The sequence below is a fragment of the Bradyrhizobium sp. UFLA05-109 genome (assembly GCF_054185165.1).
Genome location: NZ_JBBIAR010000083.1, coordinates 1 through 40,796 on the forward strand (window position 1 = coordinate 1; position 40,796 = coordinate 40,796).

Below are 40,796 nucleotides of genomic sequence, written 5' to 3' on the forward strand. Positions count from 1 at the left end.
AGGTCGAGCGGCTGTATCTCGGCCTCGACCAGATCGCCCAGGCGGCTGAGGATATCCGCCGTCACAAGAACACCGTTCTGAGGATCGCGAGCGTAACTTCGCTGGTTCGGCCCTACCTCCACCACGCCATCACCGACGTCGTTGGTGACCGGCTCGATATTCCGCTGGTGATCGATGTCGAGAACAGCCGCAATATCTGGGACATGGTCGACAAGAACCGCTACGACCTCGGTTTCGTTTTCGGCTCACCACGCATGGCGGACAAGAATGCGGCCCTTCTGCATGCCTCTCACGCGGTCGCCGCCATGTTGCCGGGGCACCGGCTGGCCTCCCGGAAAGTCGTGACGCCCGCCGACCTTCTGGACGAGCGTGTCCTGATCCCTGGCCGCAATTCGCCCCTCAGATTGGCGCTCGACCGGGCCTTTTCCAAGGAGGATCGCCGGCCGGCAAGCACGATGGAAACCTCGATGCTCAATTGTTGCTATTTCGCAGCGGCAGGAATGGGCATCGGCATCGTCGACTATACAAGCCTGCATTCCGCCGGAACGGATGTCGTAGCCATCCCGTTCAGACCATTCATTGAAGTCTCTTACTTCGCCATCCGCCCGTCCGGCGGGCACCGCATCACGATCTTGGACGACATAGTCAAGCGGATGAGCGAGTTAATCGACTCAGCGCCGCAAACCGCTCGATTCCCGTCGATCTCGCAAACAACTCGCAGGAGCCGGTAGCAACTGGTAGTTCAATTTGGGGCACACCTCGCAAAGCAACCGAGGCAAGCATTCTACGACTTGTTGGTTGAAGAGCAGGAAGATCGTGATCCCTTCACATGAACGCGTCTTAACGAGCGCGCCATCATCTGCGCGCCACCAGTACGCCGAGCAGGAAGGCCACCAGCAACGATGGTAGCGGCGCCTCGCGGACCATGCCGCGGACGATGTCCGGCCAATGTTGGTCGGTGCCGGTCACGCCTGTCGGCCAGATACCCCATTCCGATGCAAGCATGCCGATTTCGCGCCGTGTAAGCCTCGAGGCGTCGCGGACGCGGAAGATCGCAGTCTCCGAGCGTTCGCGCGCCGGCAGCGCCATCAACGTGGCGAGCGCGGTGCGTAGCGTCATCTCGCCGTAGCCTTGCAAGCGAACCGACTCTTCCGGGTCGGATGTCATGCGAGCGCCTCCGTCACGCCGCGAAGTGGCGGGCGAGGGTGAAGACGGCCGTCGCGCAGAGCACCAGCGTCGAGATCGCGCCGGCGACGCAGCGCGCGAGGCGTGCGCGTGTCAGATGTTTCGTCGTGTTCCTTGCCATGTTCCTCTCCTCTTCTTTCGAGGGGGAAATCGTGACGAAACCAGTTGGTTCCTCACCCACGGCGGTCATGGTTGCAGCTTGGGCCGTGTGGCGCAGGGGCATTCGCCGGTCCTGGGGGCTCAGCGATCATCAGCAGGCGAACACGCCGACCTTGATTTGGAAACGATTGTTCCCTATTGTGTGCGAATGCGAAGAAGCGCGCGAAACTTGCAGCCCATCTCACGTCCGCCCGGCCGGCCGCGCGAGTTCGACCTGGACGTGGCGCTGGACAAGGCGGTGCGGGTGTTTTGCGAACGCGGTTACCATGCCACCTCGATCGGAGATCTGACCGCGGCAATGGAACTCGCGACGGGCAGCGTCTACAAGGCGTTTCGAGACAAGCATGCCGTCTTTCTCGCCGCACTCGAGCGCTACACGGCGCGGCGCCAGGACGAAGTTCGGCGCGCTGCCGCGCAGGGCGCGAGCGGACGCGATCGCCTGCGCAACGTGCTGCTTTCCTACATCGAGGCGTCCAAGGGCGCCGAGGGGCGACGTGGCTGCCTCGTGGTCGGCAGTGCCGTCGAGCTGGCCGCTGTCGATCCGGAGATTGCGGCGTGGGTCGCGGCCCGGCTGAAAGCCAATGAAGGTTTTCTCGCCGGTCTCATTCGCGAAGGTCAGGCCGACGGCTCGGTTCCTCGCCATATCGATCCCGACGATACCGCGCGATTGATGATCTGCATGACGCAGGGGCTCCGCGTGGTCGGCAAGGCGCGGCTGCCGCTGGATAGCGAGCGCCTGGTCGGGGTCGCGATGAAGCTGCTCGCCTGATTTGTTTGCCTAATTAGGAAACGATCGTTTCCTATCATTGGAGTGTGTGATGACGATGAATGCGACGATCGAGGCCGTGCCCGACGAGGGCTCGGTTTCGCAGGCCCTGACCGTCCTGCTTGCCGCCGCCTGCGGCATGGTCGCGGCGAATATCTATTATGCGCAGCCGCTGATCGGGCCAATCAGCACGGCGCTGGGCCTCTCACATGACGCCGCGGGCTTGATCGTCACCATGACGCAGATCGGCTATGGCGTCGGGCTCCTGCTGATCGTCCCGCTCGGGGATCTCGTCGAAAACCGCACGCTGATCTGCTCCGTCATCGGTCTTGGCGCCGCGGCGTTGCTGGCCGCCGCCTGCGCAACACAGGCCTTGCCGTTCCTCCTGGCCGCGCTCTTTATCGGGCTCGGCTCGGTTGCGGTCCAGATCATCATCCCCTATGCCGCGCATCTTGCGCCGGCAGCGACGCGCGGACGCGTCGTCGGCAACGTCTCGACCGGCCTGATGCTCGGCATCATGCTGGCGCGGCCGGTTTCGAGTTTCCTGACGTCGATCTCCTCATGGCATGCCGTCTTCTTTGGCTCGACTGTGCTGATGGTCGCGCTCGCCGGTGTGCTCTGGCGGGTGTTGCCGAGGCGCATGCCGGTCGAGCGGCTGCATTATTTCGACCTCCTGCGATCGATGCCGCGTCTAGCGCGGACGACGCCGCTCCTGAAGCGTCGCGCGCTCTATCAGGCCTTTCTGTTCGCAGCGTTCAGCCTGTTCTGGACGGTGACGCCGCTCCTGCTGGCGGGGCCAGCGTTCGGCCTGTCCCAGCGCGGCATCGCGCTGTTCGCACTCGCGGGTGTCGCAGGCGCCGTGGCTGCACCAATTGCGGGACGTCTTGCCGATCGGGGACTCAGCCGTATCGCCACTCTCGGCGCGATGCTGCTGGTCGCGTCCGGTTATCTGATCACGGATATCGGCGCAGCCGGCTCCACGCTGAATCTCGTCTGCCTCGTCGTTGCAGCGATCGCGATCGATTTCGGCGTGCAAGGCAATGTCGTCCTCGGCTTTCGTGCGATCTTCGCGCTCGGCCCGGAGCACCGCAGCCGCCTCAACGGCCTCTATATGGCGACGTTCTTCACGGCCGGTGCCGCTGGCTCCGCGCTCGGCGGCTTCGCCTTTGCGCATGGCGGCTGGATGCTCGCATCCTGGATCGGCTTTGCGCTGCCGGCCGCGGCACTGATCTACGCTACCTTCGAGTGACGCGCTCACGGCGGGCAAGGATTCGGAAACTATCCGCGATCTCTCTGTTCGCCGCTAACGAATCGAAAAAGGTTCTGACGCACCTTGGCCCTGCGAAAGGGAATTGGGGAGTTTTTGATATGGACGGGCAAGCCATCCTGGAGAACGTACGGCGCTATCGGGCGATCGCGTCACTGCACCGCCAGACGGCCGCGTTCCGGCCGCGTCAGAGCTGGTCTCTGCTCGAGCAGGCAAGCGAATGGGAATCCCGCGCGCTGGCGGAACTCGAGGCCTACTTCGCCGGCGGCGATCGCCGCTGGTCCGGGGTTGCCCAAGTCCGCATGGAACAGCTGGCGGCGTGAAGCCAAGGCGACCGCTTCCGCTGCAAGGCCCGCTCGGCCGGCAGGCCATTTCTACTTTGCAAGGGGTTGTTTTCGACTTTTTGGCAGGAGCTCACGCTCGCGCACGCCGACGGCGGCCATTTACCAAGTTCCCGTTTGCGCAGTGCACTGTCGCGGGCCCTGAACAGGTATGCTAGCTTGGCTGGAACCTCAGTCGCGTTCGCGGCGCAAAAAGGGGCTTCCAATGAGCCGCCCGGGAACGTTCTCTGGACCAAAAATACAGCCGTGGTCCTGGCAGGCCTTTGCCTTCGCCTTCATTGTGCTGGCGGCATCGACTGGTCTCCAGGGCGCCTGCGTTCTCCTTGGAGCTCAGCTCTATTTCGCCGCGTTCCTGCCCGCCGTTTTCATCGTGGGGATCATTGCGGGAGCACCTGCGGCAGTGTTTGCCATCCTGCTCACCGTTCCGCTGGTGTGGTGGGCGTTCATGCCGCCCTTCTTCGAGTTCAGCACGCTGACCCGCTCCGACGCGCATGACATCAATCTGTTCTTCCTGTTCAGCGTATTGTTGATCGGCCTTGCCGATCTCTGTCGTCAGACGATGACGATCATCAATGGCGGTGGCCTCAAGACAACCGACAAGACAGTCGCGCCGAATTCGCAATAGTGCTCGCGGTCAGGGACTCGCCTTGGCCATCTGATGCCGGCTCGGCCACAACCGCAGTCGAAGCAGAACCAGCGCCAGCAACGCAACCATTGCCAGACCGCCGAGCGAGGGGATCAGCGGGGGGCTCATCGCGGCGCGCGGGTCGTAGAACAGTCGAAGGCCGGCCGCCAGCAGCATGCCGTAACTACCGGCCGCGAAGATCAGCCCGCAGGTGGCGCCCTGTTCGCGGGCGCTTGCGGCCTTAAGAAGATCCGAAAGCAGCAGCGCAAGACCAATGCCTGCGATCGGAAGATCGTAGTCATAGGCATAGGGGCTGACCATCACCGAGGCCAGAGCCGCGACCCCGAGCGCGGTGCGCGGCTGCGCTTCGCGGGCGACGGCAAGCACGATCGACAGCAGCGCAAGGCTGGCGACGATGATCTGTCCTGCGAAGGCGAGGGCAGGGGCCGCGCCGAGCGAACGCAGAGCCGCGTAGAACGAAATCATGCGGTAGAGCGGAAGGTCGCCTTGTGCAAGATAGGTGGCCTGGTCCCTGAACGCGCCGAAGAGCGCGGTCCAGATTTCCGGCCCGAGCAGCAGCGTGCAGAGCAATGAGCTCGCCAGCACGGCCATCGCGGCCGTCGCCAGCGCCATCCACCTTCGGGTGAGCACGAGATAAGCCACCATGGTTGCCGCCAGATGCGGCTTGATGACCATCGCCCCGAGCGCAAGGCCCGCGATGATTTGTGCGAATATCTGTTTCCGCTCGACTTTGAGGCAGATGAGGCCGATCAAGCCTCCGGCCAAAAAACCGTTCTGGCCGCAATCGAGCGTCACGGCAAGCGCCGGAAGCAGCACGACCAGCAGCACCGCGAGAGCGTTCCCCGCAAGCGACCGCAACGTCGCGAGATAAAAGGTGAGCGTTGCCGCCGTGAACAGGAAGTACGCCGCGCTGAGCGGCAGCAGCGCAAGGGGCGCGATCACGAGGTCGAACTGCGGCGGATAGGCCCACGGCATGAAGTTCGAGATGCCGAACGTCTCGATCTGCATCTGGAGGAGCCTGTCGAGCTGGTAGGCCTGGCCGACATCGCCGGACCAAACCCTCTGCGCGACAATGTAGAAGTCGTCGAAATCGACCAGGCCGCGCGGTTGCAGTGCACCTGCCGCGGAGAACCAGGCCGCTTTGGCGAGAACGGCGATCGCCAGCGCAGCAAGCACAGCGCGCACACGCATCGTGCGCCTCGAATCCGAGGGTTGCGCGAGCTCGAATGTCCTGGTGAACATGGTTGGATCGTCGTTGACGTGCCCGTGCTGGGCGTCACGCTGGCGTGCAGCCGCCGCACGCTAAATCATGATGCCGGACAATCCTTAAGAGAATTGCAGTTGCGTCGCGGACGGAAGCTGTGACAGCGAGCGATGCCAGGCTTAAGAAGCCGATACGGGGCTTTCTTAAAGTTGACTCGATGTCGTCCCGTGAGCCGCAAGCATGGGCGGGATTCTACCGTCCGCGCAATTCCGGCACGTCGGGTAGGTAGTTCGAACCCTCCGAGCCCAGAAAGTCGAACATCGCCTGCGCCGGTGGCAGCAGCACCTTGTCGCTGCGGCGGATCACGTACCATTGCCGGACGATCGGCAGGCCCGCGACATCGAGGATGATGAGACGGCCCTCGGCGAGCTCATGCGCGACCGTGTGCGCGGAGATGAAGGCGATGCCGAGACCCGCGATGACCGCCTGTTTGATGGTCTCGTTGCTGCTCATCTCCATGCCGATGATCGGCTCGAGATCCGATTTCTGGAACATGCCTTCCATCAGCGTCCTGGTGCCGGATCCAGGCTCGCGGGTGAGGAAAGTCTCGTGCACGAGATCGGTCAGGTTGAGGCCGGAATCCTTCGCCAGCCAATGCCCCTTGCGCGCGACGATGATGTGCGGGTTGCGCCCCAGCTGCCGCACGTCGACGGTGACGTCGGCCGGTGGCCGACCCATCACAGCGAAATCGAGATCGTAGCCATGCATGGCCTCGCGGATGTCCTCGCGATTGCCAATGGTCAGCTTGATCTCGATCTTCGGATAGCGCTGCGAGAACGCCGCAATGGCGTGCGGCACGAAGTATTTTGCGGTCGAAACCGCGCCAAGATGCACCGTGCCGCCGGTTCGCCCCGCCAGAAGATCGAGCGCGCCCTGACAGTCCGCGATCGCGGCTTCGACGCGATCGGCGAGCGCCAGCACCTCCTTGCCCGCTTCGGTCAGCAACATGCCGTCGCCGGTCCGCTGCACCAGCGGCAGCCCAGCCAGATCCTGCAATTGCCGGAGTTGCTGGGTGACCGCCGGCTGCGTCAGCCCGAGATGCGTCGAGGCCGCCGTCACGCTGCCCCTGGCTGACAGCGCTGCGAGGGACCGGAGCTGCCGGATCGTCAGATGCCGGAGTTGGGTCGCTGGATGGATATTATAAGAAAATTCTTTGGCGCTCATTATGAATAGAAATTTTCCTTATTAGGTCGGCTCTGTCAATTTCTTCGTGCTGGGACCAGCCGCTCCCCCGATCCAGGAACAAGGTAGCGGCGGCCGCGAGGGGATAGACGCAAGATGACCGGGCAACTCAGGCTGGACGACTATCTTCAACGGTACTCTGAAACCGCGCCCGAGGCGCTGGCCCTGGCAGCCGCCGTCGATGCCATCGCTACCGCCGCGATCGAGATCGCCGACCTCACCGGCACCGGCCAGTTGTCCGATGCCTCGGGTCTGACCACCGGATGCAACAGCGACGGCGATCTGCAGCGCGACCTCGACCTGCGAGCGGATGCCGTCCTGCGCCGCTGCCTCGGCAAAGCGCCAATCGCGGCGCTTGCCTCGGAGGAGATGCGCGAGCCTCAGATCGTCGACCGCGCGGCAAGAATCTGCGTCGCGATCGATCCGCTCGACGGCTCCTCCAACATCGACATCAACATGACCGTAGGCACGATTTTCTCGATCCTGCCAGCGCCTGACGATCTCGGCATTGCCTTCCACCAGCGTGGCTCAGCGCAGCTTGCGGCGGGGTTCGTTACCTACGGTCCGCAGACCTCGCTGGTGTTGACGCTTGGCGATGGCGTTGACGTCTTCACGCTGGATCGCGGGCGCTGCTTCCGACTGGCGCGGCGCGGCGTGCAGATTCCCGAGACGGCCGACGAATTCGCGATCAACGCCTCGAACCGCCGGCACTGGGATGCGCCGGTGCGCGCCTTCGTCGACGAATGCCTCGCCGGCGTCGACGGTCCGGCGAACCGCAATTTCAACATGCGCTGGGTCGCATCGCTCGTTGCGGAAGCCTATCGCATCCTGACTCGCGGCGGCGTGTTCCTCTATCCCTCCGATGCGCGCCCCGGTTACGGCGACGGCCGCCTGCGCCTGACCTACGAGGCGCATCCGATGGCCTTCATCATGGAGCAGGCCGGCGGCGCGGCATCGACCGGGCGCGAGCGCATCCTCGATCTGGCCGCGCACAATCTGCACCAGCGCGTGCCGCTGATCATGGGCTCGCACCACGAGGTGCGGCGCGTCGAGGAACTGCATTGCGATCCGCTGCTGGTCGCGAGCGTGTCGGCGCCGCTGTTCGCGCGGCGCGGCTTCTTCCGGCTGTGAGGAGGATAGCGCATGTCCAGGAAGCATCCGATCATTTCGATCACCGGCTCCTCCGGCGCCGGCACGACCTCGGTCAAGAAGACCTTTGAGCAGATATTCTTCCGCGAGCGCGTCAACGCCGTCTACATCGAGGGCGACGCGTTCCACCGCTACGACCGGGCCGAGATGCGCACGCAGATGGCGAAGGAGGCCGAGCGCGGCAACAAGCATTTCAGCCATTTCAGCCCCGAGACCAATCTGTTCGAGGAGCTGGAGCGGGCGTTCCGCGACTATGGCGAGGCCGGCACCGCGGTGACGCGCCACTACATCCACGACGCCGAAGAGTCTGCGCTGCACGGCGCACCTCCCGGCACCTTCACCGAATGGCAGCGGTTGCCAGAAAATTCGGACCTCTTGTTCTATGAGGGCCTCCACGGTGCCGTCGTCACCGACAAGGTCAATGTCGCGCGCTATGCCGACTTAAAGATCGGCGTCGTGCCCGTCATCAATCTCGAATGGATCCAGAAGCTGCACCGCGACCGTAGCGCGCGCGGCTATTCGACCGAGGCGGTCACCGACACCATTTTGCGGCGGATGCCGGATTACATCCACTACATCTGCCCGCAATTCACCGAGACCGACATCAATTTCCAGCGCGTGCCGACGGTCGACACGTCCAATCCCTTCATCGCGCGCTGGATTCCGACGCCGGACGAATCGATGGTCGTGATCCGCTTCAAGAACCCGCGCGGCATCGACTTCCCCTATCTGCTCTCGATGCTGCCGCATAGCTTCATGTCGCGTGCAAACTCGATCGTCTGTCCCGGCGCCAAGCTCGATCTCGCGATGCAGCTCATTCTGACGCCTTTGATCATGCAGCTCATCGAGCGCAAGCGAAGCATGAAGTGATGCACGACGACAACGGGAGAATCCGATGAATATCTCGGTTCATGCCGAAGCCGACCTCAGCGCGGTCAGCCATACCGATCTCGCCAACGCCGTCCGCTTTCTCGCGGTCGATGCCATCGAGCAATCGCAGTCTGGCCATCCCGGCCTGCCCATGGGCATGGCCGACGTCGCGACCGTGTTGTTCTCGCGCTTCCTCAAATTCGACGCCGCGCATCCGAACTGGCCGGACCGTGACCGCTTCGTGCTTTCTGCTGGCCACGGATCGATGCTGCTCTATGCGCTGCTCTATCTCATCGGCGGCGCCGTCAGCCTCGACGACATCAGGGCGTTCCGGCAATGGGGCTCGAAGACGCCGGGTCATCCGGAATATGGCCACACGCCGGGCGTTGAGACCACAACGGGTCCGCTCGGGCAGGGGATTGCCACTGCTGTCGGCATGGCGCTCGCCGAGCGCATGGCCAACGCGCATCATGGCGACGGCCTCGTCGATCACTTCACCTACGTGATCGCCGGCGACGGCTGCCTGATGGAAGGCATCAGCCAGGAGGCGATCTCGCTCGCCGGTCATCTCCAGCTCAGTCGCATGATCGTGTTGTTCGACGACAACGGCATCTCCATCGACGGGCCGACCTCGCTTGCGACCTCCGACGATCACCTCGCGCGCTTCGCCGCCTCCGGCTGGTCGGTGCGTCGCATCGACGGCCATGATCCGGAAGCGGTCGCGCAGGCGATCGCGGAAGAGCGCCAAACCGCAAGGCCGTCGCTGATCGCCTGCCGAACCATCATCGGCTACGGCGCGCCAGACCGCCAGGGGACCGAGAAGGCTCATGGCGCGCCGCTCGGCACCGAGCAGACGGCGGCCGCGCGTCGGACTCTCGGCTGGGACTATCAGCCCTTCGTCGTGCCGATTCCGATCCTGAAGGCGTGGCGCATGATCGGGCAGCGCGGGCAGGTCGACCGCCTCGCCTGGCTCGATCGCTACGAGTGTGCGAGCCCTGCGCAGCGCGAGCTGTTCATCGAGGGCAAGGTTCTGGCCCTGCCGAGCGCCTATGCCCAGGCGTCGGCGAAGTTGCGCGAGCGCTTTGCCACCGAACGTCCGAAGCTTGCGACCCGGCAGGCCTCGCAACAGGTGCTCGACGGCATCGCCTCGTCGATCCCGGGGCTGATCGGCGGCTCGGCGGATCTGACCCATTCGAATCTGACGCATGCGAAGACGCAGGTTCCCGTCACGTGCGACCGATTTGCCGGCGACTACATCCACTACGGCATTCGTGAGCACGGCATGGCGGCCGCGATGAACGGCATCGCGCTGCATGGCGGCTTCATCCCCTATGGCGGCACGTTCCTCGCCTTCTCCGACTACAGCCGGCCGGCCATCCGGCTTGCAGCCCTGATGCGGCTGCGTGTCATCCACGTAATGACCCATGACTCCATCGGTCTTGGCGAAGATGGCCCGACGCACCAGCCGGTCGAGCATCTCGCCGCGCTCCGTGTGATTCCAAATCTGCTGGTGTTTCGTCCCGCCGACGCCGTGGAAACGCTGGAGGCATGGGACTGCGCGCTGGAAGCGACGAGGCGTCCCTCCGTGCTGTGCCTGTCGCGCCAGGCTTTGCCGACCTTTCGCAGCGATGCGCGCGGCACGAACCGCGTCGCGCGCGGCGCTTATCTCGTCGTCGCGCCTGACGGCGGCCGCGATGTGACGCTGATCGCAACGGGCTCGGAGGTTTCGATCGCGATCGAGGCCGCGCGCTTGCTCGCGACCGAGCATATCCGTGCGGCCGTGGTCTCGGCGCCGTGCTTCGCGCTGTTCGAGGAGCAGCCGGAAGACTACCGCGCCGCCGTGCTGGGCACCGCGCCGCGCGTCGGCATCGAGGCTGCCGTCCTCGGCGACTGGCCGCGCTGGATCGGCGCTGACGGCGAATTCGTCGGCATGCGCGGCTTCGGCGCCTCGGCGCCGGCGCCCGTCCTCTATCGCGAGTTCAACATTACACCACAGAGCGTTGCGGAAGCGGCCAGGCGCTCGGTCGCCCGCGCGAGGGAAGGAAAAGCAGCATGAGCTTGCGTGTGGCCATCAACGGTTTTGGGCGGATCGGTCGCAACGTGCTGCGCGCGATCGCCGAGTCCCGCCGCAACGACGTCGAGGTGGTGTCCATCAATGACCTCGGTCCGGTCGAAACAAATGCACATCTGCTCCGGTATGACTCCGTCCATGGCCGCTTCCCGGGCGAAGTCAGGGTTGATGGTGACACCATCGACATAGGTGCTGGACTGATTAAGGTGACCGCGATCAAGGATCCGGCGCAACTGCCGCATCGCGCGCTCGGGATCGACATCGCGCTCGAATGTACCGGGCTCTTCACCTCACGCGACAAGGCGGCTGCACATCTTCAGGCCGGTGCCAAGCGCGTGCTGGTCTCGGCGCCCGCGAGCGAGGTCGACCTCACTGTCGTGTTCGGCGTCAACCATCTCAAGCTGACGAGCGACCACGTCGTGGTCTCCAACGCCTCGTGCTCGACCAATTGCCTCGCGCCGCTCGCCCAGGTGCTGGATGAAGCGGTCGGGATCGAGAAAGGCTTCATGACCACGATCCATTCATACACCGGCGACCAGCCGACGCTCGATACCTACCATAAGGACCTCTATCGCGCCCGCGCCGCAGCGCTGTCGATGATCCCGACTTCGACCGGTGCGGCCAAGGCGGTCGGTCTGGTCCTGCCGGAGCTCAAGGGCAAGCTCGATGGCGTGGCGATTCGCGTACCGACGCCGAATGTCTCGGCGGTGGATTTCAAATTCGTCGCCAGGCGCGCAACCAGCGCGAAGGAAATCAACGATGCCATGCAGGCCGCGGCGAACGGCTGGCTCAAGGGCATTCTGGGTGTCACCGATGCACCCAACGTCTCAACCGACTTCAACCACGATCCACGCTCCAGCATCGTCCATCTCGACCAGACCAGGGTCATGGACGGCAATCTGGTGCGGGTGATGAGCTGGTACGACAACGAATGGGGCTTTTCCAATCGCATGGCCGATACGGCGGTGGCGATGGGCCGGCTGATCTGAACTGAAGGACGAAAAACGAACGGAGAGGTCCCTTGGCACGCATTACCCTTCGGCAACTGCTCGATCATGCAGCTCACCACGGCTATGCCGTTCCGGCGTTCAACATCAACAACATGGAGCAGGGTATCGCGATCATGCAGGCGGCGGCCGAGGTCGATGCGCCCGTGATCATGCAGGCCTCGCGCGGCGCACGCAGCTATGCGGGCGATCTCATGCTCTCGCACATGATCGATGCGCTGGAGCGAACCTATCCGGACATCCCGCTCTGCATGCACCAGGACCACGGCAATGACGAGGCGACCTGTGCCAGTGCAATCGCCCATGGCTTCACCTCCGTCATGATGGACGGCTCGCTGAAGGTCGACGCCAAGACGGCGGCCGACTACGACTACAATGTCGCGATCACCCGCCGCGTCGTCGATCTCGCGCACTGGGTCGGCGCCTCCGTGGAAGGCGAGCTCGGTGTGCTCGGCTCGCTCGAGCATGGCGGCGGCGAGCAGGAGGATGGCCACGGCGTCGAGGGCAAGGTCAGCCACGACCAGTTGCTGACCGATCCCGATCAGGCCGTCGATTTCGTCCGCACCACCAAGGTCGATGCGCTCGCGATCGCCATGGGCACCTCGCACGGCGCCTACAAGTTCAGCCGCAAGCCGGATGGCGACATTCTGGCGATGCGGATGGTCGAGGAGATTCATCGCCGGCTGCCGAATACTCATCTCGTCATGCATGGGTCCTCGTCGGTGCCGCAGCCGCTCCAGGACATGTTCAACCAGTTCGGCGGCGAGATGCCGCAGACCTGGGGCGTGCCGGTGGAGGAGATCGTCCGCGGCATCAAGAGCGGCGTGCGCAAGGTCAACATCGATACCGACTGCCGCCTGGCGATGACCGCAGTGTTCCGCAAAGTGGCTTCACAGGCGCGTTCCGAGTTCGATCCACGCAAATTCCTGAAACCCGCGATGGATGCGATGCGCGAACTCTGCCGCGAGCGCTTCGAGCAGTTCGGCACCGCAGGCCATGCAAGCAAGATCAAGGTCATTCCCATGAGCGAGATGGCGCGGCGGTACCGCGCCGGCGAATTGGACCCGCGCATCGACGCCCGGGAATCCGTCGCGGCCTAATCAATCAGAGAGAGCAGAGAAGAGCAGGAGAGAGACATGAACGCACATGCAGGCACGGTTCGCGGCAAAGAGCGCTATCGCTCCGGCGTCATGGAATACAAGCGCATGGGCTATTGGGAGCCCGACTATGTGCCGAAGGACACCGACGTCATCGCGCTGTTCCGGGTGACGCCACAGGAGGGCGTCGACCCGATCGAGGCCTCGGCGGCCGTGGCCGGTGAATCCTCGACCGCGACCTGGACGGTGGTATGGACCGATCGTCTCACCGCAGCGGAGAAGTATCGCGCCAAGTGCTACCGCGTCGATCCGGTGCCGGGCACGCCGGGCTCGTATTTCGCCTATATCGCCTACGACCTCGACCTGTTCGAGCCGGGCTCGATCGCGAACCTCTCGGCCTCGATCATCGGCAATGTCTTCGGCTTCAAGCCGCTGAAGGCTTTGCGGCTTGAGGACATGCGCTTCCCGGTCGCCTATGTGAAGACATTCCAGGGGCCCGCGACCGGCATTGTGGTCGAGCGCGAGCGGCTCGACAAGTTCGGCCGGCCGCTGCTAGGAGCGACGGTGAAGCCGAAGCTCGGCCTCTCCGGGCGCAACTACGGCAGAGTCGTCTACGAAGCACTCAAAGGTGGACTCGACTTCACCAAGGATGACGAGAACATCAACTCGCAGCCCTTCATGCATTGGCGCGACCGCTTCCTCTATTGCATGGAGGCGGTAAACCGCGCGCAGGCCGCCTCGGGCGAGGTGAAAGGCACGTACCTCAACGTCACAGCCGCCACGATGGAGGACATGTATGAGCGCGCCGAGTTCGCCAAGGAGCTTGGCTCGGTCATCGTCATGATCGACCTCGTCATCGGCTACACCGCGATTCAGTCCATGGCGAAATGGGCGCGCCGCAACGATATGATCCTGCATCTGCACCGCGCCGGTCACTCGACCTATACACGGCAGAAGAGCCACGGTGTGTCGTTCCGCGTCATCGCCAAATGGATGCGGCTTGCCGGCGTCGACCATATCCATGCCGGCACTGTGGTCGGCAAGCTCGAAGGTGATCCCAACACCACGCGCGGCTATTACGACGTCTGTCGCGAGGACTTCAATTCCTTGAGGCTCGAGCATGGCCTGTTCTTCGATCAGTCCTGGGCGAGCTTGAACAAGATGATGCCAGTGGCCTCAGGCGGTATCCATGCCGGCCAGATGCACCAGTTGCTTGACCTCTTGGGCGAAGACGTCGTGCTGCAGTTCGGCGGCGGCACGATTGGTCATCCCATGGGGATTGCTGCGGGCGCGACAGCCAACCGCGTTGCGCTGGAAGCGATGATCCTCGCCCGCAACGAGGGCCGCGATTACGTCCACGAAGGGCCGGAGATCCTTGCCAAGGCGGCGCAGACTTGCACGCCGCTGAAGGCTGCGCTCGAGGTCTGGAAGGACGTGACCTTCAACTATCAATCCACCGATACGCCGGACTTCGTGCCGACGGCGCTGGAATCCGTTTGAGGAGACATGAGATGAAGCTGACACAAGGGTGTTTTTCCTACCTGCCGGATCTCACTGACGATCAAATCTACAAGCAGGTGCAGTACTGCCTCGCCAATGGCTGGGCCGTGAACATCGAGTTCACCGACGATCCGCATCCCCGCAACACCTATTGGGAGATGTGGGGTCTTCCGATGTTCGATCTTGCGGACGCCGCCGGCGTGATGATGGAGCTGGCCGAATGCCGCAGGGTTTATGGCGACCGCTATATCCGCATCAGCGGCTTCGATTCCAGCCACGGCTGGGAGTCGGTACGAATCTCCTTTCTCGTCAACCGGCCGAAGCAGGAGGCCGCGTTCGAGCTGGTGCGGCAGGAGGTTGCCGGCCGCGCGATCCGCTATACCACCATCCGCAAGCCGGCAGAACACGCTTCGGCTTAGAAAGCATTCGTTTCCGCGCGGAGCTCTCCCTGCTCCGCTTCCTTGGCGGACAACTGCTTCGCTGCCATTCGCGGCGAAGCCCTTTTTCTTCGAGATGCGCCATGCTTGATCTGCCACATGCAAAAGCCACCGAGACGAGCGAGGCCGTTTTCGATCTCCGCAAGGAAGCCGAAGCGGCAGGCATCACCGAGACGCTGCGCGAGCTCGATCGGGAGCTGATCGGGCTGAAGCCGGTGAAGGGTCGGGTGCGCCAGATCGCTTCGCTCCTCCTCATCGAGCGGATCCGCCAGCGCGCTGGCCTCGTCGCCGCGCCGCCGACGCTGCACATGTCCTTCACCGGCAATCCGGGTACCGGCAAGACCACCGTCGCGCTGCGCATGGCAAAGATCCTTCACGGCCTCGGTTTCGTGCGGCGCGGGCAGGTGATCTCGGTGACGCGCGATGATCTCGTCGGGCAATACATTGGCCATACTGCGCCGAAGACGAAGGAGATCTTGAAGAAAGCAATGGGCGGCGTGTTGTTCATCGACGAGGCCTACTACCTGCATCGTCCCGACAATGAGCGCGACTATGGCCAGGAGGCGATCGAGATCCTGCTCCAGGTGATGGAGAACCAGCGTGAGGACCTCGTGGTCATCCTCGCCGGTTATGGCGAGCGGATGACGAATTTCTTTGCCTCCAATCCAGGCTTCCGCTCGCGCATCGCCCACCACATCGAATTTCCCGACTATTCCGAACAGGAATTGCTCTTTATTGCAGACTTGATGTTGCAGGAGCGGGGATATCGCTTCTCGAGTGCCGCGCGCGAGGCCTTTGAAAGGTACATCGCGCTGCGCCGGACGCAGCCGTTCTTCTCAAATGCGCGCTCGATCCGCAACGCAGTCGATCGCATCCGGTTGCGTCAGGCCGACCGGCTGGTTGCCGATCTCGATCGCGCGCTTGGGATTGCGGACCTGGAGACCATCGATTCTTCGGACGTGCTGGCAAGCCGCGTGTTCAGCGGCGTGGCGGGTGAGCAGAGCGCGAAGCCATGACCCCCGAGATCGTCATCGCCCCCTCGATCCTTGCGGCCAACTTTGCAAGGCTCGGTGAGGAGATCGCCGCGATCGATGCGGCTGGAGCGGACTGGATCCATTGCGACGTGATGGATGGGCATTTTGTGCCCAACATCAGCTTTGGCGCCGACGTGATCAAGGCGATCAGGCCGTTCACGACCAAGACGTTCGACGTTCATCTCATGATCGCGCCGACCGATACCTATCTCGAAGCCTTCGCGAAAGCCGGTGCCGACGTCATCACGGTCCATGCCGAAGCCGGCCCGCATCTCGATCGCTCCTTGCAGGCGATTCGCGCGCTCGGCAAGAGGGCCGGCGTGAGCCTGTGCCCGGCAACGCCGGAAGCTGCGATCGAATATGTGCTCGATCGCGTCGACCTGATCCTGGTGATGACGGTCAATCCGGGCTTCGGCGGGCAATCGTTCTTGGGATCGCAGATCGAGAAGATCCAGCGCATCCGCGCGATGATCGGCGACCGGCCGATCCGGCTCCAGGTCGATGGCGGCGTCACGCGCGACAACGCGGCCCTCGTTGCGGCTGCCGGCGCGGATACGCTGGTGGCGGGATCGGCGGTGTTCCGCGGCAACGGCAGTGCCGATTATGCGAGCAACATCGCAGCGATCCGCGGTGCGGCGGAAGCCGGCCGGGTTCCGAAGCGGCAATTGAATTCGGCTTCGCTGGTGCAGGCTGGCGAGAGCGAGTTGGTTCGATAAACGCGGGTCACTCGCCGCCTTCGGGGCGGTGCAGGCTACCTGGTCGGGTAACCACCTGATCGAAAGGTATTTGGATGCGATAGCACCGCTCCAAATGAAAGAGCCGCCGGTTCCAGTTCCGTGCGGCTCGCGAAGTCGCAGGCTGTATGCAGATCTGTCGCAGCCTATGTGTACCGCCGTTACCTTGTTTGCGGCCATACAAAGAAACCCATACCGAAAATTGCTGCATTTGGCTGTGACTTGCCCCACAGATGCCGCAACTTTGTGGCATGTAAGGATTCAGGTTTCGGCGAAACTTTCCCCAAAGTTTGACCCAGGGCAATGCCAACGGGCCAAGATTCGCGTTAACTCTTTCAAGGAAAGAGTGATCGACGCAGCAAATGTTTCGCACGAATGCAATGAGTGTGACGCAAACCGGCGAAATAAGCCGGGCATAGCCAAGGTGGGAGATTCTCATGGAGAACGTGCGTCGGTACCGTGCTCTGGCGTCCCTGTGCCGTCAGCAGGCGGCATATCGACCCCTGCAAAGCTGGGATCTTCTCGGCCAGGCCGAGCATTTCGAACATCTCGCCGAAGCCGAGCTGAAGGCTCACTTCGACGCTTGCAATACACAGGGCTCTGACGACGCAGCAGCCCCGGCAGATTGGCAGCACACCGCAGCCGCTTGAGGCGCAGGCTAGTCCGCTAGTGCGACATCAGCGTCGGGACCGTCATGGTTTGCAGCATGGCGCGGGTAACGCCGCCCAGCACGCGCTCCTGCAAACGCGAGTGGCCGTAGCCGCCCATTATCAGCAGATCGAGGCTCTCATCGGCCGCGAGTGACAGGATGGTCGGTTGAATGTCGGCGCGGCTCGCCGACAGACCGACGATGCGGGCTTCCAGCCCGAGCCGTGCCAGATGTCTTGCGAGCTGATCTGCAGAAGCCGCGCCGGGTGCTGACGTCGACTCGTTCACCGTCATGATGACGATCTCCCCGGCCCGCGACAGGAACGGCATCGCGTCGCGCAACGCGCGCGCCGCGACGCGGCTGCCATCCCAGGCAACGCCGATCCGCCGTGTCTTGAAGGTGCCGCGGAAGATATGTGGCAGGAACAACACCGGCCCACCCGCTTGGAACAAGATCTCCTGTGGCAGGTCGCTGTCGAAGGATCCATGCTCTGCATCGGGCTGTAGCACGATGCAGAGGTCGTGGACGCGTGCCATCACGCCGACCATGTCGATCGCTTCCGCCGGGATCGCACCGACCGGGTGGCAGTGATGGGAAATGCCCGCATGCCCGGCTTCCGTCTCGAATACCGTGAGCGCCGTCTCTGCGCGCTCTACCGCGCGCTCGCGCTCCATCTCGAACACGGCAGCCACCGCCGCGCCGCCTTCCATCACATAGGCCGTACTGGTTGCGACATAGCCGACCGAGACCGCATCGAGATGGGCGTTGAAGCCTGCTGCGAGCGACACCGCGCCGTCGATGACCGGGTGCATTGGGCGTTCGGTCGGGATGTGGACGAGAATGTCTTTGAACATGGCCGCGCCTCCGGCGGAGATCATTTCCACGCCGTAATTTTTCACCGATCCATCGATGCGCGTTGACCTGCATCAAGCCTGCCACCCGCGGCGGCACGTCGCAGCTTTCTTTGCCAAGAATTAATCGCGTGGACGGGACATCGTAATGTTGCGTGGTCAATGTTTGGAGCAAGGCGACTGCTCATCCAACATGGACATTTCGACATGAATGATCACATCAATTCCGACTCTGCCCGTCCCGGCGCGGCCAAGCTGCGCGCCATCCTGAAATCCCGGCGGGCCGCGCTGCTCGGCACCGTGGCCGCGCTCGGCGTTGCGGTGCTCGCTGCTGCGCCGAACGGATATTCGCCGTTCAACGGCGCTTCCTTCACATCGCCTGCGCTCGCTGCCGAGACGACGCCGACCCCGCCCGGCTTTGCCGATCTGGTGGCCAAGGTGAAGCCCGCCGTGATCTCGGTGCGCGTCAAGATCGACCAGACCGACGACAAGAACGCGATGCTGCAGCAGAACCGGATGGATTCGGACGAGGATTCTCCGTTCGATCAACTCCCAAAGGAGTTCGGGTTCCGTCTGCCCAAGGGCATGCAGCAGATGCCCAACGGCATGCCACAGCGCCACCGCGTGATTACCGGTGAAGGCTCGGGCTTCTTCATCTCGGCCGACGGCTATGCGGTGACCAACAATCACGTCGTCGACCACGCCCAGTCCGTGCAGGTGACGGCGGACGACGGCACGATCTACACGGCCAAGGTTGTCGGCACGGATCCGAAGACCGACCTCGCGCTGATCAAGGTCGACGGCAAGAAGGACTTTCCGTTCGTGAAATTCTCCGAGCAGCGCCCGCGGATCGGCGACTGGGTGGTTGCCGTCGGTAACCCGTTCGGCCTCGGCGGCACGGTGACGGCGGGCATCGTCTCGGCCAATGGCCGCGACATCGGCGCAGGTCCCTATGACGATTACATCCAGATCGACGCGCCCATCAACAAGGGCAATTCCGGCGGTCCGGCCTTCGACATGAACGGCAACGTGATCGGCGTGAACACTGCGATCTTCTCGCCGTCTGGCGGCTCGGTCGGCATCGGCTTCGACATTCCGGCCAATACCGCAAAGCTCGTCGTCGCCCAGCTCAAGGACAACGGCTCGGTCACGCGCGGCTGGCTCGGCGTCCAGGTGCAGCCGGTGACGGCTGATATCGCCGACAGTCTCGGGCTGAAGGAAGCCCGCGGCGCGATCGTCGACACGCCCCAGGACAACAGCCCGGCGTCCAAGGCCGGCATCGAGGCCGGTGACGTCATCACCGCCGTCAACGGCACCGCGATCAAGGACTCGCGCGATCTCGCCCGTACTATCGGCACGATGGCGCCGGGCAGCTCGGTGAAGCTCGACGTCTGGCACAAGGGCGAGAGCAAGACCGTGAGCGTGAACCTCGGCCAGCTTCCGAACGAGCGTCAGGCGAAGGCGAATGACAAGGCGGACGAAGGTCAGCCGACCGCGGGAACGCCGCGTCTCGGCCTCAGCCTCGCTCCGGCCGGGGACGTGCAGGGCGCGGGCCAGAAGGGTGTCGTCGTCACCTCCGTTGATCCGGAAGGCCCCGCGGCGAGCCACGGCATCCAGACCGGCGACGTCATCCTCAATGTTGGTGGCAAGGCTGTCGCCAGCATCGACGACGTCCGGACTGAGCTGAAGCAGGCGAAATCCGCTGGCAAGCGCAGCGTGCTGTTGCAGGTGAAGAGCGCGGAGGCGACGAAGTTCGTCGCGGTGCCGCTCGCCTAAGCAAAGAAAGTTCGCACAAAAAAAGAGGCGGCCTCGCGGCCGCCTCTTTCGCATCGGCTCGGCTTACCAACAGCAGTGTCGCAACCCGTCTCGGCCGATATAGGTCATGCCGGGTTCGCGTTACCCGCCGCGGAATGGTGCGGTCGCAATCGCGCCTGACGTTCCGATTGCACCGCCGATCACGCCGGCGGTTACGTCGCCCGGCCAGAAACAAAGCCGCTCATTTGGGGGATAAAACCAGCAACGTCCGATAACATTCGCGTTAACGGATCTGTTGCTGACTGGGTTCGGCCCAAAAATTCACATTCACTCAAGGCGGTCGCGAGTCGCCCTTTGCGGCTCGGCGGGCGAAGGTTGGTTTCATCAGCGGAACTCCCGGAGGGGGTGTCGCTTTGTGGAACTGGACCTCGTCAGGGATCGGTGCCAACGATGGATCGATTGAAGGCCTTCAGCCGGGGCGCGTTGCTGCTCATGCCGCTTGTGCTCTGCACCCAAAGCGCGCTGGGTCGCGACGACGGACGCTTTACGGATTCGCCGCTCAAGCCGTGGTTCGACAGCCTGCGCAGCCACCTGGGTCCATGCTGCTCAGATGCCGATGGCGTGGCTGTCGCCGACCCCGATTGGGAATCGTATGGGGGGCACTATCGCGTGCGCATCGATGGTCAGTGGGTCGAGGTGCCCGATGAGGCGGTTATCACCGAGCCCAACCGGGCGGGGCGAACCATGGTTTGGCCGGTGAAAACGGCGTTCGGCATTTCGATCCGCTGCTTCATGCCCGGCACGATGATCTAAAAGGAGCGCATCGACGCGCGGCGCACGAGAGCTTCGCGCGCCGTCGAATGTCGTATCACCGTGACCGCTTCTTACTCGACTTCTTCTTCGAGCTCTTCCGCTTCGATGTCTTCTTCGGGACCTTCTTGCCCTTCTTGCGCGCCTTCGACAGGCCGATCGCGATCGCCTGCTTGCGGCTCTTCACGCGTCCACCGCGGCCGCCACGGCCGCTCTTGGCCGTGCCTTTTTTGTAGCGGCGCATTTCGCTTTCGACATCCTTGCCGGAGCTCCTCGAATAGCGCCGTTTCTTTGCCTTGCGTGCCATGAGCATCCTCTCTTCAAGAACAGAACCATTCCGCATATGCATGGTTCCGTCTGCCGGGCGGCCCGATCGACCACTACTGGACCAAGGCGATGATCGCCAGCGCGGACGGCTCGAAGCTCTATGTCGGCGTCGGCTCCAACAGCAATATCGTCGAGGACGGGATCGGCGCCGAGCGCGATCGGGCCGCGATCTGGGAGGTCGATCGCGAGACGGGGAGCTCGCGCCTGTTCGCGAAAGGTTTACGAAATCCGACCGGGCTCGGCTTCGAACCGCAGAGCGGAAAGCTCTGGACCATCGTCAACGAGCGCGACGAGCTCGGCCCAGATCTCGTGCCCGACTATCTGACCTCGGTGAGGGACGGCGGCTTCTACGGCTGGCCTTACAGTTATTATGGCAAGCATCTCGATCCACGCGTTCAGCCGCAGCGGCCGGATCTCGTGGAGAATGCGATCGTACCCGACTATGCGCTTAGCTCGCATGTCGCTGCCCTGGGTCTTGCCTTCTACACAGCCAGCGCGCTGCCGGAGAGCTACCGCGGCGGCGCCTTCGTCGGCGAGCACGGGAGCCGGAATCGCCAGACGCTCAATGGCTACAAGGTCGTGTACGTACCGTTCAGGAACGGCCAGTCCGACGGCAAGGCACAGGACGTCGTGACCGGCTTTCTCGACAGCGACAACAAGGCGCGCGGGCGTCCGGTAGGGCTGGCGGTCGACAAATCCGGCGCGCTTCTGATTGCGGATGATTCCGGCAACACCGTCTGGCGCGTGACCGCCAGCGGTTGAGGCGCGAGGGAGAACAAAACCATCCCGCGCGGAACGGACCGGCAGCAGTGCGGATTAACCGCCATGGTCATGATCAATATCCTCGACAAGCCGATCGAACGCATCCGCGAGACCTGCGAGATGATGGGCGCGCGCGACAAGTTCGAACGCACGCTCCCTGAGCTGGAGACTTTCCTCGAAGCGGAGATCGCCAGAGGGGAGACCGGCGAGGCGCGGCTCACCTATGACGGGCTCTGCTTCCTCAAGGAAGCCTTTGCGCGGACGTGACCCGGCAGGTCAGAACGAATTGGCAAGCTCGATCTCGGCCTCCAGCGCCTGGATGCGCTTTGCTGCCTCGTCGAAGCTGAGATCTCTCGCATACTGGCCGGGCTGATAGGCCTCCTCGCTCAGCCGCCTCAGCCGCAGGACCTGAGCCCGGGTCATCTGCACGGCTAGGAAATCCTTGGCGTCGTATTTACCTTCCACTCGCATTTCCACTCTCCATGCCTGAATCGTGACTTGACTATATGTTCTTATTTTGTTCTAACAAGCCATGGACAACAGAATTAATGAAATTCGTTGTAAAATCAGTGCATTAAGGTCGGAGATGATCGGCCTTGAGGCGTCGGTGCGCGACCTCATCGATCGCGATCGCGATTGCAGCGAAAGCGCGCTTCGATTGCTCGGATTGCGCCTCGACATGAAGCGGCTGATCGCCGACTGGAAGGCGGCCGGCGGCGGTGATCTTCTGCCCAATATCGGTGAGCGGGTGAGTCTCCGCGCCGGGGCGAACAATGCGGGCAAACCGGTGCGCATCGCCGCGCGTCCTTAGACTTTCGGAGGCTCGCCGTGGATGAGGACCCGGACTCGTACCGGATTCTGAAACTGCGTGCCGAGATTCTCGAGCTGGGCTCGGCCATTCGCCAGTTGCAGCGTGCAGGCCTCGACGATGCCGCAGCCCTGCTTTTGATCGCGCGCAAGCGCGCGACACTCGAAGTCCTGGTGAAGTGCGAGCCGCAAGGCGCAGCGCCGTCTCGTACCGACCTCAAATCTTAACATGCCTGACATCCGACGCGGCTAAGTCAGTCACGTCTCGTGACGTGCGGGAGTCTTCCGATGTCGGACATCCAGACGACAGCTCTGCTGCGCGCGGTTCTTGATGAGGTCTGCGCGGGTATCCCTGCAGTCGAGACGGCCGCGCGCGAACGCGTCGCCGCGACAGTTCTCGAGATGATCCGGATGGGCTGCTGCTCGCCCGACGAACTGAGGCGTGCTGGCCGGCACGCGCTCAACCGCGCGCCGACAATGTGGCCCTAGCGGCGTGCCTCGCATCCTGCCGATCAAGAAGAAAGCCCCGCGGAGGCGGGGCTTTCGCGGGTGGCGCGAATGCGCTCACTTCGAGTTCATACTGCCGGCCTGATTGGTGCCCGGGCCGACATTGCCCTGGCTCGACGGATTGGCGGCTCCGCCGCCGCTCGACTTCATGTTCGCGCCCGTCGTGGTCTGCGACGACGTCGCGGAGGAATGGTGCTTCTTGTGCGTTTTGGCTTGGGCAGCCAATGGCGCGGCGGCGAGGCCCATGGCCATGATCATCGCTAAGGCGAGTTTTGTTTTGTTCATGCGCGGAACTCCCTTGAGTTAAATTGATGCAGGGAGCCAACAGCGATTAAGCGCGGGAGTTCCAGTGCCAGCGCAACATGCGCCGTCACGCGTGCTTCAAGTTTCCTTGTCATCCATGAGAACAAAGACCGCGCCGGTCAGTGTTGCGCCGATCGCAAAGCTCGTCACGAGTGCGATGACGAACACGAAAATGGCCGGGCTTCCACCGTCTCTGAGCAGCGCCGCGACGGCCGGATTGAGGAGCACGAGCGCGAGGCCAAAGGTGAGCCCGAGGGCCGCACCCATCATCGCCTGCATCATCAGCGTGATGGCGCCTGCCGTCGAAACCAAACGTGGCGATTTTCGCGTGCGCATTGTCGTCCTCGACAATCATTCTGAGAACGCGCCGGATCATCGCGAGTTCCTAGAACGCCGTATCTGCCTGAATAAATGTTCATCTTGCGCGATTTTCAGGTGGCGTTCATGCAAGGCCTGAGAAGATCGGGACCGAAGCAACGACAAGGAAAGCTTGATCATGGGAAAGGTGATTTATCTGTACCGCTCCCTTGCCTATCGCAACGCAGCGGCGGAAATGCTGCGCAAGGCGCGCACGCTGCCGCGTGGCGCGGAGCAGCGCGCCGCGCGCAGCTACGCGATGGCATTGCGCGATCTGGAGCGGAACGAAGCCTGGCTCGAGGGGCGCATCGCGGATGCGCCGTTGCAGATGCAGGCGGTGAGGGTGCGCGCCCGACGCTAGAGCGTGAACCGGAAAAGTGTGGAGCGGTTTTCCCTCGCGACAAACGCGGAACGCGTTTGCACGGGGATCATGGTCAAACAACAACCTGGAGCGCGACGACGATTCATCCCAATCGCGCTTTAGCCTGAGGCGCGCTGCAATTCGCCGGCGATCGCTGCGTCGAAATTTCCGGCTGCCGGCAGCGTCGCCTTTCCTGTCAGTGGCACTTCGAGGCGGCACAGCAGCCCCTCGGCGCGCCAATCGAATTGCGCCTGTCCGCCGAGCTGGGACTCGACGCTCGCGAGCAGGCTCTTGGTGCCGAAGCCGCGCACCTTCGGCTGCCTGACCAGCGGCCCGCCGGATTCCTCCCAGGTCAGCGCGAGCATCTCGCCACTCACCTCCCAGCCGATCGCAAGCCGCCCCGACCGCGTCGACAGCGCGCCGTATTTGGCCGAATTGGTAAACAGCTCGTGCAGTGCCAGCGCTAGCGTTTGCGCGGTAGCAGGGGCGAGCTGCACTTCGGGACCCGACAGACGGATCTGGCCGCCAAGCGAATAGGGCGCGAGCTCCTCTTCGATCAGCTTTTTGATCTCCGCGCCCTGCCAGCTCGACAGCGACAGGATGGTGTGCACGCGCGCCAGTGCATTGATACGTCCTTCGACTGCATTGACGTAGGTCTTGACGTCGTCGGCGCGGGTCAGCCGGACGATTGATTGCGCGAGCGCCAGGGCGTTCTTGGCGCGGTGATCGACTTCGCGAGCGAGCAGATTCTGCCGCTCCTCGGCGCGCTTGCGCTCGGTGATGTCGACGGTGACGCCACTCACTCGCACCACGCGTCCGTCTCCGTCCAGCGTTGCCGCCGCCGTTCCGACGCACCAGCGCACCTCGCCATCTGGCCGCTGAATACGGAATTCGGCTTCATAGGCGCGCGTGCCCGTGTTGAATTCGGCGATCGCCTTGCGGAACTGGTCGACGTCATCGGGGTGCAGCAGCGCCTGCACGCTGGCCGAGGTGACGTAGAACGCCTCCGGGGTGACGCCGAAAATACGATACTGTCCTTCGTCCCACATCCAGTCGCCGTTGACCCAGTCCCAGTCCCAGGACCCCATTTTGCCAGCGGCAATCGCCATGCTGCGCCGCTGCTCGCTTTCGAGCAGCTTGGCGGTGGAGCTTTCAAGCTCGGCGGTGCGCGCGCGAACCCGATCCTCCAGTTCCCGGTTCAGCCGCTCGAGCTCGCGGGTCTTGCGGTAGAGCTCGGCGAACACCTTGATCTTGGCGCGCAGCACCTCCGGAACGACCGGCACCGGAACGTAGTCGACCGCGCCCATCTCGTAACCGCGCAGGCGATCGATGTCAGATACCTGGATTGCCGAGATGAAGATCATCGCGATCTTCTGGAAGCGCGGATGCTCGCGGATCATTGCCGCGAGCTCGAAGCCGTCGAGCTCGGGCATGCAGACGTCGACCAGGATCACCGCAATCTCGCTCTTCAGCAAAATTTCCAGCGCCTCCCGACCGGACGAGGCGATCACGAGGTTCTCGCCGAGGTCCTTCAGAATCACCTCGTAGGCGAGCAGCTTGGCCGGCTGGTCGTCGACGAGGAGGATGTTGACCTTTTCGTGGTCCATACTCGGATCCCACTCAGCGATGCAGCCACATGCGGATCGCAAGCAGCAATTGATCGGTGTTGACGGGTTTGGCGAGATAGTCGGAGGCGCCCGCTTCCAGACATTTCTCGCGGTCGCCCTTCATTGCCTTCGCAGTCAGCGCGATGATCGGCAGGCGCAAAAAGGCCGGGTTCCCCCGGATCACGCCGATGGTCTGATAGCCATCCATCTGCGGCATCATGATGTCCATGAGCACGATCGCGATCTCCGGATTGGATTCCACCAGCGCCACCGCCTCGCGGCCGGTGGTAGCGGTCAGCACCTTCATGCCGCGCCGCTCCAGCACGCTCGACAGCGCGAAGATGTTGCGGGCATCGTCGTCGACGAGCAGAGCGGTTTTGCCGATCAGGTCCTCGTCGGAACTGTTCAGCTTCTCCAGCATGCGCTGCTTTTCGGTCGGCAGCTCGGTGATCACCCGGTGCAGGAACAGCGCGGTTTCGTCGAGCAGGCGTTCGGGCGATTCCACGCCCTTGACCACGATGCTGCGCGCCATGGTGTGGAGCTCGGCATCCTCTTCGGCCGAGAGCTCTCGGCCGGTGAAGACCACGACCGGGATGTTGGACAGCGCCTCGTCGCTGCGGATCTGGTCCAGCACCTCGAAGCCGCTCATGTCCGGCAGGCGCAGGTCCAGCACCACGCAGTCGTAAGGAGCGTCGCGCAGCGTCGAGAGCGCGCCGGCGCCGGTGTCGGCCGCCACGATCTCGATGTCGTCGTGATGCAGTAGCTCGCGGATCGAGAGCTGCTCGGCTTCGTTGTCCTCCACGATCAAGAGCCGCTTGCGACGCGGTCTTGCATATTCCTTGATCTGGGTCAGCGCAGCGGAAACGCCCTCGGTCGTGGTCGGCTTGTTGACGAAGGAGAACGCGCCGCGGGCGAGCGCGTGCTGGCGGTCCTCGTCCAGCGTGATGATCTGCACGGGGATGTGGCGGGTCAGCGGATTGTGCTTGAGCTGGCTCAACACCGTCCAGCCCAGCATGTCCGGCAGGAAGACGTCGAGCGACACCGCCGTCGGCTGATACTGCTTGGCGAGCTCCAGGGCTTCAGCGCCGCGTGCGGCGACCAGCACCTTGAAACCCTTATCGCGGGCGAGATCGACCAGCACACGGGCATAATGCGGATCGTCCTCGACGATCAGCAGAATGGTGTCTCCCGGCTCGAGATTGAGCCGGTCGTCAGGCAGTTGCTCGATGACCCGCTCGGGCGCACTTGCCTGCGCCTGGAGCGCGGGCGGCTGATGGGCCGCGGGCGCAGCACGCGACGCGAGCGTTGGCCCCGAGTATTTGAGCGGCAGGTACAGAGTGAAAGTCGAGCCCTTGCCGGTGGCGCTCCGCAGGTGGATCTCGCCGCCGAGCAGGCTTGCGAGCTCGCGGCTGATCGCAAGCCCGAGGCCGGTGCCGCCATATTTGCGGCTGGTGCCGGCATCGGCCTGCTGGAATGCCTCGAAGATCAGCTTCTGCTTCTCCAGGGGAATGCCGATACCGGAATCAGAGACCTCGAACGCGATCACGGCCGGCGCAGCGTTGAGCACGGGGTGATCAGGCGTCCAGCCACCCAGCGCGCCGGCGACCTTCAGTCGCACGCCGCCTTCGGCCGTGAACTTGAAGGCGTTCGACAGCAGGTTCTTCAGCACCTGCTGCAGCCGCTTGGAGTCGGTGACGATGCTGCGGGCGAGGTTCGGATCGACCTCGATGTTGAAGGACAGGCTGCGGTTCTCCGCCTCGTGCCGGAACGGACGTCCGACGGTCTCCAGCAGGTTCGCAGTCAGGATCTCCTCGGCATCGACCGTCACCGTGCCGGACTCGATCTTGGAAAGATCGAGAATGTCGCTGATCAGGTTCAAGAGGTCGGTGCCGGCGCCGTGGATCGTGCGGGCGAACTCGACCTGCTTGGCCGATAGGTTGCCATCCGGATTGTCGGTGAGCTGCTGGCCGAGGATCAGGATCGAGTTCAGCGGCGTGCGCAGTTCGTGACTCATATTGGCAAGGAATTCGGACTTGTATTTCGAAGTCAGTGCGAGCTCGGTCGCTTTTTCCTCCAGCGCGCGGCGGGCCTGTTCGATCTCCTGGTTCTTGCGCTCGACTTCCACGTTGCGCTCGGCGAGTTGCTGCGCCTTCAGCTCGAGCTGCTCGTTGGTCTGCTGCAATTCGCGCTGCTGGGCCTGGAGTTCGCCTGCAAGCTGTTGCGACTGCTTGAGCAGGCCTTCGGTTTGCATCGTCGCCTCGATCGAGTTGAGCACGATGCCGATGGAGTCCGTGAGCTGCTCGAGGAAAGTCATTTGCGAGGTCGTGAATGAAGCGAGCGAGGCAAGCTCGATGACCGCCTTGACCTGGCTCTCGAACAGCACCGGCAGCACCACCAGGTTCTTTGGCACGGCGCGCAGCAGCGCCGAGTTGATCGGCACCACGTCGGCGGGGATGTCCGCGACCACGCGCGGGCGCTTGTCGAGCGCACATTGTCCGGCGAGTCCGTCACCGAATTGCAGCACCTGAGGATAGGGATAGGCGCCGTCGCCGGCATAGGAGGCGAGCAGGCGGAGCTGCGGGCTGTCCTCGTTCTCGATCTGGTAGATCACGCCGGTATGGGCGTTCACCAGCGGCGACAGCTCCGAGAGCAGGAGACGGCCGACGGTGGTGAGGTCGCGCTGGCCCTGGAGCATGTTGGTGAATTTGGCGAGGTTCGTCTTCAGCCAATCCTGCTCGGTGTTCACGTCCGTGGTGAGACGCAGGTTGGTAATCATGGTGTTGATGTTGTCTTTCAGCTCCGCGACCTCGCCGCGCGCATCGACCTGGATCGACCGGGTCAGGTCGCCCTTGGTGACAGCGGTCGCGACCTCCGCGATGGCGCGCACCTGCGAGGTGAGATTCGCCGCCAGCAGGTTGACGTTGCCGGTCAGGTCCTTCCACGTACCCGCCGCGCCCGGCACGTTGGCCTGGCCGCCAAGGCGTCCCTCGACGCCTACTTCGCGTGCCACCGAGGTCACCTGGTCAGCGAAGGTCGCAAGCGTCTCGGTCATGTTGTTGATGGTGTCGCCCAGAGCGGCGACCTCGCCCTTCGACTTCACAGTGAGATTCTGCTTGAGGTCGCCGTTCGCAACCGCGGTCACGACCTTGACGATGCCGCGCACCTGCTCGGTGAGGTTGGCCGCCATGAAGTTCACCGTGTCGGTGAGGTCCTTCCAGGTGCCGGCGACGCCAGGCACCTGGGCCTGGCCGCCGAGCTTGCCTTCGGTGCCGACCTCGCGCGCCACGCGCGTCACCTCGCCGGCGAAGGCGTTGAGCTGGTCCACCATGGTGTTGATGGTGTTCTTCAGTTCGAGGATCTCGCCCTTCACATCGACGGTGATCTTGCGGGAGAGGTCGCCGCGGGCCACGGCGGTCGTGACCTCGGCGATGTTGCGGACCTGCGTGGTGAGGTTTGCGGCGAGGAGATTGACGTTGTCGGTGAGGTCCTTCCAGGTGCCGCCGACGCCGGGCACCACGGCCTGACCGCCGAGCCGCCCTTCGGTGCCGACCTCGCGCGCAACACGCGTCACTTCGGCGGCGAAGGAGCGGAGCTGTTCGACCATCGTGTTCAGCGTGTCCTTGAGCAGCAGGATCTCGCCGCGCACGTCGACCGTGATCTTCTTCGAAAGGTCGCCGCCGGCAATGGCGGTGGCGACCTCGGCGATGTTGCGGACCTGTGCCGTCAGGTTCGAGGCCATGAAGTTGACGTTGTCGGTAAGGTCCTTCCAGGTGCCGGCGACTTCAGGCACTTGCGCCTGGCCGCCGAGCTTGCCTTCGGTGCCGACCTCGCGCGCGACGCGCGTCACTTCCGATGCGAAGGCATTGAGCTGGTCCACCATGGTATTGATGGTGTTTTTCAGCTCAAGGATTTCGCCGCGCACGTCGACGGTGATTTTGCGGGACAAGTCGCCGCGCGCCACGGCGGTCGTCACCTCGGCGATGTTGCGGACTTGGGCGGTGAGGTTGCCCGCCATCGAGTTCACGCTATCGGTGAGGTCCTTCCAGGTTCCGGCGACGCCGGGCACGTTGGCCTGGCCGCCCAGACGGCCTTCGGTGCCGACCTCGCGCGCCACGCGCGTCACCTCGCCTGCGAAGCGGTTGAGCTGGTCGACCATCGTGTTCAGGGTGTCCTTGAGCTGAAGGATCTCGCCGCGCACGTCGACGGTAATTTTTCGTGACAAGTCGCCGCCGGCGATGGCGGTTGCCACTTCGGCGATATTGCGGACCTGGGCGGTGAGGTTACCCGCCATCGAGTTCACGCTATCGGTGAGATCCTTCCAGGTGCCGGCGACGCCGGGCACCTCGGCTTGGCCGCCGAGTTTGCCTTCGGTGCCGACTTCGCGCGCGACGCGCGTCACTTCTCCGGCGAAGGCGTTGAGCTGGTCGACCATGGTGTTGAGCGTTTCCTTGAGCTGTAGGATCTCGCCCGACACGTTCACGGTGATCTTCTTCGATAGGTCGCCCTTGGCCACAGCTGTCGCGACCTCGGCGATGTTGCGGACTTGGCCGGTCAGGTTCGAGGCCATCGAGTTGACCGAGTCGGTCAAGTCCTTCCAGGTGCCGGCAACGCCACGCACCTGCGCCTGGCCGCCGAGCTTGCCTTCGGTGCCGACCTCGCGCGCCACGCGCGTCACTTCGCCCGCGAACGCGTTGAGCTGGTCCACCATCGTGTTGATGGTGTCCTTCAGCTCCAGGATTTCGCCGCGCACGTCAACGGTGATCTTCTTCGACAAGTCGCCGTTCGCGACCGCCGTCGTCACCTCGGCGATGTTGCGGACCTGGGCGGTGAGGTTCGAGGCCATCGAGTTGACGCTCTCCGTCAGATCTTTCCAGGTGCCGGCGACGCCGAGCACGTTGGCCTGTCCGCCGAGCCGCCCTTCGGTGCCGACCTCGCGCGCGACGCGCGTCACTTCTCCGGCGAAGGCGTTGAGCTGATCGACCATGGTGTTGAGCGTTTCCTTGAGCTGAAGGATCTCGCCCGACACGTTCACGGTAATCTTCTTGGAAAGGTCGCCGCTCGCGATCGCGGTCGCGACATCGGCGATGTTGCGGACCTGCGCAGTCAGGTTCGAGGCCATGAAGTTGACGTTGTCGGTGAGGTCCTTCCAGGTGCCGGCCACACCGGGCACCTGGGCCTGTCCGCCAAGCTTTCCTTCGGTGCCGACCTCGCGCGCGACGCGCGTCACTTCGGATGCAAAGGAGTTGAGCTGGTCCACCATGGTGTTGATGGTGTCCTTCAGCTCCAGAATTTCGCCGCGTACGTCCACCGTGATCTTTCGCGAGAGGTCGCCGCGCGCGACCGCCGTCGTCACGTGGGCGATGTTGCGCACCTGCGCGGTCAGGTTGCCGCACATCGCATTGACGGAGTCGGTGAGGTCCTTCCAGGTGCCAGCGACGCCGGGCACGATGGCCTGGCCGCCGAGCTTGCCGTCGGTGCCGACCTCGCGCGCGACGCGCGTCACCTCCGAGGCGAAGGAGCGAAGCTGGTCCACCATCGTGTTGATTGCTTCCTTGAGCTGCAAAATCTCGCCGCGGACGTCGACCGTGATCTTCTTGGAGAGGTCGCCATTGGCCACCGCGATCGTCACCTCCGCGAGGTTGCGCACCTGGTTGGTCAGGTTGTTCGCCATCGAGTTGACGCTCTCGGTCAGATCCTTCCAGACGCCGGTGACTTCCGGCACCTGGGCCTGGCCGCCGAGCTTGCCTTCGGTGCCAACCTCACGCGCGACGCGCGTCACCTCGGAGGTGAACACGCCGAGCTGCTTGATCATGGTGTTGACGATGGTCGCCGATTGCAAGAATTCGCCGCGCAAGGGGCGGCCGTCGACGTCGAGCTTGACGGTCTGCAGCAGATCGCCTTGCGCCACCGCCGCGACCGCGCGCGTCACCTCGCGGGTCGGCCACAGGAGATCGTCGATCAGCGTGTTGACCGAGCCCTCCATGTCGGCCCAGGAGCCGCTCGCCAGCCCGAATTTCACGCGCTGCCGCGTCTTGCCTTCGCGCCCTACCACCTGGCCGACGAGCTCGAGCTGCTGCGCCATGCGCTGGTTTGCGGCGATGATCTCATTGAAGGTGTCGGCGATCTTGCCGTCGATGCCGAGATAGTCGCCGCTCATGCGCACCGAGAAATCGCCGCTGCGCATCGCTTGCAATGCCAGCAGCAATTCCTGCCGGGAGTCGGCTTCCGAAGTGCCATTGACGTTTCGCTTGGGGACGCGACGACCCGATTGCGAAACTGGTCCGGGATCGAGGTCGCTCATGTCATTCCCCCCGCAGATGCGTTTTAGAATTCAATGCAAGTACGCAGTTTTCGAAATAGAACGTCAGCCAAATTGCAAATCAAGCTGCAACATTGGAGCATGGATAATTGGAACCTGCCTCACTCAACCCGGTGAAAACAACGCGGGGATGAGAATAGGGTTCCATCCAATTCTAGGAATTTTTTCTTTGCCTTCGCGCGCGCTGTTCCGGATGCGGAACGGCGAAGCGGCTTTGATCGGAACGGAGCGCGCAACCTAGTTATGAAAACAATGACCGTAGCCATAGCGACCAGCTTGCTGGTCGCCGGTGCGGCCTATGCGCAGAACGGTGCACCGAGCGGCCGCGGGGCCATCACGGGAGATCCGGCGGCAAGTTCGGCCACTCCCGGCTCCGCACCGACGACGGGAGCAGCAACGCAGCCGAGCCGGAGCGGCAGTGGCACGTCTACCTCGGGTGGCCGGGACTACAAGGGCGACCAGGGCCGGGACAAGATGCCCGAGAGCAATCGCACCGTGAAGCCGAAAAACGAGCAGCATCATCCCGTACGATGAGCGCCTACTTGTCGGCCGTGGTACGCGCAGCGTCCCTGAGCTGCGATCGCAGGATCGGCAACTGTTCGCGCGCGAAGGCGCTGAGCGCTTTATTGTCGGGCGCCCGCAGATAGCGCTCGAGCAGGTCGATGGTCTCTTCGTATTCGGCGATCTGCGCCGCATAGAATCGCCTGACATAGGCCGGGCCTTCGGAGTCGTCGGGGCCGGTGAGTGCGGCGCCCGCTGTCGAGGCCCTGCGAACGTTCGGCTCGGCGCCAATCGCTTGCTGAATCTGCTTCAGCGACTTTTCGCGCTTGGCTGCATCCTCGGCCCGCGAAATCGCCAGGGTCTTGACCTCCTGATTACCCCGAAGATCGGCGCTCTCGAGCAGGCCCTGCTGGAATCGCCCGAACGCATAGAGGTCGCCGATGACGTCGGTTGCCGTCGGCGTGCGCGCGGAATCGTGCCGTGCCCATGCGCGTTCACCGCTATTGTCGGCGAGTGCAGCGGCGCTCATGAACAACAGGACAGTGGTGACGATCATGCGCATGGACCGTCAATAGCGGGCTCAAGCAGAAGTTCCCGCGACATTACGATCCGGTAAGGGCGGTTGCGTCCAGCACTTTTGCTCCCCAACTGTTTGACATGAAGCAATCCGACATCTTCAGAGAAAACGCCGAGAACTGCCTGCATCTTGCCGAGCGGGCCGAGGGACAACCCGCCTTCAAACGCTACCAGCGAATGGCGGAGGCCTGGTCGGCGCTGGCGGAGGAGCAGGACTGGCTCGACGGCGAAATTCCGCCAGTTGCCCAACGCGTGCCGCAAAAGAAGCCGACATCCTAGCCGCTCTCGCGTTCGTGAGTCCGCGTGTGAGACCGCTCACGGACGATGCGCGACCAACTGACGATGATCCGGAGTACGGTCGCTACAGACCGCGTTTGTTCGTTTCTAGCAGGAGGATTGCAATGGCTCCCCGTCTGGCTCTGTTCGTCCTCATCATGGCGTTTGGCATTTCTGCCACCGTCGCGACCGTGACGACGCTGCGGCAAGTCCATTTGGCGCATTCGTCGCCACCTGTCGCGCAGCATGCGCGCAGTTAGGCGCGGTTGACCTCCCTGATTCCCCGCTGATCCGGAACCATTGCGGTTGCGGCGCGTAAGCTTCTTGAAGACAGATGGAAAGCGGGAAGTACAACCATGACGCATTCCAACCATGGCATCGTTCGCGACAAGCGCGCCGAAGAGCAGCCGCGCGACAAGCAGCGCGCGCAAACCGTCCACAAATCCGGTGCGAAGGGTCCGCCGTCAAAGGAAGCAACGCGCGATCCTGCGCTGAATGATGAGGCCAAGACGCCGGGCTCGGGCATGACCCCTGATGATTCCGGCACGCCCCCGACCGGTTGAGACCCAGAGGAACGAATCCATCTCGGACGCGTAAGTGGATTGCTTGCGGCTTCATACCCCGGTGGGCCGGAAGCAATATCCAAGGACGGCCCTGGCACCCCCCGTGCCGGGGTCGTTTGCCGTTGTGCTCTCGCGAGTGCGGTCAATCCTCGGCATCGCCATCGGCAGCGCCCGGCGTGTGGCCCTCGGGGCCGCGACCGAACACGCCATAGTCGCTCGACTTGACGCCCGCCAGCCCGTCGATGCCAGCACTGGCGAGACCAAGCTTGAGAAGTTCGCGCACCGCGGCGGCGCGTGTCGGCATGCGGTGGCGAAAGCGGAAATCGTCGACGGCACTCAGTTCTTCAGGCGAGAGCATGACCTGTAGTCGCTCGGCGCGAAGATCGTTCATGTTCAGCCACTCAAAGTTGGCAAGGTGAGTAGTTTACTCAACGAACCAACTCGGCGGGGGTTCCGCAAGCTCCTCAAATTCCACCAAATGAGTGAAATTATTACGTAAAATCAATAACTTATGTAATTGCGCGGGCCGCTACAAAGGTTCAGGCTGGAGGTCAATATCGCTCCAAGAACTGGAGAGACGCTATGCCCGATCAGGTCAGACTGCCGCGCAAACTATCCGAAGAGCCCGAGGCGCCGGAGCCGCGCCGGCCGAGTCATCGGAGGGTGATTGAGCAACTCGATCGCTGGGCCAATAGCCCGGGCCTGCAGCCCCCACGAGGTCGCGATGCGGAAACGGAAACGTTCTGATCCCCACACATTCGAGCAACGGCTCGAAGAGCATCGACGTCGGCTCGAAGGGGAGCTTGCAAAGCTGCGAGGTGGACGGCAGCGCGAGTTGCTTCTGGCGCGTCTTGAGCAGCTTCAGGCTGCCGCCGAGATGCACGAGTTTCTGTCGCTACGACGCTAGGCCGTTGGCCGATGCGTGGCCGTGCTGCCGGCCATGGCGTACGACGTGCAGCTTGCGACGCAGCCACCACATCGATACCGCGACGGTTCCCCACGCGAGCAGTGCGACTGCAAAAGGCCGCTGCAAGGCTTGCCGAGACGGTGACGTAGAACACGCCTGCGAAGGCGGCCAGGCCGATGCTTCCCAATCCAGCGCCTGCAGCATCGAGCGCAGCAGCCTGTCAGCCGCGCCTTTCGCCGTTCAGAGCAGCCTTCTGCTTCTTGCGGCGTTCGTGGCGATCGATCAGCGTGGCGCTGGCGCAGAAGATCGCAGGAAGTGCGAGGAGCAGGCCGCCTACGGACGGGCCGCATTGCTTGGCGATGAGACCGGCCAGAATTGCTTGTTGAAGGGCGGTTTCGGGTAACGTGATGTCGGGTCGATGAGTCTTTGCTCGGCCACGTGCTCGTCTCCTTTCGACGCCAATGGCAGCGAAGCCCGCATGAACGACATGCCAGCGAGTTATCGTGCTCGCTGCTCGTGCGTTCTCTCCGCTGGTTTTCGGCGCTCAATGCGCAAAGAGGAGCATCGTTGCTGGGAAGTGGCGGGATGCCGACAAGTCTGTCGGCATCCGCAATGCGGCGTAGCATTCTTACTTGCTGGACTGGCCGACGCTCGGCGCCTTGCCGAGCTCCTGCGCCATGTCGAGATGGTGCTTCAGCGCCGGCAGCGTCTTGCCGGCCCAATTCTTCAGTTCGGGATTGTCGCCGCCATTGGCGTAGCGCTCGAACAACGACACCGCATCCTTGTGTGCGCTGACCTGATAGGAGTCGTAATCCGAGCTGAAGTCCTTGCCCGACGCGCCCTTGAGCTTGTCGAGCTTGCTCTGGTGCGAGCTGTCGAGCGTCGTCGGCGCCGTCGCCTGGACCTTGCCACTGCTGACGAGTTGCTTCAGCTCCGTCGAGGTCTTGGTGTGATCGGTCAACATCTGCTGCGCGAAGGTCTTCTCCTGCGCATTGCCCTTCTGCTCGGCGAGCTTGCTTGATTCGATTTCGAACATGTCGCTGATCGCAACTTCCTTGACGAAATCGGCCGTGGCGGGAGCCACGCCGAGCACCGAGTTCACGCCGGTCTTCTCGCCAACCGATTGCGCGAGCACGGGGCTTGCGAGCAGGCAGCAGCCGAGTGCGATCAGTGTGCTTCTCATGATCCTCATCCTCCGAACTTGACGGCGTACAGAAACCGGTCGCCGCACTGGTTTTGTGCGGCGACCAACATTCGGGTTGAGCGCTTGTTCCAATGCGCCGCTAGTCGGTCGGATTGCGGCCGGCGCGCGGGTTAAGCGGCTTGGTCGGCGGCCGGCGCAGCCCTTCGGGGAGGAACGGCTCGTCGGCTTGCGCGCTCGGCATCGCGCGCACGTCGGCGTAACGCTGTGCCCTTTCGTGCGGTGTCTCGTTGTTGTTGATCCGCCGCTTCACGTCGACGCCGTCCACGGGATCGTTGACGCCATGCTGGATGTCGCGAAAGTCGCTCATGTCTCACTCCTTTCCCGGCATGATGGATTCGAACACTGGTGCTCTTGAATTCGCGTCAGGGAAAACTGCTGCTTTTCAGCGTTGTTCCAGGCCGCAGCGGGGAACACGTGGCGAGAGCGCCGGAACGATCGCTTCGCGGCTTGGTTGATCCGTAAAAGCGAGTCTCAACGGAGATCTCAAGATGATGGATCAAGGTGAAACAGGCGCTCTGATCGGCAGCGACAAGGTCGAGGGGACTTCGGTCTATGGCGTCGACCACAACAAGATCGGTTCGATCGAGCGCGTCATGATCGACAAGAAGAGCGGCAGGGTTTCTTACGCCGTGCTCGGCTTCGGCGGGTTCCTCGGGCTCGGCAACGATCATTATCCGCTGCCCTGGCAGTCGCTGAAATACGACACCGACCTCGGCGGCTACGTCACCGGCATCACAGCCAAGGAGTTGCGCGGTGCCCCGCACTATGGGGAGGCGGCCGAGTGGAACTGGAGCGACGAGGCCAGGGTGCGCGCGCTGAACGCCTACTATGGCGTGCCGATCATCTAGCGCAGGTTTCGAACAGGAGTTTCCGATGAGCAGGGAAAAGCCCACGGACGATCCCCGGCAGGAAAACGACTGGGGATCGCACGCACAGACGGACAAGCCCTGGAAGGGCAATCCGGAGAAAGAACAGAGGTCGGGTGAGGCGAAGCCCGATCTGGAGAAGTGGCACGAGAGCAAGACGCATTGGGTGTGTGATTGATGAGCCGCGCGCCACGCACTCCGACGTCATGTCCCGGCTTGACCGGGCGATCCAGTACGCCGCGACGGTCGTGATGAAACTCGCTGTCTCTTGAATACTGGATGCCCCGGTCAAGCCGGGACATGACAGCAGTGGTTGGCGCTTGGGCCGAACGAGCCATGACACCTTTGAACTGACCGAGGAATGAAGCCGTGGATGCTCAAACACGAGCGCGTGGGCCATCCGCGGAGCAGCCGCAACAGCCCCCGCACAAGGACGGCCCTCAGGACGCCTCGGACAAGGCGCACAAGGCGCCCGATGCATCGCGCGCGGCAACACCCGCACCCTCGTTGCGCGACCGCCTGCGCGAGCACTGGTTGCTCACGACAGCGGGTGCCCTTGTTCTGATCGCCGTGCTCGTGGCAGGCCTCGTCTACTGGCTGAACATCCGGCACTATGAATCGACCGACGATGCCTTCATTGCCGCGCGCAGCTTTTCCGTCGCCTCGAAGGTCGGCGGCTACGTCACCGAGATCCCCGTCACCGACAACCAGCACGTCAATGCCGGCGATCTGCTGGCGCGGATCGACGGGCGCGACTATCAGATCGCGCTCGACCAGGCCGAGGCGCAAGTTGCGGCCTCGCAGGCCAATATCGGCAACGTCGAGGCCCAGATCGAGTCCCAGAAGGAGCAGATCAACGAGGCCAAGTCCCAGCTCGAACAGGCCCAGGCACAGCTCAAATTTGCGCAGGAAGAAGACGCGAGGGCGCAGGATCTCGTCCAGAAGGGCGCCGGAACCGTCCAGCGCGCGCAGCAGACTCACTCCGACCTTCAGGCGCAGCAGGCCAACACGGAGCGTGCGAAGACTGCGGTAACCAGCGCCGAGCTCGGAATCAAGACGCTCGAGGCGCAGCTCAAAGGTGCGAAGGCGCAATCGAAGCAGGCCGAGGCGCAGCGCGATCAGGCCAGGCTGAACGTCGACTACGCGAGCGTGCTCGCAGCCCAGCCGGGGCGCGTCGTCAAGCTCAGCGGTGCCAAGGGCACCTACGTCACGCCAGGTCAGAGCCTGATGATGTTCGTGCCGGACGATGTCTGGATCGTCGCGAACTACAAGGAAACGCAGCTCAAGGACATGCGGCCCGGCCAGTCGGTCGAGATCCGCATCGACGCTTATCCCGATCGCAAGCTCACCGGTCACGTGGCGTCGGTGCAGCCGGGCTCCGGCACGGCGTTCAGCCTGCTGCCGGCAGAGAACGCGACCGGCAATTACGTCAAGGTGGTGCAGCGCGTGCCTGTGAAGATCGTGATCGACAGCTGGCCGGCCGACCTGCCGGTGGGGCCGGGTATGTCGGTCGTGCCCTGGACGAAGGTACGATGACCGACATCGCGCACGGCGGGGCGGCGGCTGGCGGCTGGTCACCGGAGCGCTCCGCTGCGGGCGGACACAATCCCTATCTGATCGCCTTCGTGGTCTCCATCGCCACCTTCATGGAGGTGCTCGACACCACCATCGCCAACGTCTCGCTGCGCCACATCGCCGGTGGGCTCGCGGTCGGCCTCGACGAGAGTACCTACGTCATCACGAGCTACCTCGTTGCCAATGCCATTGTGCTGTCGATCTCGGGCTGGCTCTCCACCGTGATCGGCCGCAAGCGCTTCTACATGATGTGCGTTGCCACCTTTTCGGCGGCATCGCTGCTCTGCGGCTTGGCCTGGAGTCTCGAGGCTCTGGTGCTGTTCCGGATCTTGCAGGGTCTCGGCGGGGGCGGCATGGCGACCAGCGAGCAGGCGATCCTTGCCGACTCCTTTCCGCCGCACAAGCGCGGGCAAGCGTTCGCGATCTATGGCGTCGCCGTCGTGGTCGCGCCCGTGATCGGCCCGACGCTCGGCGGCTGGATTACCGATACCTATTCCTGGCACTGGGTGTTCTTGATCAACGTGCCGATGGGCCTCGTCTCGCTGTTCCTGGTCGGCACACTGATCAAGGAACCATCGGGTGCGGAAGAGGAGAGGGCAGCCCTGCTCGCCAAGGGGCTGCGTGTCGACTATATCGGCTTCATCCTGGTGGCGATCGGACTCGGTTCGCTCGAGTTCGTGCTCGATGAAGGCCAGCGCAACGATTGGTTCGGATCGAACATGATCGTTGCCTTTGCCTGTCTTTCCGCGTTTTGCCTGTTAGCGCTAATCCCCTGGGAATTGCTGCGCGACGATCCCATCGTCGATATTCGCCTGCTCGGGCGGCGGCAATTCGGCGCCTGCTTCGTGGTCATGCTGGGCACCGGCGCGGTGCTGATCTCGACGACGCAGCTCATACCGCAGCTCTTGCAGACAGAGCTGAACTATACGGCGATGCTTGCGGGTCTCGCTCTGTCGCCCGGCGGCATCGCAACATTGGTTCTGATGCCGGTGGTCGGCCGCCTCGTCGGCATGGTGCAGTCGAAATATCTCATCATGACGGGTGCGGCCATCTGCGCGGTCGCGATGTGGCATCTCACCGGAATCAACGGCGACATCACCTATGGCTATGCGGCGATGGCGCGCATCCTGCTCGCGCTCGGTCTTCCCTTCCTGTTCCTGCCGGTGACGACGGCCTCTTATGATGGCGTGCCGCCGGACAAGACCAACCAGGCATCTGCGCTCATCAACGTCGCGCGCAATATCGGCGGCTCGATGGGCGTTGCGCTGGCGCAAACCATCCTCGCCCAGCGCCAGCAATTCCACCAGAGCCGGTTGATCGAGCATCTCGCGCCGTCCGATCTCGGCTATCAGCAGAGTATAGACGCAATGACGCAGTTCTTTCAGGCGCAGGGCTCGAACGCGTCGGATGCGGCTTCGCAGGCGATCGCCTGGGTCGGCAGGACCTTGCAGCAGCAGGTCGACTTCCTTGCCTATATCGACGTGTTCTGGACGCTCGCGATCATCGCCGTCCTGATGATCCCCGTCGCTGCGATCATTCGCCCGATCGACCTGCGCACCCCGGCCCGCGGGCATTGATTGCTTTGCCGGGTTCGCAAGAGCTAGCGCGGTAAGTTGGGAAAAGAAACTTATGTGTAAGATCAGGATATTTTGGCCTGACTTATGGCCAGTGCGCCGAGAATTTGACAGTTCTGTTTTAGAACTATACGTTCGATATCAATATCACCGAACGGCCTGCGCTGTGTAGGCGGGCGACACCGCCGTGGCGCGGCCCCTCAGAGGGAGGCGAGCTTGTCCAAGCGAAACGCCACGGCTGCCATCATCGGCGCCGGTGACTATATCGGCACCGATATCGCCAAGAAGTTCGCATCTGAAGGCTTCACCGTCTTCGCCGGCCGTCGCAATGGCGACAAGCTCGCGCCGCTGGTAAAGGAGGTTGAAGCGGCCGGCGGCGAGATCCACGCCCGCTCGCTCGATGCGCGCAAGGAGGAGGAGATCATTTCCTTCCTCAATGAGGCCGACAAGCAGGCGCCGCTCGAGGTCTGCATCTTCAACGTCGGCGCCAACGTCAATTTTCCGATCCTCGACACCACCGAGCGCGTATTCCGGAAAGTCTGGGAGATGGCATGCTATTCCGGCTTCCTCGCGGGGCGCGAGGCGGCACGGTTGATGCTGCCGCGCGGCGGCGGCAACATTTTCTTCACC

At 63.4% G+C, this 40,796-nt stretch carries 47 protein-coding genes and 1 pseudogene; 33 read left to right on the forward strand and 15 right to left on the reverse strand.

What is annotated here, in order from left to right:
* Positions 1-731: LysR substrate-binding domain-containing protein (locus tag Q3C01_RS38770; protein WP_458150575.1), on the forward strand; the 731-nt coding region annotated here is incomplete at its 5' end.
* 124 nt (positions 732-855) lie between these two features.
* On the opposite strand, the gene Q3C01_RS38775 is transcribed toward Q3C01_RS38770, so the two are convergent.
* Together Q3C01_RS38775 and Q3C01_RS38780 are read right to left on the reverse strand one after the other, a co-directional pair.
* Positions 856-1,167 carry a hypothetical protein gene (locus Q3C01_RS38775; RefSeq protein WP_458150576.1) on the reverse strand — a complete coding sequence of 104 codons (312 nt, stop codon included), beginning with the start codon at positions 1,165-1,167 and terminating at the stop codon, positions 856-858.
* 13 nt (positions 1,168-1,180) lie between these two features.
* Positions 1,181-1,306: a hypothetical protein gene (locus tag Q3C01_RS38780; protein ID WP_458150577.1), complete on the reverse strand. Its 126-nt coding sequence runs from the start codon at positions 1,304-1,306 to the stop codon at positions 1,181-1,183.
* 186 nt (positions 1,307-1,492) lie between these two features.
* Here Q3C01_RS38780 and Q3C01_RS38785 point away from each other — a divergent pair, with 186 nt between their 5' ends.
* From Q3C01_RS38785 to Q3C01_RS38800, 4 genes are all read left to right on the forward strand, one after another.
* Positions 1,493-2,113, forward strand: coding sequence for a TetR/AcrR family transcriptional regulator (locus tag Q3C01_RS38785; RefSeq protein WP_458150578.1), 621 nt, complete (start codon positions 1,493-1,495; stop codon positions 2,111-2,113).
* Between the two features lie 49 nt (positions 2,114-2,162).
* Entirely contained in the window at positions 2,163-3,359 is a 1,197-nt protein-coding gene (locus Q3C01_RS38790; protein ID WP_458150579.1) for an MFS transporter, read from the forward strand.
* A gap of 119 nt (positions 3,360-3,478) precedes the next feature.
* Positions 3,479-3,700, forward strand: coding sequence for a hypothetical protein (locus Q3C01_RS38795; RefSeq protein WP_458150581.1), 222 nt, complete (start codon positions 3,479-3,481; stop codon positions 3,698-3,700).
* A 223-nt stretch (positions 3,701-3,923) separates the two neighbouring features.
* Entirely contained in the window at positions 3,924-4,343 is a 420-nt protein-coding gene (locus Q3C01_RS38800; protein ID WP_458150582.1) for a DUF4118 domain-containing protein, read from the forward strand.
* A gap of 9 nt (positions 4,344-4,352) precedes the next feature.
* Here Q3C01_RS38800 and Q3C01_RS38805 read toward each other — a convergent pair whose 3' ends face one another.
* Both Q3C01_RS38805 and Q3C01_RS38810 read right to left on the reverse strand, forming a co-directional pair.
* Positions 4,353-5,555, reverse strand: a complete 1,203-nt coding sequence (locus Q3C01_RS38805; protein ID WP_458150583.1) for a glycosyltransferase family 87 protein — start codon at positions 5,553-5,555, stop codon at positions 4,353-4,355.
* A 265-nt stretch (positions 5,556-5,820) separates the two neighbouring features.
* Positions 5,821-6,792 carry a LysR family transcriptional regulator gene (locus Q3C01_RS38810; protein WP_458150584.1) on the reverse strand — a complete coding sequence of 324 codons (972 nt, stop codon included), beginning with the start codon at positions 6,790-6,792 and terminating at the stop codon, positions 5,821-5,823.
* 114 nt (positions 6,793-6,906) lie between these two features.
* Between Q3C01_RS38810 and Q3C01_RS38815 the strand changes: the two genes are divergently transcribed.
* From Q3C01_RS38815 to Q3C01_RS38860, 10 genes are all read left to right on the forward strand, one after another.
* Positions 6,907-7,941, forward strand: coding sequence for a class 1 fructose-bisphosphatase (locus Q3C01_RS38815; protein ID WP_458150586.1), 1,035 nt, complete (start codon positions 6,907-6,909; stop codon positions 7,939-7,941).
* A 12-nt stretch (positions 7,942-7,953) separates the two neighbouring features.
* Positions 7,954-8,829 (forward strand): phosphoribulokinase, encoded by an 876-nt coding sequence (locus Q3C01_RS38820; RefSeq protein WP_458150587.1) that lies wholly within the window; start codon positions 7,954-7,956, stop codon positions 8,827-8,829.
* 25 nt (positions 8,830-8,854) lie between these two features.
* The gene (gene tkt, locus Q3C01_RS38825) at positions 8,855-10,885 is read left to right on the forward strand and encodes a transketolase (RefSeq protein WP_458150588.1); all 2,031 of its coding nucleotides are present in this window, start codon (positions 8,855-8,857) and stop codon (positions 10,883-10,885) included.
* Positions 10,882-11,889 carry a type I glyceraldehyde-3-phosphate dehydrogenase gene (gene gap, locus Q3C01_RS38830; RefSeq protein ID WP_458150589.1) on the forward strand — a complete coding sequence of 336 codons (1,008 nt, stop codon included), beginning with the start codon at positions 10,882-10,884 and terminating at the stop codon, positions 11,887-11,889. Before tkt ends, gap begins: the two co-directional genes overlap by 4 nt.
* Positions 11,890-11,921: 32 nt before the next feature.
* Positions 11,922-13,007: a class II fructose-bisphosphate aldolase gene (gene fba / locus Q3C01_RS38835; RefSeq protein ID WP_458150590.1), complete on the forward strand. Its 1,086-nt coding sequence runs from the start codon at positions 11,922-11,924 to the stop codon at positions 13,005-13,007.
* Between the two features lie 36 nt (positions 13,008-13,043).
* The gene (locus Q3C01_RS38840; protein WP_458150591.1) at positions 13,044-14,504 is read left to right on the forward strand and encodes a form I ribulose bisphosphate carboxylase large subunit; all 1,461 of its coding nucleotides are present in this window, start codon (positions 13,044-13,046) and stop codon (positions 14,502-14,504) included.
* A gap of 11 nt (positions 14,505-14,515) precedes the next feature.
* Complete coding sequence (locus Q3C01_RS38845) at positions 14,516-14,923, forward strand: ribulose bisphosphate carboxylase small subunit (RefSeq protein ID WP_458150592.1); 408 nt, start codon at positions 14,516-14,518, stop codon at positions 14,921-14,923.
* A 101-nt stretch (positions 14,924-15,024) separates the two neighbouring features.
* Positions 15,025-15,957, forward strand: coding sequence for a CbbX protein (cbbX, locus tag Q3C01_RS38850; RefSeq protein ID WP_458150593.1), 933 nt, complete (start codon positions 15,025-15,027; stop codon positions 15,955-15,957).
* On the forward strand, positions 15,954-16,691 hold the full coding sequence (gene rpe, locus Q3C01_RS38855) for a ribulose-phosphate 3-epimerase (RefSeq protein WP_458150594.1): 738 nt from the start codon (positions 15,954-15,956) through the stop codon (positions 16,689-16,691). The genes cbbX and rpe overlap by 4 nt, the downstream gene beginning before the upstream one ends.
* Before the next feature lie 455 nt (positions 16,692-17,146).
* The gene (locus Q3C01_RS38860; RefSeq protein ID WP_458150595.1) at positions 17,147-17,359 is read left to right on the forward strand and encodes a hypothetical protein; all 213 of its coding nucleotides are present in this window, start codon (positions 17,147-17,149) and stop codon (positions 17,357-17,359) included.
* A 16-nt stretch (positions 17,360-17,375) separates the two neighbouring features.
* Here the strand turns inward: Q3C01_RS38860 and Q3C01_RS38865 are convergent, their stop codons facing one another.
* Positions 17,376-18,212 (reverse strand): universal stress protein, encoded by an 837-nt coding sequence (locus tag Q3C01_RS38865; RefSeq protein WP_458150596.1) that lies wholly within the window; start codon positions 18,210-18,212, stop codon positions 17,376-17,378.
* A 204-nt stretch (positions 18,213-18,416) separates the two neighbouring features.
* Here Q3C01_RS38865 and Q3C01_RS38870 point away from each other — a divergent pair, with 204 nt between their 5' ends.
* Entirely contained in the window at positions 18,417-19,985 is a 1,569-nt protein-coding gene (locus Q3C01_RS38870) for a Do family serine endopeptidase (RefSeq protein ID WP_458150597.1), read from the forward strand.
* Between the two features lie 429 nt (positions 19,986-20,414).
* Complete coding sequence (locus Q3C01_RS38875; RefSeq protein ID WP_458150598.1) at positions 20,415-20,777, forward strand: hypothetical protein; 363 nt, start codon at positions 20,415-20,417, stop codon at positions 20,775-20,777.
* Between the two features lie 55 nt (positions 20,778-20,832).
* Here the strand turns inward: Q3C01_RS38875 and Q3C01_RS38880 are convergent, their stop codons facing one another.
* The gene (locus Q3C01_RS38880) at positions 20,833-21,081 is read right to left on the reverse strand and encodes a DUF6496 domain-containing protein (RefSeq protein ID WP_458150599.1); all 249 of its coding nucleotides are present in this window, start codon (positions 21,079-21,081) and stop codon (positions 20,833-20,835) included.
* Positions 21,082-21,131: 50 nt separating this feature from the next.
* On the opposite strand from Q3C01_RS38880, the pseudogene Q3C01_RS38885 reads away from it, so the two are divergent.
* Positions 21,132-21,863, forward strand: a pseudogene (locus Q3C01_RS38885) (PQQ-dependent sugar dehydrogenase); the annotation flags it as partial.
* Between the two features lie 63 nt (positions 21,864-21,926).
* Positions 21,927-22,130, forward strand: coding sequence for a hypothetical protein (locus Q3C01_RS38890; protein ID WP_458150600.1), 204 nt, complete (start codon positions 21,927-21,929; stop codon positions 22,128-22,130).
* 9 nt (positions 22,131-22,139) lie between these two features.
* On the opposite strand, the gene Q3C01_RS38895 is transcribed toward Q3C01_RS38890, so the two are convergent.
* Positions 22,140-22,334: a DUF3072 domain-containing protein gene (locus Q3C01_RS38895; RefSeq protein WP_458150601.1), complete on the reverse strand. Its 195-nt coding sequence runs from the start codon at positions 22,332-22,334 to the stop codon at positions 22,140-22,142.
* A gap of 136 nt (positions 22,335-22,470) precedes the next feature.
* Between Q3C01_RS38895 and Q3C01_RS38900 the strand changes: the two genes are divergently transcribed.
* From Q3C01_RS38900 to Q3C01_RS38910, 3 genes are read left to right on the forward strand one after another with little or no spacing between them, the layout of a single operon-like run.
* On the forward strand, positions 22,471-22,674 hold the full coding sequence (locus Q3C01_RS38900) for a hypothetical protein (protein WP_458150602.1): 204 nt from the start codon (positions 22,471-22,473) through the stop codon (positions 22,672-22,674).
* Positions 22,675-22,691: 17 nt separating this feature from the next.
* Positions 22,692-22,898 (forward strand): hypothetical protein, encoded by a 207-nt coding sequence (locus Q3C01_RS38905; RefSeq protein ID WP_458150603.1) that lies wholly within the window; start codon positions 22,692-22,694, stop codon positions 22,896-22,898.
* Positions 22,899-22,958: 60 nt separating this feature from the next.
* Positions 22,959-23,159 (forward strand): hypothetical protein, encoded by a 201-nt coding sequence (locus Q3C01_RS38910; RefSeq protein ID WP_458150604.1) that lies wholly within the window; start codon positions 22,959-22,961, stop codon positions 23,157-23,159.
* A gap of 75 nt (positions 23,160-23,234) precedes the next feature.
* On the opposite strand, the gene Q3C01_RS38915 is transcribed toward Q3C01_RS38910, so the two are convergent.
* Entirely contained in the window at positions 23,235-23,462 is a 228-nt protein-coding gene (locus Q3C01_RS38915; protein WP_458150605.1) for a hypothetical protein, read from the reverse strand.
* 96 nt (positions 23,463-23,558) lie between these two features.
* On the reverse strand, positions 23,559-23,816 hold the full coding sequence (locus tag Q3C01_RS38920; protein ID WP_458150606.1) for a hypothetical protein: 258 nt from the start codon (positions 23,814-23,816) through the stop codon (positions 23,559-23,561).
* Between the two features lie 160 nt (positions 23,817-23,976).
* On the opposite strand from Q3C01_RS38920, the gene Q3C01_RS38925 reads away from it, so the two are divergent.
* Positions 23,977-24,198, forward strand: a complete 222-nt coding sequence (locus tag Q3C01_RS38925) for a hypothetical protein (protein ID WP_458150607.1) — start codon at positions 23,977-23,979, stop codon at positions 24,196-24,198.
* A gap of 119 nt (positions 24,199-24,317) precedes the next feature.
* On the opposite strand, the gene Q3C01_RS38930 is transcribed toward Q3C01_RS38925, so the two are convergent.
* Both Q3C01_RS38930 and Q3C01_RS38935 read right to left on the reverse strand, forming a co-directional pair.
* A complete protein-coding gene (locus tag Q3C01_RS38930; protein WP_458150608.1) occupies positions 24,318-25,805 on the reverse strand; it encodes an HWE histidine kinase domain-containing protein in 1,488 nt (495 codons plus the stop codon).
* A gap of 13 nt (positions 25,806-25,818) precedes the next feature.
* Positions 25,819-32,106, reverse strand: a complete 6,288-nt coding sequence (locus tag Q3C01_RS38935) for a HAMP domain-containing protein (RefSeq protein WP_458150609.1) — start codon at positions 32,104-32,106, stop codon at positions 25,819-25,821.
* A gap of 270 nt (positions 32,107-32,376) precedes the next feature.
* On the opposite strand from Q3C01_RS38935, the gene Q3C01_RS38940 reads away from it, so the two are divergent.
* Positions 32,377-32,658 (forward strand): hypothetical protein, encoded by a 282-nt coding sequence (locus Q3C01_RS38940; RefSeq protein WP_458150610.1) that lies wholly within the window; start codon positions 32,377-32,379, stop codon positions 32,656-32,658.
* A gap of 4 nt (positions 32,659-32,662) precedes the next feature.
* Here Q3C01_RS38940 and Q3C01_RS38945 read toward each other — a convergent pair whose 3' ends face one another.
* Positions 32,663-33,187: a DUF4142 domain-containing protein gene (locus Q3C01_RS38945; protein WP_458150611.1), complete on the reverse strand. Its 525-nt coding sequence runs from the start codon at positions 33,185-33,187 to the stop codon at positions 32,663-32,665.
* A 95-nt stretch (positions 33,188-33,282) separates the two neighbouring features.
* Between Q3C01_RS38945 and Q3C01_RS38950 the strand changes: the two genes are divergently transcribed.
* From Q3C01_RS38950 to Q3C01_RS38960, 3 genes are all read left to right on the forward strand, one after another.
* Positions 33,283-33,480: a hypothetical protein gene (locus Q3C01_RS38950; RefSeq protein ID WP_458150612.1), complete on the forward strand. Its 198-nt coding sequence runs from the start codon at positions 33,283-33,285 to the stop codon at positions 33,478-33,480.
* A gap of 122 nt (positions 33,481-33,602) precedes the next feature.
* Entirely contained in the window at positions 33,603-33,737 is a 135-nt protein-coding gene (locus Q3C01_RS38955) for a hypothetical protein (RefSeq protein ID WP_458150613.1), read from the forward strand.
* Positions 33,738-33,833: 96 nt separating this feature from the next.
* Positions 33,834-34,040 carry a hypothetical protein gene (locus Q3C01_RS38960; protein WP_458150614.1) on the forward strand — a complete coding sequence of 69 codons (207 nt, stop codon included), beginning with the start codon at positions 33,834-33,836 and terminating at the stop codon, positions 34,038-34,040.
* Between the two features lie 142 nt (positions 34,041-34,182).
* Here Q3C01_RS38960 and Q3C01_RS38965 read toward each other — a convergent pair whose 3' ends face one another.
* Positions 34,183-34,431: a hypothetical protein gene (locus tag Q3C01_RS38965; RefSeq protein ID WP_458150615.1), complete on the reverse strand. Its 249-nt coding sequence runs from the start codon at positions 34,429-34,431 to the stop codon at positions 34,183-34,185.
* 333 nt (positions 34,432-34,764) lie between these two features.
* Here Q3C01_RS38965 and Q3C01_RS38970 point away from each other — a divergent pair, with 333 nt between their 5' ends.
* On the forward strand, positions 34,765-34,947 hold the full coding sequence (locus Q3C01_RS38970; RefSeq protein ID WP_458150616.1) for a hypothetical protein: 183 nt from the start codon (positions 34,765-34,767) through the stop codon (positions 34,945-34,947).
* Between the two features lie 628 nt (positions 34,948-35,575).
* Here Q3C01_RS38970 and Q3C01_RS38975 read toward each other — a convergent pair.
* Positions 35,576-36,130: a DUF4142 domain-containing protein gene (locus Q3C01_RS38975; protein WP_458150617.1), complete on the reverse strand. Its 555-nt coding sequence runs from the start codon at positions 36,128-36,130 to the stop codon at positions 35,576-35,578.
* Between the two features lie 100 nt (positions 36,131-36,230).
* Positions 36,231-36,458, reverse strand: a complete 228-nt coding sequence (locus Q3C01_RS38980; protein ID WP_458150618.1) for a hypothetical protein — start codon at positions 36,456-36,458, stop codon at positions 36,231-36,233.
* 181 nt (positions 36,459-36,639) lie between these two features.
* Here Q3C01_RS38980 and Q3C01_RS38985 point away from each other — a divergent pair, with 181 nt between their 5' ends.
* From Q3C01_RS38985 to Q3C01_RS39005, 5 genes are all read left to right on the forward strand, one after another.
* Entirely contained in the window at positions 36,640-36,999 is a 360-nt protein-coding gene (locus Q3C01_RS38985) for a PRC-barrel domain-containing protein (RefSeq protein ID WP_458150619.1), read from the forward strand.
* A 25-nt stretch (positions 37,000-37,024) separates the two neighbouring features.
* Complete coding sequence (locus tag Q3C01_RS38990) at positions 37,025-37,195, forward strand: hypothetical protein (protein ID WP_458150620.1); 171 nt, start codon at positions 37,025-37,027, stop codon at positions 37,193-37,195.
* 191 nt (positions 37,196-37,386) lie between these two features.
* Complete coding sequence (locus tag Q3C01_RS38995) at positions 37,387-38,553, forward strand: HlyD family secretion protein (protein ID WP_458150621.1); 1,167 nt, start codon at positions 37,387-37,389, stop codon at positions 38,551-38,553.
* Complete coding sequence (locus tag Q3C01_RS39000) at positions 38,550-40,169, forward strand: DHA2 family efflux MFS transporter permease subunit (RefSeq protein WP_458150623.1); 1,620 nt, start codon at positions 38,550-38,552, stop codon at positions 40,167-40,169. The genes Q3C01_RS38995 and Q3C01_RS39000 overlap by 4 nt, the downstream gene beginning before the upstream one ends.
* 213 nt (positions 40,170-40,382) lie before the next feature.
* Positions 40,383-40,796: SDR family NAD(P)-dependent oxidoreductase (locus Q3C01_RS39005; RefSeq protein WP_458150624.1), on the forward strand; the 414-nt coding region annotated here is incomplete at its 3' end.

Coding starts and splice junctions, on each gene's coding strand:
- Q3C01_RS38870 (WP_458150597.1), top strand. CDS start 18,417: ATGAATGATCACATCAATTCCGACTCTGCCCGTCCCGGCGCGGCCAAG.
- Q3C01_RS38955 (WP_458150613.1), top strand. CDS start 33,603: ATGGCTCCCCGTCTGGCTCTGTTCGTCCTCATCATGGCGTTTGGCATT.
- Q3C01_RS38840 (WP_458150591.1), top strand. CDS start 13,044: ATGAACGCACATGCAGGCACGGTTCGCGGCAAAGAGCGCTATCGCTCC.
- Q3C01_RS38975 (WP_458150617.1), bottom strand. CDS start 36,130: ATGAGAAGCACACTGATCGCACTCGGCTGCTGCCTGCTCGCAAGCCCC.
- Q3C01_RS38845 (WP_458150592.1), top strand. CDS start 14,516: ATGAAGCTGACACAAGGGTGTTTTTCCTACCTGCCGGATCTCACTGAC.
- Q3C01_RS39000 (WP_458150623.1), top strand. CDS start 38,550: ATGACCGACATCGCGCACGGCGGGGCGGCGGCTGGCGGCTGGTCACCG.
- Q3C01_RS38985 (WP_458150619.1), top strand. CDS start 36,640: ATGATGGATCAAGGTGAAACAGGCGCTCTGATCGGCAGCGACAAGGTC.
- Q3C01_RS38935 (WP_458150609.1), bottom strand. CDS start 32,106: ATGAGCGACCTCGATCCCGGACCAGTTTCGCAATCGGGTCGTCGCGTC.
- Q3C01_RS38970 (WP_458150616.1), top strand. CDS start 34,765: ATGCGGAAACGGAAACGTTCTGATCCCCACACATTCGAGCAACGGCTC.
- Q3C01_RS38910 (WP_458150604.1), top strand. CDS start 22,959: ATGTCGGACATCCAGACGACAGCTCTGCTGCGCGCGGTTCTTGATGAG.
- Q3C01_RS38795 (WP_458150581.1), top strand. CDS start 3,479: ATGGACGGGCAAGCCATCCTGGAGAACGTACGGCGCTATCGGGCGATC.
- Q3C01_RS38805 (WP_458150583.1), bottom strand. CDS start 5,555: ATGCGTGTGCGCGCTGTGCTTGCTGCGCTGGCGATCGCCGTTCTCGCC.
- Q3C01_RS38990 (WP_458150620.1), top strand. CDS start 37,025: ATGAGCAGGGAAAAGCCCACGGACGATCCCCGGCAGGAAAACGACTGG.
- Q3C01_RS38930 (WP_458150608.1), bottom strand. CDS start 25,805: ATGGACCACGAAAAGGTCAACATCCTCCTCGTCGACGACCAGCCGGCC.
- Q3C01_RS38875 (WP_458150598.1), top strand. CDS start 20,415: ATGGATCGATTGAAGGCCTTCAGCCGGGGCGCGTTGCTGCTCATGCCG.
- Q3C01_RS38880 (WP_458150599.1), bottom strand. CDS start 21,081: ATGGCACGCAAGGCAAAGAAACGGCGCTATTCGAGGAGCTCCGGCAAG.
- Q3C01_RS38920 (WP_458150606.1), bottom strand. CDS start 23,816: ATGCGCACGCGAAAATCGCCACGTTTGGTTTCGACGGCAGGCGCCATC.
- tkt (WP_458150588.1), top strand. CDS start 8,855: ATGAATATCTCGGTTCATGCCGAAGCCGACCTCAGCGCGGTCAGCCAT.
- Q3C01_RS38800 (WP_458150582.1), top strand. CDS start 3,924: ATGAGCCGCCCGGGAACGTTCTCTGGACCAAAAATACAGCCGTGGTCC.
- Q3C01_RS38965 (WP_458150615.1), bottom strand. CDS start 34,431: ATGAACGATCTTCGCGCCGAGCGACTACAGGTCATGCTCTCGCCTGAA.
- Q3C01_RS38820 (WP_458150587.1), top strand. CDS start 7,954: ATGTCCAGGAAGCATCCGATCATTTCGATCACCGGCTCCTCCGGCGCC.
- cbbX (WP_458150593.1), top strand. CDS start 15,025: ATGCTTGATCTGCCACATGCAAAAGCCACCGAGACGAGCGAGGCCGTT.
- rpe (WP_458150594.1), top strand. CDS start 15,954: ATGACCCCCGAGATCGTCATCGCCCCCTCGATCCTTGCGGCCAACTTT.
- Q3C01_RS38860 (WP_458150595.1), top strand. CDS start 17,147: ATGGAGAACGTGCGTCGGTACCGTGCTCTGGCGTCCCTGTGCCGTCAG.
- Q3C01_RS38925 (WP_458150607.1), top strand. CDS start 23,977: ATGGGAAAGGTGATTTATCTGTACCGCTCCCTTGCCTATCGCAACGCA.
- Q3C01_RS38785 (WP_458150578.1), top strand. CDS start 1,493: ATGCGAAGAAGCGCGCGAAACTTGCAGCCCATCTCACGTCCGCCCGGC.
- Q3C01_RS38810 (WP_458150584.1), bottom strand. CDS start 6,792: ATGAGCGCCAAAGAATTTTCTTATAATATCCATCCAGCGACCCAACTC.
- Q3C01_RS38890 (WP_458150600.1), top strand. CDS start 21,927: ATGGTCATGATCAATATCCTCGACAAGCCGATCGAACGCATCCGCGAG.
- Q3C01_RS38945 (WP_458150611.1), bottom strand. CDS start 33,187: ATGCGCATGATCGTCACCACTGTCCTGTTGTTCATGAGCGCCGCTGCA.
- Q3C01_RS38895 (WP_458150601.1), bottom strand. CDS start 22,334: ATGCGAGTGGAAGGTAAATACGACGCCAAGGATTTCCTAGCCGTGCAG.
- Q3C01_RS38815 (WP_458150586.1), top strand. CDS start 6,907: ATGACCGGGCAACTCAGGCTGGACGACTATCTTCAACGGTACTCTGAA.
- Q3C01_RS38915 (WP_458150605.1), bottom strand. CDS start 23,462: ATGAACAAAACAAAACTCGCCTTAGCGATGATCATGGCCATGGGCCTC.
- Q3C01_RS38980 (WP_458150618.1), bottom strand. CDS start 36,458: ATGAGCGACTTTCGCGACATCCAGCATGGCGTCAACGATCCCGTGGAC.
- Q3C01_RS38780 (WP_458150577.1), bottom strand. CDS start 1,306: ATGGCAAGGAACACGACGAAACATCTGACACGCGCACGCCTCGCGCGC.
- Q3C01_RS38790 (WP_458150579.1), top strand. CDS start 2,163: ATGACGATGAATGCGACGATCGAGGCCGTGCCCGACGAGGGCTCGGTT.
- gap (WP_458150589.1), top strand. CDS start 10,882: ATGAGCTTGCGTGTGGCCATCAACGGTTTTGGGCGGATCGGTCGCAAC.
- Q3C01_RS38940 (WP_458150610.1), top strand. CDS start 32,377: ATGACCGTAGCCATAGCGACCAGCTTGCTGGTCGCCGGTGCGGCCTAT.
- Q3C01_RS38950 (WP_458150612.1), top strand. CDS start 33,283: ATGAAGCAATCCGACATCTTCAGAGAAAACGCCGAGAACTGCCTGCAT.
- Q3C01_RS38865 (WP_458150596.1), bottom strand. CDS start 18,212: ATGTTCAAAGACATTCTCGTCCACATCCCGACCGAACGCCCAATGCAC.
- Q3C01_RS38960 (WP_458150614.1), top strand. CDS start 33,834: ATGACGCATTCCAACCATGGCATCGTTCGCGACAAGCGCGCCGAAGAG.
- Q3C01_RS38775 (WP_458150576.1), bottom strand. CDS start 1,167: ATGACATCCGACCCGGAAGAGTCGGTTCGCTTGCAAGGCTACGGCGAG.